Source organism: Paenibacillus roseus (assembly GCF_016424485.1).
Lineage (GTDB): Bacteria > Bacillota > Bacilli > Paenibacillales > Paenibacillaceae > Paenibacillus_D > Paenibacillus_D roseus.
Genome location: NZ_JAELUP010000006.1, coordinates 1 through 57671 on the forward strand (window position 1 = coordinate 1; position 57671 = coordinate 57671).

The 57671-nt window shown below is 49.7% G+C and carries 54 protein-coding genes and 1 pseudogene; 39 read left to right on the plus strand and 16 right to left on the minus strand.

Annotation, left to right across the window (positions count from 1 at the left end):
• Positions 1–187 precede the first annotated feature (187 nt).
• Positions 188–1144 carry a tyrosine-type recombinase/integrase gene (locus tag JFN88_RS02960; protein ID WP_199017809.1) on the minus strand — a complete coding sequence of 319 codons (957 nt, stop codon included), beginning with the start codon at positions 1142–1144 and terminating at the stop codon, positions 188–190.
• Positions 1145–1258: 114 nt separating this feature from the next.
• Here JFN88_RS02960 and JFN88_RS02965 point away from each other — a divergent pair, with 114 nt between their 5' ends.
• The 3 genes from JFN88_RS02965 to JFN88_RS02975 all read left to right on the plus strand — a co-directional run bounded on the left by JFN88_RS02965 (position 1259) and on the right by JFN88_RS02975 (position 4010).
• Positions 1259–1903, plus strand: a complete 645-nt coding sequence (locus tag JFN88_RS02965) for an HD-GYP domain-containing protein (RefSeq protein WP_199017810.1) — start codon at positions 1259–1261, stop codon at positions 1901–1903.
• A gap of 14 nt (positions 1904–1917) precedes the next feature.
• On the plus strand, positions 1918–2358 hold the full coding sequence (locus tag JFN88_RS02970; protein WP_199017811.1) for a chemotaxis protein CheW: 441 nt from the start codon (positions 1918–1920) through the stop codon (positions 2356–2358).
• Positions 2359–2423: 65 nt separating this feature from the next.
• The gene (locus JFN88_RS02975; RefSeq protein ID WP_199017880.1) at positions 2424–4010 is read left to right on the plus strand and encodes a methyl-accepting chemotaxis protein; all 1587 of its coding nucleotides are present in this window, start codon (positions 2424–2426) and stop codon (positions 4008–4010) included.
• Positions 4011–4186: 176 nt separating this feature from the next.
• Here JFN88_RS02975 and JFN88_RS02980 read toward each other — a convergent pair whose 3' ends face one another.
• Both JFN88_RS02980 and JFN88_RS02985 read right to left on the minus strand, forming a co-directional pair.
• A complete protein-coding gene (locus tag JFN88_RS02980) occupies positions 4187–4390 on the minus strand; it encodes a GNAT family N-acetyltransferase (RefSeq protein WP_199017812.1) in 204 nt (67 codons plus the stop codon).
• 109 nt (positions 4391–4499) lie between these two features.
• Complete coding sequence (locus tag JFN88_RS02985) at positions 4500–5051, minus strand: helix-turn-helix domain-containing protein (RefSeq protein WP_199017813.1); 552 nt, start codon at positions 5049–5051, stop codon at positions 4500–4502.
• 190 nt (positions 5052–5241) lie between these two features.
• Here JFN88_RS02985 and JFN88_RS02990 point away from each other — a divergent pair, with 190 nt between their 5' ends.
• The 4 genes from JFN88_RS02990 (at position 5242) to JFN88_RS03005 (ending at position 7593) form a co-directional block, all read left to right on the plus strand.
• The gene (locus tag JFN88_RS02990; protein ID WP_199017814.1) at positions 5242–5379 is read left to right on the plus strand and encodes a hypothetical protein; all 138 of its coding nucleotides are present in this window, start codon (positions 5242–5244) and stop codon (positions 5377–5379) included.
• Between the two features lie 16 nt (positions 5380–5395).
• Positions 5396–6166 (plus strand): DODA-type extradiol aromatic ring-opening family dioxygenase, encoded by a 771-nt coding sequence (locus JFN88_RS02995; protein WP_199017815.1) that lies wholly within the window; start codon positions 5396–5398, stop codon positions 6164–6166.
• Positions 6167–6285: 119 nt separating this feature from the next.
• A complete protein-coding gene (locus tag JFN88_RS03000; RefSeq protein WP_199017816.1) occupies positions 6286–6435 on the plus strand; it encodes a hypothetical protein in 150 nt (49 codons plus the stop codon).
• Positions 6436–6576: 141 nt separating this feature from the next.
• Positions 6577–7593 carry an SDR family oxidoreductase gene (locus JFN88_RS03005; RefSeq protein WP_199017817.1) on the plus strand — a complete coding sequence of 339 codons (1017 nt, stop codon included), beginning with the start codon at positions 6577–6579 and terminating at the stop codon, positions 7591–7593.
• 28 nt (positions 7594–7621) lie between these two features.
• Here the strand turns inward: JFN88_RS03005 and rpmE are convergent.
• Positions 7622–7778 (minus strand): annotated as a pseudogene (rpmE, locus tag JFN88_RS03010) (50S ribosomal protein L31); the annotation flags it as partial.
• A 285-nt stretch (positions 7779–8063) separates the two neighbouring features.
• Between rpmE and fur the strand changes: the two are divergent.
• The 6 genes from fur (at position 8064) to JFN88_RS03040 (ending at position 14091) form a co-directional block, all read left to right on the plus strand.
• Positions 8064–8543 (plus strand): ferric iron uptake transcriptional regulator, encoded by a 480-nt coding sequence (gene fur / locus JFN88_RS03015; protein ID WP_199017818.1) that lies wholly within the window; start codon positions 8064–8066, stop codon positions 8541–8543.
• Between the two features lie 280 nt (positions 8544–8823).
• Positions 8824–10323: an IMP dehydrogenase gene (locus JFN88_RS03020; RefSeq protein ID WP_199017819.1), complete on the plus strand. Its 1500-nt coding sequence runs from the start codon at positions 8824–8826 to the stop codon at positions 10321–10323.
• Between the two features lie 205 nt (positions 10324–10528).
• The gene (locus JFN88_RS03025; RefSeq protein ID WP_199017820.1) at positions 10529–11194 is read left to right on the plus strand and encodes an S-layer homology domain-containing protein; all 666 of its coding nucleotides are present in this window, start codon (positions 10529–10531) and stop codon (positions 11192–11194) included.
• Positions 11195–11449: 255 nt separating this feature from the next.
• The gene (locus JFN88_RS03030) at positions 11450–12193 is read left to right on the plus strand and encodes a DUF3105 domain-containing protein (protein ID WP_199017821.1); all 744 of its coding nucleotides are present in this window, start codon (positions 11450–11452) and stop codon (positions 12191–12193) included.
• 32 nt (positions 12194–12225) lie between these two features.
• Positions 12226–13104, plus strand: coding sequence for a radical SAM/SPASM domain-containing protein (locus JFN88_RS03035; protein WP_199017822.1), 879 nt, complete (start codon positions 12226–12228; stop codon positions 13102–13104).
• 180 nt (positions 13105–13284) lie between these two features.
• Positions 13285–14091 carry a carbohydrate deacetylase gene (locus tag JFN88_RS03040; RefSeq protein WP_199017823.1) on the plus strand — a complete coding sequence of 269 codons (807 nt, stop codon included), beginning with the start codon at positions 13285–13287 and terminating at the stop codon, positions 14089–14091.
• Between the two features lie 24 nt (positions 14092–14115).
• Here JFN88_RS03040 and cdaS read toward each other — a convergent pair whose 3' ends face one another.
• Entirely contained in the window at positions 14116–14739 is a 624-nt protein-coding gene (gene cdaS, locus JFN88_RS03045) for a sporulation-specific diadenylate cyclase CdaS (protein ID WP_199017824.1), read from the minus strand.
• A 117-nt stretch (positions 14740–14856) separates the two neighbouring features.
• Between cdaS and JFN88_RS03050 the strand changes: the two genes are divergently transcribed.
• Entirely contained in the window at positions 14857–15354 is a 498-nt protein-coding gene (locus tag JFN88_RS03050) for a CYTH domain-containing protein (RefSeq protein ID WP_199017825.1), read from the plus strand.
• 20 nt (positions 15355–15374) lie between these two features.
• The gene (locus tag JFN88_RS03055; protein WP_199017826.1) at positions 15375–16034 is read left to right on the plus strand and encodes a P-loop nucleotide/nucleoside kinase family protein; all 660 of its coding nucleotides are present in this window, start codon (positions 15375–15377) and stop codon (positions 16032–16034) included.
• Between the two features lie 275 nt (positions 16035–16309).
• Here JFN88_RS03055 and JFN88_RS03060 read toward each other — a convergent pair whose 3' ends face one another.
• Positions 16310–16747, minus strand: a complete 438-nt coding sequence (locus tag JFN88_RS03060; RefSeq protein WP_332908426.1) for a helix-turn-helix domain-containing protein — start codon at positions 16745–16747, stop codon at positions 16310–16312.
• A gap of 307 nt (positions 16748–17054) precedes the next feature.
• On the opposite strand from JFN88_RS03060, the gene JFN88_RS03065 reads away from it, so the two are divergent.
• From JFN88_RS03065 to JFN88_RS03110, 10 genes are all read left to right on the plus strand, one after another.
• Complete coding sequence (locus tag JFN88_RS03065; protein ID WP_199017828.1) at positions 17055–19046, plus strand: chemotaxis protein CheA; 1992 nt, start codon at positions 17055–17057, stop codon at positions 19044–19046.
• A 27-nt stretch (positions 19047–19073) separates the two neighbouring features.
• Entirely contained in the window at positions 19074–19583 is a 510-nt protein-coding gene (locus JFN88_RS03070) for a chemotaxis protein CheW (protein ID WP_199017829.1), read from the plus strand.
• 5 nt (positions 19584–19588) lie between these two features.
• A complete protein-coding gene (locus tag JFN88_RS03075; RefSeq protein WP_199017830.1) occupies positions 19589–21310 on the plus strand; it encodes a methyl-accepting chemotaxis protein in 1722 nt (573 codons plus the stop codon).
• Positions 21310–22128 (plus strand): CheR family methyltransferase, encoded by an 819-nt coding sequence (locus JFN88_RS03080; RefSeq protein ID WP_199017831.1) that lies wholly within the window; start codon positions 21310–21312, stop codon positions 22126–22128. The genes JFN88_RS03075 and JFN88_RS03080 overlap by 1 nt, the downstream gene beginning before the upstream one ends.
• 65 nt (positions 22129–22193) lie before the next feature.
• Positions 22194–23210, plus strand: coding sequence for a chemotaxis-specific protein-glutamate methyltransferase CheB (gene cheB / locus JFN88_RS03085; protein WP_199017832.1), 1017 nt, complete (start codon positions 22194–22196; stop codon positions 23208–23210).
• 431 nt (positions 23211–23641) lie between these two features.
• On the plus strand, positions 23642–23833 hold the full coding sequence (locus tag JFN88_RS03090) for a hypothetical protein (protein ID WP_199017833.1): 192 nt from the start codon (positions 23642–23644) through the stop codon (positions 23831–23833).
• Between the two features lie 71 nt (positions 23834–23904).
• Positions 23905–25818 carry an ATP-dependent DNA helicase gene (locus JFN88_RS03095; protein ID WP_199017834.1) on the plus strand — a complete coding sequence of 638 codons (1914 nt, stop codon included), beginning with the start codon at positions 23905–23907 and terminating at the stop codon, positions 25816–25818.
• Positions 25819–25945: 127 nt separating this feature from the next.
• Positions 25946–26161 carry a hypothetical protein gene (locus JFN88_RS03100; protein ID WP_199017835.1) on the plus strand — a complete coding sequence of 72 codons (216 nt, stop codon included), beginning with the start codon at positions 25946–25948 and terminating at the stop codon, positions 26159–26161.
• Between the two features lie 221 nt (positions 26162–26382).
• Positions 26383–26931 carry a GNAT family N-acetyltransferase gene (locus tag JFN88_RS03105; RefSeq protein WP_199017836.1) on the plus strand — a complete coding sequence of 183 codons (549 nt, stop codon included), beginning with the start codon at positions 26383–26385 and terminating at the stop codon, positions 26929–26931.
• A gap of 100 nt (positions 26932–27031) precedes the next feature.
• Positions 27032–28096: an LLM class flavin-dependent oxidoreductase gene (locus JFN88_RS03110; protein WP_199017837.1), complete on the plus strand. Its 1065-nt coding sequence runs from the start codon at positions 27032–27034 to the stop codon at positions 28094–28096.
• A gap of 151 nt (positions 28097–28247) precedes the next feature.
• Here JFN88_RS03110 and JFN88_RS03115 read toward each other — a convergent pair whose 3' ends face one another.
• The 3 genes from JFN88_RS03115 to JFN88_RS03125 are packed head-to-tail and all read right to left on the minus strand — an operon-like array spanning position 28248 to position 32009.
• Positions 28248–29333 carry a GerAB/ArcD/ProY family transporter gene (locus tag JFN88_RS03115; RefSeq protein ID WP_199017838.1) on the minus strand — a complete coding sequence of 362 codons (1086 nt, stop codon included), beginning with the start codon at positions 29331–29333 and terminating at the stop codon, positions 28248–28250.
• Positions 29330–30505, minus strand: coding sequence for a Ger(x)C family spore germination protein (locus JFN88_RS03120; RefSeq protein ID WP_199017839.1), 1176 nt, complete (start codon positions 30503–30505; stop codon positions 29330–29332). Before JFN88_RS03120 ends, JFN88_RS03115 begins: the two co-directional genes overlap by 4 nt.
• A 28-nt stretch (positions 30506–30533) precedes the next feature.
• Complete coding sequence (locus JFN88_RS03125; RefSeq protein WP_199017840.1) at positions 30534–32009, minus strand: spore germination protein; 1476 nt, start codon at positions 32007–32009, stop codon at positions 30534–30536.
• Between the two features lie 279 nt (positions 32010–32288).
• Between JFN88_RS03125 and JFN88_RS03130 the strand changes: the two genes are divergently transcribed.
• The 7 genes from JFN88_RS03130 (at position 32289) to JFN88_RS03160 (ending at position 42924) form a co-directional block, all read left to right on the plus strand.
• On the plus strand, positions 32289–32654 hold the full coding sequence (locus tag JFN88_RS03130; protein ID WP_199017841.1) for a MarR family winged helix-turn-helix transcriptional regulator: 366 nt from the start codon (positions 32289–32291) through the stop codon (positions 32652–32654).
• Entirely contained in the window at positions 32651–34378 is a 1728-nt protein-coding gene (locus JFN88_RS03135) for an ABC transporter ATP-binding protein (protein WP_199017842.1), read from the plus strand. Before JFN88_RS03130 ends, JFN88_RS03135 begins: the two co-directional genes overlap by 4 nt.
• Positions 34375–36198 carry an ABC transporter ATP-binding protein gene (locus JFN88_RS03140; protein WP_199017843.1) on the plus strand — a complete coding sequence of 608 codons (1824 nt, stop codon included), beginning with the start codon at positions 34375–34377 and terminating at the stop codon, positions 36196–36198. Before JFN88_RS03135 ends, JFN88_RS03140 begins: the two co-directional genes overlap by 4 nt.
• Positions 36199–37374: 1176 nt before the next feature.
• Positions 37375–39600, plus strand: coding sequence for a heavy metal translocating P-type ATPase (locus JFN88_RS03145; protein ID WP_199017844.1), 2226 nt, complete (start codon positions 37375–37377; stop codon positions 39598–39600).
• Between the two features lie 111 nt (positions 39601–39711).
• Positions 39712–40041, plus strand: a complete 330-nt coding sequence (locus tag JFN88_RS03150) for a phasin family protein (RefSeq protein ID WP_199017845.1) — start codon at positions 39712–39714, stop codon at positions 40039–40041.
• 93 nt (positions 40042–40134) lie between these two features.
• Complete coding sequence (locus tag JFN88_RS03155) at positions 40135–41808, plus strand: ABC1 kinase family protein (RefSeq protein WP_199017846.1); 1674 nt, start codon at positions 40135–40137, stop codon at positions 41806–41808.
• 192 nt (positions 41809–42000) lie between these two features.
• Positions 42001–42924: a M15 family metallopeptidase gene (locus JFN88_RS03160; protein ID WP_199017847.1), complete on the plus strand. Its 924-nt coding sequence runs from the start codon at positions 42001–42003 to the stop codon at positions 42922–42924.
• Between the two features lie 37 nt (positions 42925–42961).
• Here the strand turns inward: JFN88_RS03160 and JFN88_RS03165 are convergent, their stop codons facing one another.
• From JFN88_RS03165 to JFN88_RS03175, 3 genes are read right to left on the minus strand one after another with little or no spacing between them, the layout of a single operon-like run.
• Positions 42962–44122, minus strand: coding sequence for a Ger(x)C family spore germination protein (locus JFN88_RS03165; protein ID WP_199017848.1), 1161 nt, complete (start codon positions 44120–44122; stop codon positions 42962–42964).
• Positions 44119–45609 carry a spore germination protein gene (locus JFN88_RS03170; protein WP_199017849.1) on the minus strand — a complete coding sequence of 497 codons (1491 nt, stop codon included), beginning with the start codon at positions 45607–45609 and terminating at the stop codon, positions 44119–44121. The genes JFN88_RS03165 and JFN88_RS03170 overlap by 4 nt, the downstream gene beginning before the upstream one ends.
• On the minus strand, positions 45606–46700 hold the full coding sequence (locus JFN88_RS03175) for an endospore germination permease (RefSeq protein WP_199017850.1): 1095 nt from the start codon (positions 46698–46700) through the stop codon (positions 45606–45608). Before JFN88_RS03175 ends, JFN88_RS03170 begins: the two co-directional genes overlap by 4 nt.
• 186 nt (positions 46701–46886) lie before the next feature.
• Here JFN88_RS03175 and JFN88_RS03180 point away from each other — a divergent pair, with 186 nt between their 5' ends.
• From JFN88_RS03180 to JFN88_RS03200, 5 genes are all read left to right on the plus strand, one after another.
• Positions 46887–47582, plus strand: a complete 696-nt coding sequence (locus JFN88_RS03180; RefSeq protein WP_199017851.1) for a TVP38/TMEM64 family protein — start codon at positions 46887–46889, stop codon at positions 47580–47582.
• A gap of 86 nt (positions 47583–47668) precedes the next feature.
• Positions 47669–48817: a metallophosphoesterase gene (locus JFN88_RS03185; protein ID WP_199017852.1), complete on the plus strand. Its 1149-nt coding sequence runs from the start codon at positions 47669–47671 to the stop codon at positions 48815–48817.
• A 115-nt stretch (positions 48818–48932) separates the two neighbouring features.
• Positions 48933–50267 (plus strand): hemolysin family protein, encoded by a 1335-nt coding sequence (locus JFN88_RS03190; RefSeq protein ID WP_199017853.1) that lies wholly within the window; start codon positions 48933–48935, stop codon positions 50265–50267.
• 320 nt (positions 50268–50587) lie between these two features.
• Complete coding sequence (locus JFN88_RS03195; RefSeq protein ID WP_199017854.1) at positions 50588–51646, plus strand: LLM class flavin-dependent oxidoreductase; 1059 nt, start codon at positions 50588–50590, stop codon at positions 51644–51646.
• 43 nt (positions 51647–51689) lie between these two features.
• Positions 51690–52310, plus strand: coding sequence for a DUF1349 domain-containing protein (locus JFN88_RS03200; protein ID WP_233167365.1), 621 nt, complete (start codon positions 51690–51692; stop codon positions 52308–52310).
• Positions 52311–52428: 118 nt separating this feature from the next.
• On the opposite strand, the gene JFN88_RS03205 is transcribed toward JFN88_RS03200, so the two are convergent.
• From JFN88_RS03205 to JFN88_RS03215, 3 genes are all read right to left on the minus strand, one after another.
• Positions 52429–53301, minus strand: coding sequence for a carbohydrate ABC transporter permease (locus JFN88_RS03205; RefSeq protein ID WP_199017855.1), 873 nt, complete (start codon positions 53299–53301; stop codon positions 52429–52431).
• Between the two features lie 23 nt (positions 53302–53324).
• Positions 53325–54182 (minus strand): carbohydrate ABC transporter permease, encoded by an 858-nt coding sequence (locus tag JFN88_RS03210; protein WP_199017882.1) that lies wholly within the window; start codon positions 54180–54182, stop codon positions 53325–53327.
• A 142-nt stretch (positions 54183–54324) separates the two neighbouring features.
• Entirely contained in the window at positions 54325–55668 is a 1344-nt protein-coding gene (locus JFN88_RS03215) for an ABC transporter substrate-binding protein (RefSeq protein WP_199017856.1), read from the minus strand.
• A 217-nt stretch (positions 55669–55885) separates the two neighbouring features.
• Here JFN88_RS03215 and JFN88_RS24355 point away from each other — a divergent pair, with 217 nt between their 5' ends.
• Positions 55886–56104 carry a helix-turn-helix domain-containing protein gene (locus tag JFN88_RS24355; RefSeq protein WP_233167366.1) on the plus strand — a complete coding sequence of 73 codons (219 nt, stop codon included), beginning with the start codon at positions 55886–55888 and terminating at the stop codon, positions 56102–56104.
• Positions 56105–56166: 62 nt separating this feature from the next.
• A complete protein-coding gene (locus tag JFN88_RS24360; protein WP_233167367.1) occupies positions 56167–56679 on the plus strand; it encodes an MFS transporter in 513 nt (170 codons plus the stop codon).
• Here JFN88_RS24360 and JFN88_RS03225 read toward each other — a convergent pair.
• Complete coding sequence (locus JFN88_RS03225) at positions 56676–57494, minus strand: SPL family radical SAM protein (RefSeq protein WP_199017857.1); 819 nt, start codon at positions 57492–57494, stop codon at positions 56676–56678. The genes JFN88_RS24360 and JFN88_RS03225 overlap by 4 nt on opposite strands.
• Between the last annotated feature and the right edge of the window lie 177 nt (positions 57495–57671).

Consider the following 57671-nt stretch of genomic DNA (forward strand, 5'->3'; position numbering starts at 1 on the left):
CAATAGTAGTTGTGCGACACAAGACCTACATCGATAGAATACCTTATTTTTCCTCGTCAGTATATAACATAATTCTACACTGTTCAACATCACTTGTATAAAAAAACATTAAATTTGTATAAAGTTTCTCTAAAATTCGACAAAGAAAAAATCAGGAAAAACAAAAATATCAGCAAAAAAGCCTAGTTTACACAAGTTCCAGCAATGTTTCTTCAACAAAATCAGGTGCGCTCTTCTTCATCTGCTCTACAGTATGCAAATAGCGCTGAGTTGTATTAATATGCGTATGGCCTAGCGTTTCCTGGACTTGCTGCAAAGAAGCTCCTTTTAATAACGCGAGTGTCGCACTGGTATGTCGGAGCCAGTGCGGGGTAGGACGTTTTTCCGAGATCGTATGTTCGGCCGCAGATCGAATGATTCTTTCGACCTGTCTGGTTGATATCGAAAATAGGCGGCCATCAGCCTTCTGAGGGTTCTGCTCCCGATAGCTGCTCAAATAGCTCCATAGCTGGCTTGGAACTTTCACCTGGCGTTCCTTTCCTCCTTTTCCGTTCACGATATGCAACCAGATAAAGTTGCCTGTCGGATCCTTATGAAAGTTGCTCCACTTGATTCCGGTTAATTCGGAGACACGAAGGCCGAGGGTTATCAAAGTGAGGGCTATCAGGTAATTTCGTGTATTTTGATGACTGAGCCAGGTCAGCATCTGCGAGGCTTCCTGACGTGTCAGATAGTGATGGCGGCTGGTGACTTTCACTTGCGGCAGCTTGATGGAATTTGCAGGATTATAGTCGACAAAGCCGATATTCGGCTCGCTTGCCCACTTGAAAAATGATTTTAACGGAGCAATAAGCGCCGCTACACTGGCCGGAGACAAAGCTTTACCGGACGAGCTGGCCGTACCTCGAACCAGACCGATTTTGAATTCCTCTACATCTCTCCATGTAACCTCCAATAATCTTTTCCCTGCATTAAAGCTGCGGAACAGCTTCAAAGCACGGCGGTAATTACGTATCGTGAATATGGAATGCCCGCAATAGCTCATGAAAGCCTCTACGATATCATCGTCACTCCATTTGTCATAATCCAGTACAGGTATTGTGCCGGAATTATTCATTTCGAGTATATTTTTTTTCTGCTCCATGAAGTTCCCTCCTAAGATGTAGTCGCACAACTACTATTGCACGACTCCGGCCAAGATGCATGAGGTAATTTATTACAGTCAATGCAAAGGGGTTCATTTGATGAGGTGGAATGTATGAATCTGCTACACAATCATCGGATTTGGCCAGGGAAAGGGAAGAGTTCAGAACCGCTCGTAGGTTGGTGGATGAAGAGATTGCGCGAGCATCATCTTCAAACGTATGACCATTGTGTCAGAGTAGCCCTGCTTGCAGATAAGATTGTCACTGCGCTGGGCCATGAGGAGCATCGTTTATCGATCATTAACGGTTGTTTCCTGCATGATTTAGGGAAAATATATATTTCTCTGGAAACTCTGGACAGTACCAGCAAGCTCAGCGACGAGGAATGGGAGCAGATCAGGCTTCATCCGGTTGCCGGATACCAACTGCTGCAATTTGCCGGGCTTGCGGGGGAGGTCCCGTCGTATGTTCTGCATCACCATGAACGCTGGGATGGAAGAGGTTATCCGTATGGTTTAAGGGGAGAAGAAATCCCGTTTGGCGCCAGATTGTGTGCGGTATCGGACGCCCTGGACTGTATGTTAACCCACCGTCCATACCAGAGAAGTATGAATGTGGATCAAGCACTAATAGAGTTGCAAAAAAACGCAGGAACACAGTTTGACGAACAGATCGTTCAGACCGTATTCAATCTTTCCGATGAACTCTATCGGATGTACGCGCTCAAGCTGGGGGCTACACAATCCATTGAAAGGTGAAGGAGGCAATGTGGATGAGCGGTTCCGAACAGAATCAGTATGTTGAATTTGGCATGGGATCAGAAAGCTACGCGATTCTAATTTCCGACATCCATGAAATTATTCGAATGCAGGCTATTACCGAAATCCCGGATGGTCCGCTGTATATGAAAGGGGTTATTAACCTCCGGGGCAATATCGTTCCGGTAATCAGTCTCAGAAACTTGTTTATGATGGAGGAGGCGCCTTATGGGAAGACAACCCGTATTATTGTAATCAAACATAGGGAGGATGCTCTTGGGATTATCGTGGACAGAGTGAACAAGGTTGTCAGGTTCCAAGATATTCAGACTCCTTTGCTTCAGGGAGGTGAGATGTACGGCGCCCGGATTTCTGGAATTGGGATCGGGCCGGACATGCTTGTGGGCATTCTAAAGCTCGATGAGTTGCTGACCGGTCGCTATCATTTCAGCTAACAGGCAAGTGCTTCACGAGCAGGACAAAAATAAAGAGATGAATAAACAGATAAGGGTGATAGATGATGAAGTGGTATTACAATTTAAAGACAAGCTCGAAACTTATCTCGGCATTTTTGATTCTTGCAACGTTAATGGCGGGCGTCGGTACGTATAGCTTGACTAATTTAAACAAGTTAAACAACTCTCTCGAAGACATGTATGCCAATCAACTGGTAGCAGTACAATCAATTCTGGAAACCAAAGCAAATCTCAATGAATTGCGACTGGTTCTTCGCAGACTGTACATGTCTACAGATGGGGCCCTTACACAAAATTCGCTTGAAATTGCAAAGTCCAACAGGCAGAACATTGCAGCGGGACTGTCCACATTCAGCCAAACGGAATTGAGCCAGGCATCTTCCAATATACTACCGCAGGTCGAAGCAGCGATGGATGACTACTTTGCTGTCTATGATGAAACGATCCGTTTGTTCCAGCAAGGCAATCTGGACAAGATGATGGAGAAGATCGAGACCGATGTCACGCAGAAGGCCGACGTCCTGACACCTTTATTGGATAAGCTGCTCGATACTAATATCGCCGAAGCGGGCCAGTCACGCGACAATGGCGCTCGTACATACACGCTCTCCCGAAATATTATGGTCGGCGTCATCATTTTAGTGGTTCTGTTAAGTATTTTGCTGGGTACTTTTATTTCCAGATCGATTGCCAATCCGTTATCACGCGTGGTCAAGCTGTTGTCCAAGGTTGCGGCTGGGGATTTGCGGGAAAAAGCGGAAATCCACACCAAAGATGAAATTGGCGCGCTGGGCATGGCCATCGATCAGATGATCGTGAATCTGGGCGGTATCGTATCAGGCGTCATCGAAAGCGCAAAAAATTTGTCTTCATCCGCGCAGCAAATTTCGGCGACCAGCGAGGAAATTGCCAGCGGCAATGCCAACCAGGCTGAAGCTGCACAAACCATTAGCGAGCTGTTCAGAGAACTGACGGATGCGATCCAGTCCGTAGCCCACAATACGGAGCAAGCGGCAGAGTTGTCCGAGGAAACGGTCGAGATATCAAAGTCAGGCGGGGAAGTTATTGAGTCCTCACTCTCCAGCATGGAGGAGGCCGGCAGCAAAATGTCCCGTCTGGAAGAGGATTCCCGCCGGATTGGAGATATCATTGAAGTTATTGAAGATATTGCCGATCAGACTAATTTGCTTGCACTGAACGCTGCAATCGAGGCGGCGAGAGCCGGTGAGCAGGGCAGGGGCTTTGCAGTCGTAGCAGATGAGGTGCGCAAGCTGGCGGAGAGAAGCAGCGACGCCACCAAGCAGATTACCGGCATCATTAAAGGAATGCAGGAAAATACAAGGGAGAGTGTGATCGCGGTCAAAGAAAGCGGCGCATACTCCCAAAAAACAAATGCTTCATTCGCCCAAATCTCCAACAACATTATTCAAGCCGGTCATAAAGTATCGGAGATCGCAGCGGCCAGCGAGGAACAGGCGGCACAGGCATCCAATGTCATGGAGGCAGTGGAAAGCATCTCGGCTGCTACCGAAGAGGCTGCGGCCGCAAGCCAGGAGGCGGCTGCCATCGCCCAATCCATGGCCCAGCTTGCCGAGGAGTTGGAGCAGTCTGTGGCCGTGTTTAAAGTTTAGACTCCACCATCTGTAACAAGGTCTTGCCCAGTAAGTCTCTATAACAAAAAAGTTGGATGGAAAAACAAAATGTTTTCCGTCCAACTTTTTTGCGTACTTGCTTGTGCAGGAAGGAATCGAATCGGGTGCCTGCCGCCTTTCAGCCAGGTTTGATGAGATGACCTATTTGCCGGGACTTATTCTTCTTCCAATAATTCCAATAAATGGTGAGTATCAGTCCACCCCATGGCGACGTTCTCCAGCGTTTGTCCGCCGATCGTATAAGTTCCCCGTTCCAACTCTACGCCCCCAAGCTTCTTGTAGAAGGCAAGCGACGGATTGTCTATTAATACCCATGCCAGCAGGGAGGTCATGCCTTGATCATGAAGGTCTGCCGACATGCTTCCAAATGCGCATGTGCGATTCCATAAGCGTCCTCCGCAGCCGCCCGTCTGATATTCATGCCAGCAGCAACTCCTTTCATGCTTTTCATCTTGTCACTTTCTAACTCTACAGATAGTCCCCGGCGGCATCTGTCTCTATATAGATAGAGATTAGCACGATGGCTAGCTCATCCCCGATGTTTTTCACCAGATGGGGAATACAGGCATTCCAGGAGAAAGAATCCCCTTCCGTAAATTCAGCCGAGTCCTCACCTTGTACAGCAAAAATTCTCCCCTTGATAACCATGTGTACCTCCTCGCCTTCATGCGCGTGAGGCTCTGCACCTGTGGAAGCGCCTGGAGGAAGCTCAACCAGCATCATCCGGACATTTTTCGTAGAGCTCAGATGCTCAACCTTCAATCTTTCTGACCCGCTGGTGGTCATCTTACGCTCATGGCTGCGGACAATTTGCATTTGTTCGTCCTTTTTCAGCAGCAAATAGGCCAGCGGCACCCTGAGTGCCCGGGCGATATTCTCCAATGTAGCAATAGAGGGGGAGGTTTTATTCGTTTCAACTTGGCTTATGAAGCCCTGGGACAATCCCGTTTCCTCGCATATTTGAGCGATTGTAATTTTTTTGCGTTGGCGGATGGCCCGTATGTTGGAGCCGATATCCATGCTTGATACACACCTTTCAAGGAAACTGGCCCAGAGGCTGGTTCCGTTTATAGAATTCATAGTAACAATTTTCTGATTGACACACCAGCACAAACCAAATATATTGGTAATATAAAATTTAATTTTATATTACCAATATATTAATAGACATCCTTGCTGAAACTCAATACGCAACTAGGAGGCCAAAAGAATGAATCCGCATTATGCCTATGATATTGAACTGCCGCGGGATGTACAGCCGGACCGTCAATATAGCGTATCTGTGGACAATATGCAGGATGATGTGAAGTGGCTGCAGGCAGACGCAAGTATTAACAATTCAAACTAAGGAGTGAGTGATTATCATGATTCCATCTTACTTTTTTGCGCACGGAGCGCCTTCAATCGTTCTTGAGCACAATGGTTACACTGAGTTGATGAGTAATTTCGCCGGAAGCACGCCAAAACCAAAAGCGATCGTTCTGTTCTCCGCGCATTGGGAGCAGCCGGTGCAGACGGTAAGCACGGCAGAGCAATACAGCACCATTTATGATTTTGGCGGCTTTCAAGATGAGCTGTACCGGATGACCTACCCTGCAAAAGGAGATCAGGTGCTGGGCAGCCAGATTCAGACGTTGTTCGCAGAGCATGGCATTGAGAGCCATAGCGACAGTGAACGCGGGCTTGACCACGGGGCATGGGCCGTGCTTAAACTGCTGTACCCGGAGGCGGATATACCTGTTGTGGCGCTGTCAGTCAACCGCCATTTGACCAATGCGCAGCAGTACGAGATTGGAAAGGCGCTGTCGAAGCTTCGGGAGCAGGATGTACTGATTATCGGCAGCGGCGGCACGGTGCATAATTTGCGTAGACTGGATTGGCGTGCAGACGGGGTTGACGAATGGGCCGGAGAGTTTGATAATTGGCTTCAGAGCAAGCTTGAGGCATGGGATACAGAAGCGCTGTTCAATTACAGAGAGCTTGCCCCTTATGCTGCAGAAGCCGTACCGACGAATGAGCACTTTATCCCGCTGCTGCTGGCAATGGGGAGCGGGGATGCGAACCGTCAGGCCAAGCTGATTCACCGCAGCTACCAATACGGCAATTTGAGCCTGAGCTGCTGGCAGTTTAATTAAACGCTTGTTTGTACTTGATTGGACAGAAGGAATGCCCTCGGACAGAGGGCTTTTTTGATTAAAGAAACAATTTCCATTTTAATGCCGTCTAATACCTAAAAGATTAAGGCGGTGTTGTGTTGCGGATTGTTTCTTACCTGATACTGTGGTTCTGCTTTACCTTCCTGTTTGCCTCGGCTGTACTGCTGGTGGAGTATGTTGAAGGCTTCAAGATCAGCACGACAGAATACTATGGTCTGCGCAAGCGCTCTGCTTCAGCTGAGTTGTAAAAGGGGTGTGCTGCCGGAGGCATTGCCGGGATATATCAGAAGATGATAAGATTGGACTGTGGAACAAGGCCGCGCTGCGCCCTTGTGTTAGTGAGGAAGACAGGATTTGCTGTGTATTCAACTAATGGAGGTCGAACATTTATGAAAGCGCTATTTATCGGAGGCACAGGAACGATCAGTTCGGCGATTACGAGACAATTGCTGGAGCAAGGATACGAGCTGTATTTGATCAATCGGGGAAGACGGAATGCTGATTTGCCTGCCGGGGCACATATTATTCAGGCAGACATTCATGACGAGGCCCAGGTTGCCAGTCTGATTGAGGATATGAGATTCGATGTTGTGGCTGATTTCATCGCCTTTGAGCCTGCACATCTGGAGCGGGATTACCGTCTGTTCAAAGGAAAAACGAAGCAGTTCATCTTCATCAGTTCGGCATCGGCATACCAGACTCCGTTATCGGATTACAGAGTAACGGAGAGCACGCCGTTATCCAATCCATACTGGGAGTACTCTCGCAATAAAATTGCTTGCGAGGATTATCTGCTGAGGCTGTACCGAGAGGAAGGATTCCCGATTACGATTGTAAGACCGAGCCACACGTATGACGAGCGTACCATTCCATTAGGCGTGCATGGCAGCAATGGCACTTGGCAAGTAGCCAAGCGCATGATGGAGAATAAACCGGTCATCATCCATGGTGACGGCACTTCCCTGTGGACGATGACCCATAACCGTGATTTTGCCAAAGCCTTTATTGGACTTATGGGCAACATTCATGCGATCGGAGAATCGGTTCAGATTACTTCCGATGAATCAGTAACCTGGAATCAGATTTATGAGGTTATTGCCGATGCGCTTGGTGTTAAACTGAATGCGGTCCATGTGTCTTCCGAATTTCTCGCTGCATGCAGCAAGGAGGATTATCGCGGAAGTCTGCTTGGGGACAAGTCCAACACAGTGGTATTCGATAATGCCAAAATCAAACGACTGGTACCCGATTTCGTAGCGACAACCCGCATGGATCAAGGCATCCGGGAGACCATTGCTTACATTCTGGCACACCCGGAGCTTCAAACGGTCGATGAGGAATTTGATATCTGGTGCGACAAGGTGATCGGCGCTCTGGATGCGGCAATTACAGCTATAAATGTCTAGAAGCTGTTGAAATAGCAGATACCGCTTATCAGGGTTGGCTTTTGCCAATGCGCTTGTTGAACCGGTCTACACGGCCGCCTGTAGACACCTTACGAAGTTTACCGGTGTTAGAATGGATGGGATGCGGAGCTGGTCTCTACCCGAATGACCGGGTAGCTCTGACCGTCTTCCCATTCCATCAGCTCATATGCCTTCTCTCATCACAACCCACTCCTTGTATAGTAAATTTTACACTTTGGTACATATAAATATAGTTGTATCTAGTACTAGTGTCAACTATTTTGCCCCATTCCATCGAATTTTAAACATTCCTCGCCACATTAATGATTTGCTTATTTGGCAAAATTGTATTAACATATAAATTGTAATGATTCTAAACTATTTCTTGAACTCTTTAATGCAACTTATACAAACCCAATGAAGTTTTGAACAGAGAAGCAGTTGACATATAAGAGGAGGTGTCTCCATTAATGACTACTATAGCTGATGAAATTACGAGACTGAATAAGCAGCTTGCGGCAAAGGGTTATAAGCTTACGACCCAGCGGGAGGCGACTTTGCAGGTGCTGCTTGAGCATGAAAACGATCATTTGAGCGCAGAAGACGTGTTCATGCTCGTTAAGCAGAAAAATCCGGATATCGGCATCGCTACAGTGTACCGGAATTTGGAGCTGTTTTCCGAGTTGCACATTGTGGAGAAGATGAACTTTGGCGACGGCGTAGTCAGGTTTGACCTGCGCAGTGATGATCATGAGCACATGCACCATCATTTGATCTGCAATTCCTGCGGTTCCTTGAAGGAAATTAAAGACGACTGGCTGACAGAACTGGAAGAACGCCTGGAGCGCGAATACGGGTTTAAGGTACTGGATCACAGATTGGATTTTACGGGTGTATATCATAGCTGCAAAGATAATAATTGCAAGAAGAAACATAAAGCTGTCTCCTGAGTGACTTGCGTGACGGGGGCAGGAGGGAAGAGCCTTTCCATGGAAAGTGGAGAGACTCTTTTTTAATTGTCATCCAGCTAACATGTCCGTATGAAAAATTGAGAATGATCACTTATATATGTAAGTTAAGCGCTCACTTGGAGTTTAATGACGTCTAATAGCGAATTATGGCGGTTGCCTGTATGCAAAATTTCGACTATAATGAAAAAATTTACGCGGTGAAACAGGGGACCGTCAGATCAGAAGTAAAAAATCAGATTAGGGAGAGGGATGGACTACAGTGGCTCACTATTATTTGGAACCATCACGCACATTTAGTGAATTTTTGTTAATTCCTAACTTGACGACAAAGGAATGTACGCCAAGCAATGTGAAATTGACAACACCAATTACGAAATTTAAACGCGGCACACAGCCGGACATTGCACTCAATATTCCATTCTCGTCTGCCGTTATGCAGTCCGTATCCGACCATAACTTGGCGACCGCGCTAGCGCAATGCGGCGGGATTTCATTTATTTTCGGCTCCCAGTCTGTAGAGGATCAGGCTGCGATGGTGCGCAAGGTAAAAGAACATAAAGCAGGCTTTGTTGTAAGCCGCTCTAATCTGACTCCACAGCATACGCTCAAGGATGTACTGGATCTGAAGGAGCAGAATAACCACTCGACAGTAGCCATCACGGATGACGGCACGCCGCGCGGCAGACTGCTCGGTATTGTAACGAGTCGCGATTACCGAATCAGCCGCGACTCGCTGGACAAGCAGGTCCAGGAGTTTATGACGCCATTCTCGTCTCTGATTTACGGTACTTCCGGAATTACACTGCCTGAAGCCAACGATTTGATTTGGCAGCACAAGCTGAATTGTCTGCCGATCGTCGATGATCAGCAGAAGCTGCAGTATCTCGTATTCCGCAAGGACTATGACTCCCATAAAGAGAACCCGCTCAGCCTGCTTGACAGCAACAAGAGCTATATCGTGGGAGCGGGCATCAATACCAAGGATTACGGCGAGCGTGTTCCTGCGTTGGTGGAAGCAGGTGTTGACATACTCGTGATCGACTCCTCGGACGGTTATAGCGAATGGCAGAAGGAGACGGTTGAGTACGTCAAAGCGAATTTTGATGTGAAGATCGGGGCAGGCAATGTCGTAGACCGTGAAGGCTTCCTGTACCTTGTGGAAGCAGGCGCTGATTTCGTTAAGGTTGGTATTGGCGGCGGCTCTATCTGTATTACGAGAGAGCAGAAGGGGATTGGCCGCGGTCAGGCTTCCGCTCTGATCGAAGTCAATGAAGCGAGAAACCAATATTTTGAGGAAACAGGCATCTACGTGCCAATTTGCTCGGACGGCGGTATCGTGCATGACTATCACATCACGCTGGCGCTGGCGATGGGTGCGGACTTCGTGATGATGGGCCGCTACTTTGCCCGCTTCGATGAGAGCCCGACCAAAAAGCTGAAGATCGGCAACAATTTTGTAAAAGAGTTTTGGGGCGAAGGCTCCAACCGTGCTCGCAACTGGCAGCGTTATGACGCTGGCGGCAAGCAGACGCTTGTATTCGAGGAAGGCGTTGACTCCTACGTGCCTTATGCGGGCTCATTGCGAGAGAACCTCGACAAGACGATTTATAAAATCAAATCGACCATGTGCAATTGCGGTTCCAACTCTATTGCCGAGTTGCAGCAAAATGCCCGGATTACGCTTGTCTCCGCTACAAGCCTTGTAGAAGGCGGAGCGCATGATGTAATCATGAAGGAAAGCAGCCTATCAGGCGAATAAACAGGGCATCAAGCATGATCCGGCCAGCAACTAAACGAAACGGCTGTTAAGAAAAATGAGCGATCAAAAGTCCAGCAAGGACTTTTAATCGCTCATTTAATTTTTCAGGCCAAGCCTGTAACGCCTTGCAACCTTTCTTTTGGGCGATGCGTCAGTGAGGATGAAAGCAGTACAAACTACAACATGAGAGATGAGGAGATTTCCCATGACAATGAAACGTAAACTATCAACGATCGCAATGGGTACCCTACTGACGATTTCACTGACTGGCCAGGCTTACGCAGCGCCTTCAACATTCACGGATCTTGACAAGACAGCTGTAAAGGCGCAGATTATGTCCTTGCAGGAGCAAGGAATTGTGAAAGGAGTGTCTGCATCGAAATTTCTCCCGGATCAAGTGCTAACCGCTGCTGAAGGCATACAATTGATTACCAATACGTTCCATCTGAGTCTTGCTGCGATTAGTTTTAACAAAGCGCCGACAGCCAGCGGCGTCTTCGATCATGTCAAGGATGATGCATGGTTTGCCGAAGCATTTATTAATGCGCATTTTAACGGCGTGGAAATTCCAAAAGATATTGATCCGCTCAAACCGCTGACTCGTGAAGAATTCACAATCTTCTTCATGCAGGCGATGGAAAAAAGCGGGCAGTTGCCGCTCATCAAGATTGCTCCGCCGGACATCAAAGACGGGGAACAGATTGCGGAGGGAAATCTCGGTCTGATTCAAAGATCGCTGATTATGAATATTAACAAGCTGGACAAGGACGGGAACTTCAACCCGCAAGAGCATATTACTCGCGCTGAGACAGCCAGCCTGATCTATACTGCCCTCGAATACTTGAAGGCTAATCCGCATCCTGCTGAATAAGACCGACGGCAGCCCCGGAAGCTGGCAGTGTCCCATTAATCGTATAGAAGCACTGCGAACAGAATCGTGGTGCTTCTTTTTTTGTGCAACAGGCTCGCAGGCAAGGGCAATACCGGTGTTGACGTCTTGAAAGGCGTATTCGGTTGTCCTATAATATGTGTTATGTGAACTGAACCGTGCATAAGGAATTTTAGTGATGTGCTGATGTGCTGGGGAAGGGCTATTATATCATCACTATAAAAGGAGAATTTCGGAATGGGTTATTCATCGGAAAATGGCTTGAATATGGATAGTGGTTTAGCCAGCGCGTCTATTTGGTTGTATTTGACTATTGTTTTGCTGATCGCAGCCCTCGCCCTCTATTTTTATTCAGCTAAAGTCAACCAATCCCAAACGGGCAATTTGAAGAAACAAGAGAGGGCGGAGTTGCGGAAGAAGTTCAAACGGTTTAGGCTGCTGGCGCACAGCGCTGCTCTACTGACATTCGTCTTCGGAATCGTAGTGCTTTTCAAAGCTACGGCGGGTCCGGATATCGAGACATTGAACTTCAATGTGCCGATCCAAGTGAGTGAGGACAAGGACTACGGAGCGGAACACACCAACGATCCTGTCAAATATGAATTGAAAATACCGACATCCGGCACGCATAGTCCTCATGACCTGAAATTCGGCTTCTACAAGGAAAAACCGGCAAATGAGCTGCTGGTGCATAATCTGGAGCATGGGGATATCGTTATTTACTACCGCCCGGATGCGGATGAAACGGTATTAAAGGAAATGGAATACTGGGCCGAGTTTACGAGGGGTGGATCAGGGGTTTTGACAGTACCGAACAGCGAAATACCAGAGGGAGATCAGCTTGTCGCCACTGCCTGGACGAAAACGATGGAGCTTAAGGACCGTGACCAGCAAAAAATCGGCACTTTCATTTATAAATATATGAACAAAGGGCCGGAGACAATCCCGCCGCAAGTCCGCAAGGGCGGGGGAACGATGTAGCGGATAATGCTTAGAATGGAGCCTGCACGAACATGAAACGATTCAAAAAATTTTATATTGAGATTACGAGCGTCTGTAATCTGGCCTGCAGCTTCTGTCCGCAAACGAAGCGACAGGCCAATTTCATCAAGACCGAGGACTTTACCCATCGGCTTGACCAGATCAAGCCTTATACCGACTTTATCTATTTTCATCTTAAAGGCGAGCCTCTCATGCACCCGAAGATCGATCAGTTGCTGGATATCAGCCATGAGAAGGGTTTTAAAGTGAATATAACAACCAACGGGACGTTGCTTCATAAGGTGAAGGATAAAATTTTGACCAAGCCTGCAATTCGTCAGATGAATTTCTCGCTTCATAGTTTTGACGGCCATGAAGGCTCAGAGGATAAGGACGGTTATATTACAAGCGTGCTCTCTTTTGTCAGGGAAGCGATGGAGAAGACAACGATGATTATTTCGCTGCGGTTGTGGAACCTTGATATGAATAACGCCACCAATGCCGAGCGTAACCGGAATCGCGAATTGCTTGGAGCTATTGAGAAAGAGTTCGGACTGGATTACAAGATTGAGGAGAAGGTAGAGCCGGGCAAAGGAACCAAAATTGCTGACCGTGTCTACATCAATCAAGATTATGAATTCCAGTGGCCGTCGCTTGATGCGGAGGAAGATGACGGCAAGGGCTTCTGCTACGGGTTGCGCAATCAGGCTGGCATTCTGTCTGACGGAACGGTTGTCCCATGCTGTCTGGATGGAGAAGGAGTCATCAATCTCGGCAACATTAACGTACAGCCCTTTGCAGATATTATTGAAAATGGCCGCGCGAAGCGTCTGATGGACGGCTTCTCCCGGAGGGAAGCTGTTGAGGAGCTTTGCCGCAAGTGCGGTTATCGCAAGCGGTTCGGAGCTTAATTCCACGGAATTTTTCCCCTGAGAAAGATTCCGTTTGTTGCGCTTTTGGTATATGATTTGGCACAACGGTTGCCGACGGGTTTGCAGTGCAAAGTTTTTTGGCAGTCGATCCACATCAGCCTGGTCATAAATCCTCGCGGACGCATCCAATAGTAGATGATCGAAGCGGGAGGCAGTGAGATGGCAAAATATCTAATTATCAATGCGGATGATTTTGGCCTGACAGAAGCTGTGAACAGGGGGATTGTCGAGGCCTACATAAGAGGTTGTGTCAGCAGCACCTCCATGATGGTCAATATGCCCGGACTTGAAGATGCGCTTAAACATGCCCGGTCACTTCCGGCGCTAGGGATTGGATTGCATTTCAACCTGACCTACGGTTTTCCGCTGGCTGATCCCAAGTCCGTATCTTCACTGATTAGGGATGATGGTTCGTTCCGGATTATCGGAACTGCAGCGCTGGATGAGGAGCGGCATATTGAAGCCGAACTGCAAGCCCAGTGGCAGTGTTTCATCCGTACAGGAATGTATCCGACGCATCTGGATGCACATCATCTTTTGCACCAGCATTATCCGGCTGTATACAGGGTAATGTCCAGGTTCGCTGCCAGAGAAGGCGTCCCGATGCGCACGGTGCAGCGGACTGATCTGAGGACTAATTTAGACGCTTTGGACGTACGGCCTTTAATGACTGACCGGATTATCCTCGATACGTATCACGCGCTGGGAAGCCTGGCGAGAATTTTACATTATCTGCAGGCACTCGATGAGGGAACAACAGAACTGACCTGTCATCCTGGCTATAGCGATCATACGCTCCAGGCCTTGTCGGATTGGACGAAGATGCGCGAATTGGAGTTGGCTGTACTATGCCGTCCCGAAATCAGGAAAACGATTTATGAGCAAGGCATTCAGTTGATTACGTATCGGTCGTTGCGCCGTTGCCGGCAGCCGTTAGCGTCGCCTGCCCGTCAAGGTGTATTTTAAGCTTGCAACTTGAATCGACGGAGATTACGGATGCGAGACTGCCAGGGGATAGAGCTGACCTTCGATAGCGAATGATGCATGCCCGGTTTCTTCGGAGACAACGAGCACGATCGCATCGCTTGTCTCTGACAAACCGATTGCGGCACGATGCCTGGTGCCGTAGCTTTCGCTTAATTTTGAGCTGTCTGAGACCGGTAAAATGTTTTTGGCTGACACAATCTCATTGGAACGGATCAGAACCGCGCCGTCATGCAGCGGATTGCCCGGATAGAAGATGGACTCGAGCAAATAATGACTTACCTTCGCCCCGATTATCGTTCCGTTGTGCAGCAACGGGAGAAGCGGTTCATTACGTTCCACTGCTATCAGAGCGCCGTGTCTTCTTGCGGACATGCTTTGTATAAAGCGGGACAACTCGTCATAGCAGTCGGTGTAGGGGGACAGGTAACAATTCAAATAGTAAAGTGCGGCTTTGGATTCGGCTTGAATAAAAGCTGCACGTACCGTCTCAAATTCGCTCAGCAGACATTTTCTCTCGTCATCCAGAGAATCAATCATTGTCTGAAGCTGATCGTTTACTTTGTTAAGTTGGGTTTTCAGTGACTCTCTTAACGAGGTCGAATCGCAATCACCTTGCAGGGAAATCATTATTTAATAACACCTCTGTTGAGCAGTTTGGCAGAATGGGTTTTGCTTTAATATACCCAGTTAGAGGACAATCTTTACATCTGAACAAGCAGATTTATTGAAAGGAGAAGGACTGGCATGACGCTGGAAATTGAACGAAAGTTTTTGCTGAAAGAAACAGTGGACAATTTGACCGAAAAAGGGATTCTTGCTGTACATACCAGACAGCGTATTGAACAAACGTACCTGGCGATTGATCCGGACCAGGAGATTCGTGTTCGCAAAATTGCCGACCTGCAAACAGGCGCTCTATCGTATACCCATACGTTCAAGAGGGGCAACGGACTCCTTAGGGAGGAAATTGAGTATGAGATTTCGCCTTCCATTTATGAACAGCTGACAGGGGCTTCAGGAGCGGTACCGCTCACCAAGGATCGGATTACGGCATACTGGAATAACCGGATTGTGGAGATTGACTGTTACGATCAGCTCGAACTGAATGTGCTCGAAGTCGAGTTTGCCTCGGAGCAGGAGGCTCGGGAATTTCAGGCGCTGGAATGGTTCGGCCAGGATATTACCGAAGAATACCAGTATAGCAACAAGACAGTTTGGTGTCAGTTGCAGCAGCGCCGCTAAGTATAGTCGGGAGGATGGCAATGAGGAGACTCGTTTTCTTTGTCGGCGGAGCAGGCGCAGGGAAGACCACGCTAGCCAAACGAATAGCTCGCAAGCATAAAGCTGTATTGCTGGATATGGATACGCTGTTGCGACCGGCGGCGGTTGTTGTTATGACAACAGCGGGGCTTGACCCGGACGACCGTGACTCGGAAGCCTACAAAACGCTGTGCCGCGATCTGGGCTACCGGATCACAATGGACGCCGCCTTGGAGAATGTGGAGCTGGGCAATGATGTATTTGTTATCGGTCCCTTCACCAAGGAGACAGGAGATGCGGAGTGGATTGAACGCGAACTCACGGCCATTGGGGCGACCCTGCGCGATGTTGAGGTGAAGGCGGTCATTGTTACGCTTGCCGATGATGAGGCCTACAGGAATCGGATCATGCAGCGAAGCTCCAGACTGGACGAGTGGAAGCTGAAAAATTGGGAGATTTTCAGCCGTTCGCTCGCCCCAAGAAGCATCGCCTGGAAGCTCCCGCCGACCTCAGTGCTTACCGTTGACAATTCTCTTCCTCTGACAGAGGAAAAGTTGTGGGATCTGGAACAATTTGTATATGATGAAGAAAGGGCTGCTGTCGGCCGGATGCACAGTGAACCTTCATCTACCAGTGCTAAAGCACCGGCGGATGAAGGGTGACCGGAATTATGAAAGTGTGAAGGTATACCGCAAAATAGATATGCTTTGGAGCAAGGGGAGCGAAAAGTAAGACTTTCGGAGCCTCTTGCTTTTTTATTTTATAAACTAAAAAGGTCACGGGGAGGTAGTCAGAGGGCGCTGTATTCGGGTAGAGCGCTAAAGGGGGGCGGTATGATCATCCTTCTCCTGCTCACGGCATTCACGATTGAAATGGATTCAAATCGGACCGGTGCCAGCAGAATAAATGTACAAAGGCATCCATGTCATAAATGAAGTTAGTGCTTGCTTGCTGACAGATCTTTAATTCTTGCAGCAAGCTGCGATAATAAATGGATATCCGTATCTGACAATTCTCTGGCAATGGACAACAGGTGATCCAACTCTAATGATGTGATCTGATGCTCGGTCTCAAAGCTGTAGTTTAATTGTTGCTTCTGAAGCTGCACGTCTTTCTCTTCCTCCTCCCCAATCATCATTTCTTCCTTTGACGGTTTCGTAAATGGTCCATCCTTTCCAAGTAGCAGCCAGTCCAAAGAGACATTATAGGCTTCTGCAATAGCTACAAGAGCTTTCGTTCCTGGTGTCGAAGATCTCTTTTCGCTTTCCCAATCCCCAACATTGCCCGGAGAAACATGGATTTCATAAGAAAACTCAGCCATTGTCATTCCAAGCTCCTGTCTCAATTTTTTTAGTCTTCGCTTGATTGAATCCAATTAAAGTCACTCCCAGGATATTTTTGTTAAATAATATGCCAAATACAGTTTTATATTATAGCTTGTATTCGTTGTTGTATACGGTTTCGAGCATAAAAAACAAAATTATTCCATAATTGATGAATTACGTAAATACGTATGGTTTGTTGAATAAAATCGTATTTACGATTATAATGTCGAATATAAGGGCTTGAGTCCTAATTCTTCTTATTAACTATTAATTTGGTTTGAATGAAATGGTTATTTAGTTGGAACAAGATTGAAACATACTTGCGTATTCGTAAGGAGGAGGGAAAGGAGGATCGATATGACGGAGCAGCAACAAGCCGAATTATATTTGGAAATGTATGTATTCGAGTCGGAGCAGCTAATCGGACAACTTGAGGCGATCTTGCTTGAATGTGAGAAGTCGGGTAGTTTTGCTTCTGAGGCGGTGGATGAGATTTTCCGAAGCATGCATACGTTGAAAGGTTCAGCAGCAATGATGCAGTTTGCCTGCATATCGGAGGTGGCTCATGCGATTGAGGATTTATTTTACGCCCTTCGGCTTAATCCCCTTGATTCAGACAGCTTCGGTCAGCTATTCGAACTGATATTAACCGGCCTGGATTTTATCAAAGCAGAGACGCTCAAGCTCAGGCAAGGTCATGAGCCGGATGGCAACGCTGAGTCAATCGTAGCAGGGATAAAGTCCTTTCTGGACTATTGGAACAAAGCGGAGACGGAACGGGAATATATGGCAGTGGTCTTTTTTGACGAAGGCTGCCAAATGGAAAATGTACGCGCCTATAATTTGCTGCGGCAGTTGGCAGACAGGGGATTGGAACCGCTTTTTTATGAACCTGTCGGTATTTTGGAAGGCGAGGATACCGTAGACATCATCCGTAATGAGGGTTTCAAACTCAATCTTTGCTCGGCCAGTCCGGAGGAGGATATTCGTGATTGCCTGCACTCGATCGCATTTGTGCGTGAAGTCCAGCTAAGGCCAGTATCCCATCTGCAGAGTGACAGTCAAGTTACGGCAGTGGCGGATGAGGATTTTAAGGAAACAGCTTCCCAATACGAGAGAAGGGATATCCCGGCTCAGACACTGATCAGTGTAAATGTGGGCAAGCTTGATCAGTTGATGGACCTGGTAGGGGAACTGGTAATCGCTGAGGCAATGGTCACACAGCATGAGGAACTGAAGGATATCGCCTCGGATCACTTTCAGAAGGCTGCCGTGCATCTTAGAAAAATTACAGGCGAACTGCAAAATATCGTCATGTCGATTCGAATGGTTCCGCTTGCCACAACTTTTCATAAAATGCACCGGATTGTGCGGGATATGGGGAAAAAGCTGGACAAGGAAGTGGACATTCACATTATTGGTGAAGAAACGGAAGTCGACAAGAACATTATTGAGCACATCGCTGATCCCTTGATGCACTTGGTGCGAAATGCTGTTGATCACGGTATGGAGAACACCCAGGAGAGGCTGGCGGCGGGCAAGACGGCAATTGGAAGCTTGACCCTAGAGGCTCGGAATGCAGGAAGCGACGTCATAATACTAGTTCGGGATGATGGACGGGGGCTGGATAAAGACAAGATTTTCAATCGTGCCGTAGCGCACGGGCTGATTATTGGACGCGAACAGACGGACATGAGCGACAGGGAAATTTTCAACCTGATTTTTCTTCCCGGGTTTTCTACGAAGGAAAATGTAACGGAATACAGTGGCCGAGGCGTCGGAATGGATGTGGCGTTCAAGAACATTGAGAATGTCGGGGGGAGCATCGCAATCGAGAGCGTCAAGGGGGAAGGGACGGTTATCTCCCTGAAAATCCCGCTTACACTGGCAATTATCGACGGCATGAACGTTCGAGTAGGCAACTCGCGTTATACAATTCCGACAACGGCAATTCAGGAATCATTCAAGCCGCGGCTGACAGATACGCTTGTCGATCCCGTCGGCAATGAAATGATAATGCTTCGGGGTGAATGCTACCCGATCCTGCGGCTGCATGAGCAGTTCGGCAAAGGGGAGAGAGGCGGAAATCTGAATGATGGCGTACTGGTCGTTGTCGAGCAGGAAGAACGTCGGCTTTGCCTGTTGGTGGATGAACTGCTGGGGCAACAGCAGGTCGTCGTCAAAACGCTGCCTGCCTATATCCGCAATCTGAAGAAAATTAACGGTCTGGCCGGATGCACGCTGCTTGGTGACGGCAGCATCAGTCTGATCCTTGATGTCGCCGGACTGATGGATACGAACGGTGCTGCCAAGGGGAGGCTGCATCAAGGCATATTGAAACGCGAATAAATAATTCAACAAAAGGAGCGTCTGATCATGTACAACAGGTTGGACCAGGAGGAGCAGCACGAGGATGATGCCCAGAAGGACAAGTATCTGACGTTTGCCCTCGGGGATGAGGAATACGGAATCGAGATTGCCCATGTGACGGAGATTATTGGTATCCAGTCGATTACCGAGGTGCCGCAGCTCCCCGAGTTTATGATGGGAATTATCAATTTGCGGGGGAAAATTATTCCCGTTATGGATGTCCGGCTGCGCTTTCGCAAGCGGTTCAGAGACTATAATGACCGAACATGCATTATTGTCATCAACATCAAGGAATTGTCCATCGGGCTGATTGTCGACCGTGTAGCCGAGGTGATCTCTATTCCGCGCAGTGATATTGTGCCGCCTCCGGACATGAAGCAGGAAGGAAGCCGTTATATTCAGGGAATAGGCAAGGTTGGAGAACAAGTAAAGCTGCTGCTGGACTGCGATGAGCTGCTTAATTATTACGAAGTCGAGAGCTTGCATGAAGCGGGGCAACATAATACAGGAGGCTGAGTCTGATGCAATGGATAGCTAATATGAAGCTGGCCAAGAAGCTGACATTTTCTTTTATACTGATTGCGCTTATGGCAGGTGCTGTAGGTTTGATCGGAATTATCAATTTGAAGAAAGTTGATGAGCAATATTCGGATCTTTATGTGAATTTTGGCGTTTCTACAGGTGATTTGGGCAAGGCGGGTATTGCATTCCATTCCAACCGCAGCAACATGAGAAGCATTGTGTTGTCGGATGACTTTTCCAGGCAGCAGTCAATACTGGAAGATATCAAGGTCAAGGACAAAGAAGTAGCCGATATGCTGAACAAGTATGAGCAGAGCATCGTCACAGAGGAGATGCGCAACAGTTTCGACGAGTTGAAGCAGGCCATTGCCGTTTACAATAAAAATAGGGACCATATTGTAGATCTAGGGATGGCAGGCCGCAAGGAAGAGGCAAATCAGGAAATCGTTAAGGCATCAGGCCTTTCGGATCAGGCAACCACTCTGCTCGATAGAATGTTTGAGGACAAGCGCACTACAGGACTCCGATTGTCTGAGGAATACAGTGCCTCTGCCAACCAAACCGTAATTACCATGATTATTATCGTCATTGTAGCGGTAGCTGCGGCGATCGGACTCGGACTATTCATTTCCCGTATTGTAAGCCGGCCGGTCAGCTCGCTTGTAGGCGCTGCCCATCAAATGGCCGATGGGAACCTGGATGTCAACGTAGATGTTACTTCAAAAGATGAGATCGGGGTGCTGGCGCACGCCTTCCGCAAAATGGCCGAAAATATGAACGAGGTGCTGGGCAATATTCAGGCAGCTTCCGAACAGGTAGCTTCGGGTGCAAGACAGGTGTCCGAATCGGGCATGATTTTGTCCCAGGGTGCAGCTGAACAGGCCAGCTCTGTCGAGCAACTGACCGTATCGCTGGATGAGATATCATCGCAGACCAAACTTAATGCAGATACAGCCAGACAGGCCAACGAACTGGCGGAGAATGCCAAGGAAACGGCGCTGGCCGGGAATCGGCAGATGCAAGAAATGCTTAAAGCGATGGATGATATTAATACGGCCTCCGAGAATATCTCCAAGATTATTAAAGTGATTGATGAAATTGCCTTTCAAACCAATATTCTGGCCCTGAATGCAGCGGTTGAAGCTGCGCGGGCGGGTCAGCATGGGAAGGGCTTCGCGGTTGTGGCGGAAGAGGTTCGCAATCTGGCAGCCCGTTCTGCGGGAGCCGCCAAGGAAACGACGGATATGATCGAAGGCTCGATTCGGAAGGTGAAGGACGGCATGCAAATTGCGGTGGAGACAGCCGGAGCATTGAATAAAATTGTTGAAGGCGTATCGCGCGCAGCCAACCTCGTCGGTAATATCTCTGAAGCTTCCAATGAGCAGGCAGCAGGAATCTCCCAAATCAATCAAGGAATTCTGCAAGTCTCCCAAGTAGTGCAGACCAACTCGGCAACCTCAGAGGAGAGCGCCGCTGCAAGTGAGGAGCTATCCGGACAAGCGGCTTTGCTGCAAGAGCAGGTCGGCCGCTTCAGGCTGAAAAGATCCGTCAGGGGCAGTTATCGGGAATTAGACGACTTAAATCCAGAAGTGCTTCGCATGCTCGAGAATATGTCTGCACGCCGCAGTGCGCCAGCAGAGGACAGCTATGAAGAGACGCTTCACAGGACGTCGGCTTCGGCACAAATTCCGGTGAGCGATAAGGAATTCGGGAAATATTAATGGCTGCGGCAATTACTCAGGCTGAATTCAAGAGGTTGGCTGAACATATTCAGGCCCACTACGGCATTTACCTGAAGGATGAAAAAAAGTCGATGCTGGTGTCCAGACTGGACCCGTTGCTCAGTCAATATGGTCTGGGTAGCTTTGAAGAATTTTACCGATACGTGCTTAACGACAAGAGCGGAGAGGCTGCAACACGGCTGATTGACCGGATTACGACCAATCACACGTATTTTATGCGGGAAGCCGGACATTTCCGTTTTCTTCAAGAGAAGGCGCTGTCGGAGCTTGTCCCGCTTATTAAGAACAAGGATTTGCGCATATGGAGCGCCGGTTGCTCTTCGGGCCAGGAGCCATATACACTGGCGATGATTATAGACCAATTTTTTGAATCGGACAAGCACGGATGGGATACCAAATTACTGGCAACCGATTTGTCGCCTGCTATACTGGCTACTGCCATTCGGGGAGAGTATACATCAGAAGAAATCAGCACGCTGCCAGCTTCCTGGCGCAGCCTGTATTTCAAGCGGACAGCTAAAGGCTTATTCACGGTTAACGATGCGCTCAAGAAGGAAATCATATTTCGCAAGTTCAACCTGATGGATGAGGTGTTCCCGTTTAAAAGTCGATTTCATATCATTTATTGCCGGAACGTCATGATATACTTTGATGCAGAAACCAAGCTCAGGCTGCTCAAACGCTTCCATCAGTTTCTGGAGACGGGCGGATATTTGTTTATCGGACATTCGGAATCGATTGATCGGAGACTTACCGGATTTCGCTACGTGATGCCGGCAGTATACCGCAAGGAATAATCGCAGCTACGAGCTAGAGTCGTTGCCGAGAGTCTTTCCCGTTTCCTGCCGAGAGGAGGGAATGTGTGAACAACCATCAAATAAAGGTAATGATTGTGGACGCTTCCCGTCTGTTTCAGCAAGTCATTGCCAAAGGCCTGATCTCAGACAGTGGAATCGGCATCGCTGCGGCGGCGACTTATTTATACGATGCCAGAGACAAAATCCTGCTTCATCGTCCGGATGTGCTGATCTGTGAGATCAACCGACCGAATTTGGACGGCATGGCTGTTGCCCGGCAACTTCCCTCCCAGCGCGGCCTACCTGTTATTCTGATCGGCCAGTCGGATGCTGGGGCAGCAGCGGCAGTGGCTGAGTTAGGGGCGACAGCATTTATTCCGAAGCCGGACATCAACTCGCCGGAGGAAGTAAAGCTGTTCATTCTGCGGCTGATCCGCAACATCAGACTGGTCGCCGCTCCATTACCCGGCCGGGATACGGTCTGGTCCAACAGGAGTCATTCGCGGTTCAGACCGCGCAAGGATGTGATTGCAATCGGAGCCTCAACGGGAGGGACGGAGGCTATCGATGTACTGCTTCAAAGCCTCCAGTCGTCCCATCTGCCGGGCATTGTCATTGTGCAGCATATTCCGGCCATGTTCTCGCGCATGTTCGCAGAGCGGCTGGATCAGACCTTGCTTTTAAGTGTTCGCGAGGCCGTTGATGGCGATGAAGTCAAACCGGGGACCGTGCTGCTTGCGCCCGGCGAGCAGCATATGGAGCTTGTCCGTACTCTATATGGCTACAAGGTTCGCTGCTTCGAGGGCAGCAAGGTCAACGGACATTGTCCGTCCGTTGATGTTCTGTTCCATTCCGTCGCCAAAGCGGCAGGGGAGCGCAGCGTTGGCGTGCTGTTGACCGGTATGGGCATGGACGGGGCTGGCGGCCTCCTGGCGATGCGTCAGAGAGGCGCTTCGACGCTTGCCCAGGACGAGGCCTCAAGTGTCGTATACGGCATGCCTAAGGCTGCCTTCGAACGGGGAGCCGTGCAGCAACAGGTGTCCCTCTCCCGGATGGGGCAGACGTTAATGTCTCATCTTTAAACTACATCATACGAAAGGCTCTCGGTGAGTAAGAACCGAGAGCCTTTTTGCGATAAACAGAGTTATTTGGGGGCGCTGCTCTTGGTATTAAGATAGATGGGGGGGATAGGGATGTCGAAACAGAAGGGAGACGGTTCTGTGAGGAAATGTCCAGGTCAGAGAGAATATTAGGCCTCGTCTGCCGATACGCTATCATTCTTTCTGTCTTTCAACTGATCTTTGTTCTCCTGTTCTTCTTCGTCAAACAGGACGCGATCTTCATCATAGTACATATCAGGCTCCTCCTTCCGCAACTACTTTCACTTAATATAGAATAAAGGTATTAACGGGAGATTAAATTCAAATATTCTCCGTGTAAACAATTTCATATTTTTTAAAAGTCATAAAATTGGGTCATATTAACAGGAGAAATGAGAAAGGAGGCGCATGCCATGAGTTCAGGACAACTGCCGCAGTCGGTGCCCTACGGCTACGAGCCGCCAAAGGATATAAAGAAAGGCACGCTTTTCTTTTATGATGCGTTTGAGGACATCGGGAGACAGGAGCTGGAACAAGCACTGCGTCACTCTAAATTGAATGGGTTTGCCGATCTTGTCTTGTATCCGATTCATATTGAGGAATAGACGGCGACAGCCGTACCCGGTTGCTGTATAATAGTCTAGATAGACGAAGATGACTTGGAGGCACAACTGGTTTGACAACATATCCTTTTCAATTTGATCCGGGCCAGCCGTTCGTTGAGCAAGCGAGCGACTGGATCGCGGATGTTTTTTATGACATTTTACCCGAGGCGGGCTTCGAGACGCGCGATGAGCAGATTTACATGGCCTTTCAACTTGAAAAAGCGTTTAGCGGCAAACAGACAATATTTGCAGAGGCGGGCGTTGGAACAGGGAAGACGCTGGTCTATTTGCTCTATGCAGTCACCTATGCGCGATACACTGGCAGACCGGCTGTTATTGCTTGTGCCGATGAATCCCTGATTGAACAATTGGTCAAGCCTGAAGGCGATATTGCCAAGCTGGCCCGGCATCTCGATTTGCGCGTGGATGCGCGGCTCAGTAAATCAATGGACCAGTACGTATGTCTGAACAAGCTGGATTTGGCTGTGGCCGACGAGGATGACGATTCTGCAAGCCTGTACCGGGCTTTATATGCAAATTTGCCGGAATTTGTCCATAAGCCAGCAGCGCTGCAGTCATTTTACCCGTATGGCGACCGAAAAGATTATCCGGAGCTGGCAGATGACGAGTGGAGCCGAATTGCCTGGGACGTATTTCAGGACTGTCTGATCTGTCCTCAGCGCCACCGTTGCGGTCAGACGATCTCGCGGGACTATTACCGCAAGGCGACGGATTTGATCATCTGCTCCCATGATTTCTACATGGAGCATGTATGGACGTACGAGGCGCGCAAACGGGAAGGCCAGCTTCCTTTATTGCCGGAACACAGCTCGGTCGTCTTTGATGAAGGCCATCTGCTGGAGACGGCTACGCAAAATGCCTTGACTTACAAGCTAAAGCACCATCTGTTTGAGAGTATCGTGACGCGGTTGCTGGAGGGAGAAATCCGTGAATCGTTGGCGCTGGCTGTAGAAGCATCCATCGAACAGAGCGAGCGGCTGTTTGAGCTGCTGTCTGCAAGCAGCCGTATCGTACCGGGTTCGGACCGCCGGGAAATCATACTTAATGACCAGCTTGCGCAAGCGATTTTCCATTTCCGCCAGTTAATTGGCGATATCGAAGAAGAACTGGTCTTTGAGAGCGGACTTTTTTCGCTTGACGACTATCAGCTCAAAATTGTGGAGGAGCATCTGGAGATGATCGGACATGCCCTTTCCCTGTTCGCGCAGCCGCAGCAGGTGATAACATGGCTTGTGAAGGATCATGAAGGGATGACCCTCGTCATCATGCCGAAAAAAGTCAAGGAGGTACTGCGTGAGCGTGTCTTCTCCAGAGCAATGCCGGTTGTTTTTTCTTCCGCTACATTATCTGTGAACGGGTCGTTTGATTATATTGCACAGGGGCTTGGGATTGAAAACTTCCTGTCGTTCTCTGTAGCTTCCCCTTACCGGTATGCGGAGAAGATGCAGCTGGATATTCACCCGCAGCAGTCTGATCAGAGCAAGCTGGAGAAGGTACTGGAGCTGATGAGCGCAACGGACGGAGGCTTGCTTATCCTGTTCCCGTCCTTTGAGGAGTTGAAATGGTTCAGAACCGAACTGGAGTGGCGCGCAGAGCATCATTCCAGACGTTATTTTTTTGAAGGCTCGGGTGAAATCAGCCATCTGATCTCCGGGTTCCAGCGTGACCACCACAGTGTGCTGTGCGCGGTGACCCTATGGGAAGGACTGGATATCCCCGGACCGTCGCTATCCCATGTTATCATTTGGTCGCTGCCGTTCCCGCCGAATGATGCGGTGTTCACAGCACGCAGGAATGATGCCGCGGCTCCGTTCGAGGAGGTCGACTTGCCTTACATGCTGCTTCGGCTCAAGCAAGGAATCGGACGTCTGATCCGTTCAAGCGAAGATTCCGGCACGGTAACGATATTCGGCGGCGCGTTTAAGGAAACAGACATCAGGGAGCAAATCAGGCAGTTTCTGTAAGGGGCTTCAGCCGATGAGGTTTAACAGTCTCTTGATGATTTGTAAAGTAACGTTCACATTGTATACAAATATATTCGTTACAATAGAAAACAGCAATTCATCTTGGCTTGGTAAGGGGGAAATGCACATGAACTGGCTTGCAAAATTTACTCGCAGATATAGCGGCGACCAGATTCGGCTGGCTCTATGGACGACTGGCGTGCTCGCTATTTTGGTTGCCGGAGCCGTTTATTCCTACGTACAGGAGCGGCAAGGTCATGAAGTTACGTTGATGCCTTTTACTCTAATCGTATTATCCGTAGTCGCCTACAATTGCTTCCGTTCATCCACCAAGAGCAACTAGAGGAGGAATGATAGAGAAGGCAAGCGGGCCGTGGGCAAGTTCATTCATGCCTGTTGTATAACGGATTCAAGTATGGCCGGAGACCTTTAATGGGGTTTTCGGTTTATTTGCTTATAGAAGAATTCAATTAGCGCTGGATAAAAAAGGGTGGTAATCTGGTACTATTAAATCATATTAAATCAATAGGAATTATAAAATTTGAGTACAACGAGGTGAATGAGATGGGTGAAGTGATATTCCGTCTGGCTGAGAAGCAGGATGCTCCGCGATTAGTGGAGGTCATTTATGATGCTTATGTTACAATACGCGACCTGAATTTGCATTGGCCTGCAGCACATGCCAACCTGGGGCTGGTCGAGGAGAATATTGCCGACAATGAATGCTTTGTGCTGGAGGTGGACCATCGCGTTGCTGCTACTGTAACCCTGACCAGGGCAGACAATCCGATGACGGCATTGTCAGGCCTGCCGTTCCTCAAATGGTTTGCGGTTGATCCGGCGTATCAGGGCAAGGGCTACGGCGCTAACCTTCTGGGCTGGGTAGAAGAAAATATTATACGCGACAGGCTGGGGGCGCCTGCTGTTACACTTGCGACGGCGGAGAAGCACCCCTGGCTTCTGCCAATGTATGAACGGCGTGGCTACGAGCGAATTCATGCGTTTGATCCGGGCAATGGGGACGGGACGATGCATTTGCTCCGCAAAATTGTCGACCGCGGGCTGTATGAGCGGTTTTCCCGGCAACGAATCGGTCAGGCGGCAAGCGGTTAAGCCGTCTCCCGATGCAAGCAAACCGCACCAGTTGGCTCGATCCTTGGAATTACAGGGATGACGCCTTATTTACAGCCTGTCGGAAAGGGGCCGCGTTCAGATGAAATTTGCATTGTTCAGTCTCATTATGAATCTTCCTAATGCGTTGACCGGGGAGTCATTCACACAGCAGCAGAAATTCCAGCAAGTATTGGACCAGGCCGTATTGGCTGAGCGTTTCGGTTTTGACGCCTATGGCGTAGGAGAACGTCACGGCGCTCCCTTCCTGTCGTCATCACCCGCGGTAGTGTTGACCGCGATAGCGGGCAGAACCGCCAGAATCAGGCTCCTTACGACGGTTACAGTGCTCAGCGTGCTTGATCCGGTGCGGGTAGCGGAGGATTATGCGACGTTGGATCATTTGTCCGGCGGACGGCTGGAGCTTATTATCGGCAAGGGCAATGACCCGAGGCATTATCCGTTGTTCGGCATTTCGGAAGAAGAGCAGTGGGAGTCGCTGGATGAGCGTTATGGGTTGCTGAAGCGTCTGTGGAATGAGGAGGAGGTAACCTGGAAAGGCCAGTACCGGCCGCCGCTTGAGCGGGTTACAACTCAGCCTCGTCCCTATCAGGCTTCTATCCCGGTGTGGCACGGGAGCGCCTCAAGCACATTGTCCACGGAACTGGCCGCCCGTTATGGCGAGCCGATCTTCTCCTCCAATACGTTCCATCCGCAGGCTAAATACAAGGCGTTAATCGATCATTACCGGGAGCGGCTGGCTTATTACGGCCATGATGCAAGCAAGGCGGTTGTGGGAGCAGGGGCGGGCAGCCTGTATTTGGCGAACACGAAGGAGGAAGCGTTAAAGAAGTTCCGTCCCTATTACGATGTTTTCCAATCCACAGATTCGGCTCAGCATAACCAATCTCCGTTTCGCGGCCTGGAGGATAACGTCCAGAATGGCCCGGCGCTTGTAGGAAGCCCAGAGAGTGTAATCGAGAAAATCCTTAACTATCATGAAGCATTTGGCCATCAGGTGCTCAGCATTAGCGTGGATGGTTTGTCTGCGGCGGAGCAACTGGAGCAATTGCAAATGTTTGCAGAGGAGGTTGCGCCTGAGCTGCGGAGGCGAATCAAGAGTACCGTATGGGAACCAGCGGCAGAAGTGTCTCCGGCCCTTCATTGACTTGTCGGGAAGCAGATCTGGAGTAACCAACTGTCCTATGTATGTTCTGGCGAGCGAATTCGAACAAGTCAACGCTATTTTCTAGGCAAGAGAAGGCAAGAGCGCCTCGCAGGCTGCTTTTGCCTTCTCTTGTATGTTGGATGGACACTTGTCAGCCTGTATGTCTGCGTAACATTGCAATGATAAACAACATCGTTGTGAGCCCTCCTTCGATACATAAAGCACCGATTGGAAACCAGTAGCTCAAGTAGGAGCTGATAACCGGACTATTGTGGCTGAACGGGGCGAAAGGGCTGAATACGACAATGATTCCGAAGATGATAATCCAGGGCTTGGGTGATTTGGAGCCTGTCCATTGCTGCATTCCTTTTGTGAACGCAAAGAACACAATAGAGATGGTAATTAGCGAGCCGAAAATGAAAATAAGGAGCAATAGAACCTCAACCCGATCCAAAATAATCAAATGCGTAATCCTGGAGAAAATATAAATCGGATTCTCGAATTTGCCCGCCATATCCGGTCCCATAACGGCTATGCTGTACATCAGATAGATCGTCATGATAAATGCTCCCAGTACGACAGCCTTACTTTTCATCCAGAACATTTTCGACGGGTTACTCAGATGAGGCATAAGCATAGCGACTGTGATACAGATGCCAAACCAGCTGCCGGGATAGATCGCGCCCCGCAAAGGCGGCAGAATGCCGTCCTCAAGCACGGGCAGCAGATTTTCAATGCGAAAATCAGCAATAGAGCATATAAACAGGATGATGGAGGCCACAAGAACGATTGCGCCGATGAGCTGGCTCAGCCGCGCAATCGCTTCGATGCCGATCCAGGTCGCCATTCCGGCGCAGAACATCATGGTTAAAGAGAACACGAGTTGAGGTGTTTCCGGCATTAGTGAGCGCGACATGAAATCACAGTAGATCCACATCGCGGTCATCATGACAATGAGGAAGAACAGGAGGTAGCAGAGGGAAACGATTTTTCCGGCCGCCTTGCCCAGAATGCTGCCCGTATACTGAATTATCGTTTTCCCCTTATATTGATTGCCAAGACTTTGTAAAATATAGGCGACATAGATGTCAATAAGCGTGCCAAATATCATGGACAGCCACAAGTCTTGCTTCACCTGTGAAGTCAACTGGTTTGGTGACGAAAAAAAAGAAAGGCAAGTGATGGATACAAAGACAATAAAGAAAAATTGTTTGTTAGAAATGATCTGCTGGTTCATTTTTTCTCCTCATCGTCCTTCGTAATAAGTCCTTCAATTAACAATCCTGACTTCGTCATGACAACCTTTATTTCAGGTTCAACCTTAATCGTTTTAAGTCTCTCTTCCCAGTCTTTTTTGAGTTTTTTCCACTTTGAGGGCGCTTTCCGGTGAATGGTTTCACCGAACCCGATTGAATCTGTCCGATAAGTTCGGAACAACTTGTATACGGTGTGTTCTGTCTGCCGTTGGAGATGGTCTGTCAAGGAGCGGACAAGTTTTCTGTTAAAATCGGGATCAGCCAGATTAAGTTCCGCAGTAGATGTAACAATGCCTGCCTCAGCAACCATCTTGACCTTCAATGTAATTCGTTCCCCGTCAAATACAGGAGTCAAGCGGACAGCGACCGGGTTCATCTGAAAACTGATTATGGTCCCTTCGTCAATCTTAACCTTGAAAGAACCTGACTTTGCCATCCCGCTTAGCCAGCTGACCATTTGGGTCTCATCGCTATTCATCCACCCTACCAGTCTTTCATGGCGAAAGACAGCCAGTTCTTCAATGGCCATAATTCGTTGGTTGGCGCCATAGGACTCGGCAGAACGAAGTCCCGGGACGGCTGCCGCATAGCCGCTTTGGTTCAGACGAGGGAGAAACTGATAAAGCTCGATTGCACCGCTTAAACTTTTGTAGTATTTGCTTTCCAGATAGGCCTTCCATTCATCGGCCGGCACCGCCTGCAGCTCTTGTGATTTGCCAAGCGCCTGTCTGACTGGCTCCTTGGAAATGAGAACAAAGCTGTTAAAGTTCTGATACTGGTTTCTCCAGAAATAATCCATAACTCCGTCGAGCCCTTTTCTGGCCAACCGTTCTCCGATCATTACGACCCGGGTTTGCGGGAAGAAGAGACTTTTCTTCGCCTGCTGCCGGATGGTCTCCAGCGCATCTTCAACCGTAGCGCCGACCGCGCTATAGGTGGCGATGCTGCGTCGCTGCTGGTTGCCGCCTCCGGCTGAGATGGGGAGCGTAGGATTTACCAACTGTATGGTGACTTCCAGACGCTTATCCGGGTTCAGATCAAGGCCCAGAGACGACACAACGGTCAATTGGTCAAAATTGATCTGGCTCCAGCATCCGCCGAGCAGAGGAAGAACTGAGAGAAGAAGGCAAGTCTTGAGAAATCGGAAGAACATGGGGATTCCTCCTGTTCATAAAATGGTTTTATCGTTTGTTCCGCTGTATAAACCAAGGAAGTCTGATAAACGAACGTATGGCTTCATCTTTCTTGAATGGCGCAAAAGGAGCCAGATAGGGCATGCCGACTGACTTGATCGCGCTTAAATGAATGCCGACAATGAACAGCCCGATTATGATGCCGTACAGTCCCAGTATGGAGGCAAATATCAGCATTACAAATTTCAAAATCCGAATGGAACCGGACAGTGAATTTGAAGGAATGGTGAACGATGAAATTGCTGTGCCGGCCACGATGATGACAGACGGGGAAGATATAATGCCTGCCTGGACGGCGGACTCCCCGATAACAAGAGCGCCGACAATGCTGATGGCTGAGCCGACAGAGCGCGGCATTCGGACGCTGGCCTCGCGCAGCCCCTCGAAGGTCAGCTCCATCAGGAGCGCTTCCAACAGAATCGGGAACGGCACGCCATCCCGAGCTGACAGAATGCTGCTCAGCAGTTGGGGAGGCACCATCTCGGGATGGAAGATAAGTATGCCTACATAAGTAGCTGGCAGCAGCAGAGTAAGCAAAAAACCGACAAAGCGGATCCAGCGGACAAAGGTAGCGACCGGATACGCCAGATACAAATCCTCTGTCGTCTTGAGCAAATGAAACAAGGTACAGGGCAAAACGAGCACGAAAGGCGTACCGTCCACGAGAATGGCGACTTGCCCATCCAGAATAAGCCCTGCAACATCATCAGGCCGTTCAGTGCTGTAGACTGTAGGAAAGAGGGACCAGGGGCTATCCTTAATCATTTCTTCAATGTAATGGGATTCAAGCACAGCATCAATATCAATCTTGCTGACGCGTTTGCGAACTTCCTCCAGCACCTTCCTGTCCACTCGGTCCTCGACATAGAGAAGTGCAATTTTTGTATGCGAGATGGAACCAAGTGTTTGGCTCTCGACGCGTATCTGCTTGCTCCTGACTCTGCGGCGAATCAAGGAAATATTCATGGCAATCGACTCTACAAAGCCGTCGCGCGGTCCGCGAATGACATTCGCCGAGGAGGGCTCATCGATGCTGCGCGTCTCAAAGCCCAGCGTATTCACCGCCACCATTGCATTATGGCCTTCAATCAGGATGATGGTCCAACCTTCAACCATCAGGCTTGTTGCCTGGGCGGGAGTTGTGACCGCCGTGGTCTCTGTAGCGGTTAAAATGGAATGACTGAGCAGCTTCAGCGCCTGCTTGTTCTCCGGGCTCATGTCCAGTTCCACAGATTTGCTAATAATCGGGGAGAGGACATTGCTGTTCAGATCAATAGAGTTGACCATACCATCGATCCATACCAAAACTGCAGGGATCATTTGCTCCCCGACCGTGCACTCCCGTGTACGAATATCGGACGTATTTCCCAGCTCGGTTTCGATGTTCTTTTTCAAGACATCGAGGCTCGGACGTTCTTTGCTTTCGAGTCTGCGGGGAGTATTGCTGTCGTTGTGTTTTGTCATTAAGGACCCATCTCCCTTTCCTGCCCGGTCGTTCCTCGTTTGGAAATGCATGGTTATGGGCTTAGAATGCGGAAAGAAACATGATTTTATACATTGCTTGCATCGGTTTGACTGCTTGAAAGTAGTACAAGCATTATATATACTAATAAGTAAGTTACTTATCTATTTATAGAAAAGGGGGAGATTCCGATTTCAAGCGCTGTCGAAGAGTTGCTGCAATCTTTCAGCCGCTTTCGTCGGAAGAGAATTGAGGCCAAAGCCAGCAGAGGCGACTACAAAATGCATGAAACTCGCCTGTTGATGCTGTTGGAAAATGCCGGGCCGGAAGGAATGAAAGTGCTGGACTTGAGCAAAGACATGCAGGTTACCTCTCCATTTGTCACCCAGCAACTCAATCGCATGGAGGACAACGGGCTTATTGTTCGAACCAAGGGGGAGGAAGATCGCAGAATCGTCAAGATTAGCTTGACGGACAAGGGTCGGGCTGCGGCCGATAGGGAGAAGGAGCATTTTAAGCGGATGCTTGCCGGACTTTGCGAGCATCTGGGGGAGGCAGACAGCCGCGAGCTTGCGAGGCTGATGAACCTGGCTTTTGATTATTTTGAAGAGAAGATGACAGATCGGGAAGAGGAGGAGGGCAATTGATTGCATTGTTCAAGCATTTAAAGCCCTACACACGCTTTATTTTGATTATATTGGTTAGTATGCTGGCCGGTATTCTGCTAGAACTGTATTTGCCTACGCTGATGGCCAGTATTGTGGATATAGGAATTGTCGATAACGATATGGGTCATATTTTGCAAACCGGAGGATGGATGGTCGTTTGCTCATTGTTGGCGGGAGCGCTGACTGTTATTGTTACTTATTTTACCTCCAGGGTATCGGTTGGTTTCGGGCGTGATCTGCGGCGCAAGCTTTTTATCCATGTGGAGGGCTTGTCCCTGCAGGAATTCGACCGTTTCGGGACCGCATCGCTGATTACCCGGACAACGAATGATATCAAGCAGATTCAAGACGTTGTCAATATGATGTTCGGCATGATGATCCGGGCTCCGATTATGCTGATCGGGGGCATCATTCTTGCGGTATCCCGCGATGCTATGCTGTCGCTGATTTTCCTCGCATCCTTGCCGGTGTTGGCGTGCTTGATCTTTCTGATCATGAGAACGGCAATCCCTTTGTTCCGCTCGCTCCAGAACAAGACCGACCGGCTCAATCTGCTGCTGCGGGAGTCTTTGACCGGTCTGCGGGTCATTCGGGCGTTCAACCGGACAGATTACGAGAAGAAGCGGTTTGATCAGGCGAATGAGGATTATCGGGATATCGGCATTAAGGTCAATCGGATGATCGCGGTGCTGTTCCCGGTGATGATGATTGTGATGAACTTCACCAATGTCGCGATTGTCTGGTTCGGGGGAATTCGCGTGAACGAAGGGGTCATGCAGGTCGGCAACATGATTGCATTCCTGCAATATGCGATGATGATTCTAATGTCGCTGATTATGCTCTCCGTGGCGTTTATTATGATTCCGCGCGCCCAGGCGTCGGCCACCCGGATTAATGAAGTGATTCAGCTTCATTCTCAAATCAAAGAGCCGGCTCAGCCTGAATCAGGCAAGGCTGTGCAAGGACTTTTGGAGTTCAAAGATGTCACTTTCCGGTACGCTGGGGCCGAAAGAGCGGCAGTGGAATCCGTCTCCTTCGTCGCGCGCCCTGGCGAGACAACGGCGATTATCGGCAGTACAGGGTCGGGGAAAACTACGCTTCTGCAGCTGATTCCGCGCTTTTATGATGTAGAGCGGGGGTCAATCGAGGTTGACGGCGTGAATATCCGGGACATGAGCCAGAAGGAACTGCGCGCCAAGCTCGGCTATGTTCCGCAGAAGGCGGCATTATTTCGGGGCACGATTGCCGATAATATCCGCTTTGGCAACGGAGATATTCCACAGGAGCAGCTTGAGGCCGCGCTGGCGACGGCCCAAGCGGCGCAATTCGTAAGTGCCAAGGAAGGCGGCATTAATGCCGAGGTCAGTCAAGCTGGCGGCAATTTGTCTGGTGGTCAGAAGCAGCGGCTGTCTATAGCGAGGGCGCTGGCCCGCAAGCCGGAGATTTATTTGTTTGACGACAGCTTCTCCGCACTCGATTACAAGACGGACGCCAAGCTGAGAGCCGCACTCAGGCAGGAGACGGGACAGGCCACGGTCATTATTGTCGCCCAGCGTGTCAGTACTGTAATCGACGCTGATCAGATTATTGTGCTGGATGAGGGCAAGGTTGCCGGTATCGGAAAGCATGACGAACTGCTTAAAGGGAACCGGATCTATCAGGAAATCGTGGCCTCCCAGCAGACAGAGGGGGCGAGTGCATGAGCAACCGGAGAGGGATGAGTCCAAAGGTTCCAATGGGGGCAAGCAAGCCAAAGGATTTTAAGAAGACATTGCGCAGACTGCTCGGGTATCTGAGACCGCAGCGCAAAAAGCTGATCACCGTCGCGGTTATGGCCCTCATGGGGACTTTATTTAACGTTGTAAGCCCGAAGTTGCTCGGGGAGGCGACTTCCTCTATCTTTGATAGCTTTCTGAAGGGAACCAGCGTGGATTTTGCCCTGCTCGGCAAGCTGCTTATCTGGCTAATTGCTTTGTATGCCTTGTCCGCAGCGTTTACTTTCCTGCAGCAGTATCTGATGGCAGGCGTATCCCAGCGCACGATTGCGGCGATGCGCAAAGAGGTTAACGAGAAGCTTGCGCGGCTGCCGCTGCGTTTCTTTGACAAGCATCCATACGGCGACCTGCTCAGCAGGGCGGTTAATGACATTGACAATATTAACAACTCCTTGCAGCAGGCTTTAATGCAGATCATAACGTCTATCATTACGATTATCGGAATTATTGTGATGATGCTATTCATCAGTCCGCTGCTGACGCTGGTCGTGTGCGTGACGATTCCGCTCAGTGTAATTGTGATCCGGTTTGTCGCTGCAAAATCGCAAAAATATTTTATTAGCCAGCAGGCGACATTGGGACAGGTGAACGGGCATATCGAGGAAATCTATGGCGGCCATCAAATTGTCAAAGCGTACGGTTATGAGGACAAAGCGCTGGATACCTTTGATGAAATGAATGAACGGCTCTATCAGACGAATTGGAAAGCCCAATTTATGTCCGGTCTTATGATGCCCATGATGATGTTTATCGGCAACATTGGTTACGTGCTTGTCAGTATAGCGGGCGGAATTCTCGTCCTGAACGGCAATATTCGAATCGGGGACGTACAGGCTTTTATCCAATATTCCCAGCAGTTTAACCAGCCTATGATGCAGGCGGCAAGCATTGCCAATATGATTCAGGCCGCACTTGCCTCTGCGGAACGGGTATTTGCCGTACTGGACGAGCCAGAAGAACCGCAGGAGCAGCGTACCTTGGTTGATCCGAAAGAGCTACACGGCAGCGTATCCTTCCAGCATGTCAGCTTTGGTTATGATTCTGAAAATCCGATCATCCGGGATTTGAATCTAGAAGTTAAAGAAGGGCAGACGATTGCGATTGTCGGTCCTACAGGAGCCGGGAAGACGACCATGATCAATCTGCTGATGCGGTTCTACGAAATCAATGGAGGACGCTTGAAGCTTGGAGGAGCGGATTTCAATGACATGAGCCGGGAGCAAGTACGCAGTCGGTTTGCAATGGTGATTCAGGACACGTGGCTGTTCAACGGAACGATCCGGGATAATATTGCTTATGGCAAAGAAGGAGCGACTGAGGAGGAGGTTGTTGAGGCCGCGCGCAGGGCGTATGCCGATGACTTCATTCGGACGCTGCCTAATGGCTATGATACGGTTCTCACCGAGGAAGCCTCGAATATTTCGCAAGGGCAGCGCCAACTGTTGACGATTGCGCGGGCGATTATCTCCGATCCGCTCATTCTCATTCTGGATGAAGCGACGAGCAGTGTCGATACCCGTACCGAGATGAATATACAGAAGGCGATGAAGGAGATCATGGAGGGACGCACCAGTTTTGTCATTGCTCATCGCTTGTCCACGATTAAGGACGCGGATCTGATTTTGGTCATGAACCAGGGTGAAATTATCGAGCAGGGCACTCATTTGGAACTCCTGAGACAGAAGGGCTTTTATGCGGACTTGCATAACAGCCAGTTCTCGCAAGGGCAGGATGAAGCGGTCATATAAGTTGAACGAATGCATGTTGTGAATGGCTTGTAGACAGGTTCTATTTCTACGTGAAAAGATGCTATACCCGTGACGCTATACCCGTTAAGAAGGAAAGCCGTTTACTTTACACTTATTCAAAACTATTTCACACCGGCTAGCCTATGTACAATGCATCGAGTTGGCTATGTTTTATGCAAAGTCATGATTGAATTATAGATTGCCATCATTTATCATTGTAAGTATGTTGTTAACAGGCGCTACGATTGAAATTCGAGGTGGCCTGCGTGTGAAAGGTTCTTCCGATCGCTGCTGTTCCCGGATTTCTGGAATGAATGGTTGTGAGAGAGGAAATCCGGGAACAGAGGCGAACGCTTCACTTCTACAGAATCCTTTCACACTCCGGCTATGCTGTTTCTGGTTTCTTTTAGTTCTATTTATTTTTCGCATTTTTCGGTGCGAATGTGAAGCTCACATGATTTTCCCGGTTCCTTCGCACCTCGAAATTTGTCGAAAACAGGGTGAAATCATAACCAAGTCTAAATGTCAATGTTTTTCTCTTTTGCTAAACGCAGTGTTTTCCGAGAGATCTTCATAATTAATCCCAATAATGGGTTTATTCCTTCCGTTTTCGCAGTCGCACTCCATGTGAGTGCGTGGATTGAAACCATCCCAATTACCTCCCCGCGTAAGCCCGCCGGCTTGTCGCACTCCATGTGAGTGCGTGGATTGAAACATTTGATCGGGCGATTTGGTAGGATGCAATATCGATGTCGCACTCCATGTGAGTGCGTGGATTGAAACTAATTGTTGATCCTGTAATGGTACCTCCTGTAATGACGTCGCACTCCATGTGAGTGCGTGGATTGAAACTTTATAATCTTTCGCCAACCTGCCTCCGCTAGGGTCGCACTCCATGGTGAGTGCGTGATTAAATCAATCAACGCTCCATCATAGAGCGACTAGACCACATCAGATGGTTCAAGTTCACAATTGAACAACCAACGACAGCAGAAAGTGCCTTCCCACGCTTGCAGCCAGGCGGGGAAGGCATTTTCTTGTCTGCAATCAGCTTAAAACCTCGGCATCCAACTCATTTCTGATCTGAAAGAGGCATACTAGCCGGCTGCGGACATGCATAGGATAGTTTCAAGTGTGTCTGACGGAAAATGAGGAAGCGGCGGGGGGCGAAAACGGATGGAAAAAGAAGAGCACCACATCGATCGGTATACCTTTGAAGTGACGGGAATGACATGCGCGGCCTGTGCCGCAAGGTTAGAAAAGGTGCTGCTGAAACTGAACGGTCTGGAGGAGGCCAGAGTAAATCTGGCAACCGGGCGTGCTATTGCTGTGTTCGATGCCATGAAAGCGGATCGGGAGCAGGTAAGAAGAAAGGTCGAGCAGCTAGGATATGGCGTACGGGAAGTCCAGCCCGCTTCTGCTTCCTACGGCAGCGGGAGGAGCGGACTGGTGCGTTTTGTCCTGGCGCTGCTTTTGACACTGCCTTTGTTCGGGGTGATGCTTCACCATAGTGGATTGTCCTTGCCGTGGCAGATGCCTGAGCTTTTGCTGAATTCATGGTTTCAGCTTGCTTTGGCGACGCCGGTTCAGTTGGTCATAGGTCTGCCCTTTTACAAGGGGGCGCTGCGAGCAGTCAGAAGCGGCGGCGCCAATATGGATGTGTTGATTGTACTGGGCACATCGAGCGCCTACTTTTACAGCTTGTTCCATGTCCTGTGGCCGCTTCTTGCACACAATCAGGGCACGGCGTCCCCGCATCATCTGTATTTTGAAACCGGGGCCATCATTATGACCATCGTACTGCTTGGCAAACTGATTGAAGCCGCCGCACGCAAAAGGTCGCTTCACGCACTGATGGATTTGCACGACATGCAGCAGGGGAGAATTCAGGTTGAGAGGCGGGGAGAAAAGCTTCATATTGCTCCGTATGAAGTAGAGCCGGGAGATCTGATTGCGATCGTGCCGGGAAGCAGAATTCCGGTGGACGGACAAGTTGTGGAAGGCCAATCCGGTGTAGATGAATCGATGATGACCGGAGAGGCGGTTCCGGTTGAGAAAGGAACAGGCGACCAGGTTGTTGCCGGAACAGTCAACCAGGCTGGCAGGCTCAGTGTGAGAGCAGAGCGGGCGGGGGCAGATTCCTCCGTAGCCAGACTGATTCGCCTTCTCGAAGATGCACAAAGCTCCAAGCCCCCGATTCAGCGCAAAGCCGACGAGATGGCGGATATGTTCGTCCCGCTGCTGATTGCGCTGGCATTGATGACATTCCTGTTCTGGATCATCCTGATTGATCGCGGCAATATCGGAATTGCAACGGAACGAATGATTGCTGTGCTGATCGTCGCCTGTCCATGTGCGATTGGACTGGCTACTCCGATCTCAGTGCTTGTAGGCTCGGGAAGGGCTGCCCAAAAGGGTATTTTGTTCAAAGAAGGCAGTTCGCTGGAGACGCTCCATCAAGTAACAGTTGTGCTGCTGGACAAGACGGGCACGCTGACCCAAGGCACGCCCGAGGTAACGGATTTGCATACTGTGGCGACAACGGAGCGAAGACTGCTTGCGCTGGCGGCGTCCGCAGAGCAGCATTCCGAGCATCCGCTTGGCAGGACGGTAGTCCATACAGCGCTCCTGCAAGGGCTGAAGCTGCTGCCTGGGGAGCAATTTGAGGCGCTGCCGGGTTATGGGGTACGGGCGAGAGTGGACAGACAGGAGATTGTAATCGGCTCCTGGAAGCTGATGGAGCAGACACTTCGGCATTCCGGGACCGGAGCGGCTTCGGCGAAGCCCTATACAACGAGCAGAATGGAGGCCGCTGGGAAGACAGTGCTCTATGTGGCTGCGGACGGCAGATTGCTTGGCCTGCTAGGAATTCGGGATGCGATGAAGCGATCCTCCAAGCAAGCGGTTGGACAGCTAAACAAGCTGGGACTTGAAGCCGCGCTCGTAACGGGCGATCATCCCCGCACCGCCTATGCGGTTGCAGAGGAGCTTGGGATCAGCGGCGTGTATGCCGAGGTGCCCCCTTCCGGCAAGCTTCATATTGTCAGAGAGCTCCAGCAGAAGGGGGAGCGGGTACTTATGGTTGGGGACGGGTTGAATGATGCGCCCGCACTAGCCGCGGCAGATGTAGGGATGTCGCTGTCCACCGGCTCGGACATATCGCAGGAAGCGGCAGACGTTAGCCTGCTAGGGGGCAATCTGACTGCAATAGCGGAAGCGATTCGCCTGAGCAGACGGACAATGTCCAACATCCGTCAGAATCTGGCGCTCGCCATAGCTTACAACGGTATTGCGATTCCATTCGCAGCGCTTGGCTTCCTGGAACCGTGGATGGCTTGCTCCGCAATGGCGCTAAGCTCGATTACAGTTGTAGGGAATGCGCTCCGGCTGCAGAGGGCTTAAAAGCCAGCCAGTTGCCGCTATGCATAAGTTTTTGGTTTTTTATGTAAACTACATAACAGGCGTTAAGATGGAACAGGAGCACAAACTGAATTCTGAGGGGATGTGACAACTATGAGAGAACTGTTAAGCAAAGCATTATCGTTGGGGCTGGGGGTTGCAGTCGCCAGCAAAGAGCAAGTGGAGAAGCTGGTTGATGAGCTGGTTAAAAAAGGTGAAATACGAAGCAGCGAGTCATCGTCTTTCGTCGATGAACTGATTAGCAAAGGGGAGGAGTCGCGCCGCCGGATTGATGAAATAGTCCAGGAACGAGTGGAGGGGCTGATTGCCGATTTGAAGCTGGCTACCCGCGCCGATATTGAGCGGCTTGAGCAGCAGATTGCCAGATTGGAGCAGCAGCGCGGAGGTGATACGAAAGCCGAAGGGTATTCCATTTCCGATTAGCGTAACACGAGGTCATCCCTTTTAAAATGCATACCCGTTCATGACCTGTCGGGCTGCAGGAGGCCATTTACAGCAAGGGAGGGAGTCAATCTTATGCTGGTCGCCAAAAAATTCCGTCAGCTTCACCGGTTTCGCCAGATCTCGATGATTCTCGCCCGCAACGGCTTCGGATATCTTGCCGGAGAGCTGGGCTTGGCCGGGAAGCTTCCCTTTGCCCGTCATCGGGAACCCGGAGAGGTCGCTAAGATGACAACCGGCAAGCGGATTGCTCTTATGTTGCAGGAGTTGGGCCCTACCTATGTGAAGCTGGGACAAATTGCGAGCACCCGACCGGATTTGGTCCCGGCAGACATTATTGTCGAACTGGAGCTGCTCCAGGATCATGTGGCGCCTTTTGACGAGGGACAGGCAATAGGCATTATCGAGCAAGAGCTGATGGCGCCGATTGATGAATTGTTTGCACGCTTTGACCCGATACCGCTGGCGGCGGCTTCTATCGGTCAAGTACACAGGGCAATGCTTTATGACGGTACGGAAGTTGTGATTAAGGTGCAGCGTCCCCGTATCCGTTCTGTAATCGAGACCGATCTGGATATGATCCGGCAATTTGCCCGTCTTGTGGAAGCGCGTCTGGAATGGGCCCAAAGCTACCGGTTGGCGGAGGTTTTGGAAGAAGTAGGCAAGGCGCTGCTGGCCGAACTGGATTATAGTGCCGAAGCCCGCAATGCAGATCAGATTGCTGCCCAGGTCTACAACAAGGAGAAGCTGATTATTCCGGCTGTTTACAACGAGTATTCGACCCGCAAAGTGCTGACAATGGCGTATGTGGACGGCATCAAGCTAAGTGAGCGTGAGCGTCTTGACGAGGCCGGACATAACCGGCGCCAGCTTGCAGACCGTTTTGCCAGGATCATTCTGAATCAGGTGCTGATTGAAGGATTATTCCATGGAGATCCGCATCCTGGCAATGTGCTCGTTCAACCTGACGGACGGCTGGCGCTGCTTGATTTCGGTATGGTAGGCAGACTGACGCCCGAGTTGAAAAAGCAGCTGGCGGCGTTCGTTATTGCTCTGCGCAACCAGAGTTCAAGCGGCATTATCCGTGCCGTATCGAAGATGGGGATTATCCCAGAGGACGCGGACCGAGGTGCCTTGCGCGCAGATGTAGACCAGTTGAGGGATAAGTATTATAAGGTGCCGCTCAGTAAAATAAGCATGGGGGAAACTGTCCATGATCTGTTCGGGCTGGCCTTCCGCCATCGGATTACGATTCCGCCGGAACTTGCGCTGCTTGGCAAAACATTGCTCGAGATGGAGGGCGTCGTGACTGCGCTGGACCCGGATTTCAGTGTGTTCGATGTAGCGGAGCCATTCGGACGCCGACTGTTCAAGGAAAGTCTGGACCCTGGAGCAGCGATTCGCAAATGGCTGGAGGGCATACCCGAATATGTCGATTTGTTCTACGAGGCGCCCCATACGTTGAAGCGTTTGACTGCGGTCATCCGCAAGGGGAAGATCGGTGTGGAGCTGACAACTCCGGATCTGGATCAGGTGATGAGAAAGCTTGACCGGATCAGCAACCGGATGTCATTTGCCATCATGCTGCTCTCGCTTAGTATTGTAATGGGCGGACTTATTATCGGCTCGTCCATGCGGCATCAATATACATTGCTGTGGAAAATTCCGATTCTGGAGATGGGTTTCCTTGTCGCCACTGTTTTGTTCTTGTGGCTTATCTTTGCGATTTTCCGCTCCGGACGGTTCTAAAGCTTGAATATGATTTTCAGCCTTGCCAGCAGGATTTGTCTGGCAGGGCTGTTTATGCTTTTCGGATTATTTATAGTAAAATGGGTGAGGGCAGAACATACGCTATCAGTTAAACTTACGGGAATAGTCGCCCGTGTGAAAGAAAAGGTTCTTTTGGCAGGACAGCTAAGGAAGCGGGGAGCGAACAGATAGATGAAAGGAAACAAAAAGGCGGCCGTGCAGATTGGCGCATGGGGCTTGGCTGCGCTGTTAATTGCAAGCGGCTGTTCAGCGCAATCCCGCACATATCCACCGCAAGAAACGGAGCATATCCCTAGCAGCTTCATACAAGGCGCGAACAACGGCAATCATAATTTTCAGGATATAAACCCGGTTTCTGAGTCAAGCGCTGGACAAGCTGCAAGCGGTGCAGACTCTGGCGAGCCTCCGGGCAATCATGTCGAAGGAACAGAGCAGGGCCAAGACCAGGATCAACAGGAAGAAGAAGCTGCCGTTGTGAAGCAATACAAGCTGCCAGAAGGATTTGTCTATCTCGACGAAGTGCTGGAATCGGCGCATTACGATATCCGGTATAATAGCGATTATAATTTTGTTGGTGAACGAATTGACGGTTACAAGGCCTCGACAGCCATTATGACGGAGAAGGCTGCTGAAGCCTTGCAGAAGGCCAGCGAGAAGCTGGCCCCGCTTGGATATGAGCTGAACATTTATGACGGCTATCGCCCCGCCAAAGCCGTTGCCCATTTTATCCGTTGGTCCAAGGAGAGCGGGGATGATATGAAAGAGCTGTTTTACCCGGACATTGACAAGTCCCGGCTGTTCAAGATGGGCTATCTGTCCAGCAAATCCGCACATTCCAGAGGCAGCACAGTCGATTTAAGCATCGTCCATAAAGATACTGGAGAGGAAGTGGACATGGGCAGCAGCTTCGATTATCTGGGTGAACGATCTCATCATGGAACCACGCTAATCAATGCGCAGCAGACAGCCAATCGCAACGTGCTGAAGAAGGCAATGGAGGATAGCGGCTTCCGGTCATACAGCAAGGAGTGGTGGCATTATACTTTGAATGATGAGCCATTCCCCAAGACCTACTTTGATTTTGATGTGGAATAGCCGTCTTGCAGGCCTGGGAACAAACGAAGGAGATATTCTATTTGTAAGTCCTCCCTTTATATTTTCCGGTATGAGTCAGTTTGACTTTTACCTGAATATCCTGAATCGTATCCTTCTCCAGCTTGAGCCTGCCGATTTTCTCCAGTCTCTTCCATTCTTTCGGCTTGCTTGTATACAACTTGTAATTCAGATTGAGCACATCGATCTGACGGGCAAGACCTTGTTCGTAGGTGGCCATAATTTGTTGTTTTAAAACCTGGGCTGCCTGCCTCTCCATCTCCTGAATGGACAAATCTTGAATCATCTCATCGACATAGCCTTTAGCTTTGACATGGATCACATACCGTACCCGATTGTTCTCGACAACCGGCTTGATTTTATGCCGCGGCTTCACGATAACCAGTGTTGCTGCCGGGTTGTTGTTGTCGGGAATATTTATTATCGCTCGCCGGGTTTCCTTCCGCAGCCACTTCAATCCGTCCATTTGATCTACGGGCAGCTTGCCAATGTACTGATGATTGAAAAAAAAGCTCGTTCCATCCATGTAAAGCAGCGTTCTCTTTGTCGTATCTTCTGTCCACCGCCCATCTGAGATGGATAATGAGGGGAGCATGGCGGTCCGTCCCGATTCATTGAACTCTGAAATCAGCCTATACACATATTGCGGCGGAATAATCGAGTTTTGAATGTAGCTTTGGGACGGGTTGTCCAGCAACGTATCCAGTGGAGAAAAGTAAAGAACGGATTTCTGCGACAGAATAAGTGGCAAAGGCTCCTTGGTACTGTAAACGTTAATGTTGTATCGGACTTCGCGGTATCGGTTAACCGCATCGAATATATCTCTCATATCATCAAGCTGCTCCAGAAGCCGCTCGCTGCAAAGGATACCTTTGACATGCCCCCAATACATCCTGAGCTGGGAAGTCGGGTAGATGGAAGCTAATGATTCATTGACGGTTTTGCCTACGCCGCGCCCGATCCATACGGGTACATTTTTACCGATCTCAATTTGTTCGGTCTTGGCAACGTCGATAAAATTAAGCACCTGCGTATAGGAATAGAAACGGCCGTCCTGATAATCCAGTCCGATTGCCGTAACGAACGCCAGATTCTGAATGGATTTGGAATTCTCTCCGCAGCCTGCTGCAACAGAGAGCAGCATCAGTACAAGGAGCAGACGTTTGATCCAAATGCTCATCCCTCGGTCTCTCCTTTACTGTCCGGGTCGGTGACACGAAGTGTAGCAGGGCGCCTTTTCATCCATACCCAGGGAAAGCGCAGCACGGATTTCAGAATATCGGCTGAATTGAATGGCGATAACGGCGCCAAATAAGGAACGCCAAAGGAACGAAGTCGGCTCATATAGCCGAGTACCAGAACGATGCCGAGCAGCAGACCGTACATCCCCATAAAGGCCGAGATGAAAAAAAGGCCGATCCGAATAACGCTGACACTGCCGCTGAGCGATTGATTGACCAGTGTAACACTTGTGACAGCGGTCACGGCTCCAACTACAACGACACTAGGCGACACAAGCCCGGCCCGAATGGCCGCATCCCCGATAATGAGTCCTCCTACAACGGTCAGCGTCTGTCCAATTGAACTAGGCAACCGCAAACCGGCCTCCCGGAAAATTTCCAGCAACACCAGTAAAATAAACAACTCCACCTGCCCGGAGAACGGCAGCCCAATCCGCCCCGATGCGACAGTAGCCATAAGACGGAATGGCAATTGATCCGGGTGAAACGAGGACAGCGCTACCCAGGCGCCGGGAAGCAGCATTGAAATAAACAGGCTGAGCAGCCGAATAAGCCGGGCAAATGAAATGTACTGGTAGCTGAAATACAAATCCTCGGGCGACTTCAACAGTAATGATAAATTGCCGGGGCCGATCAGCACCATCGGATTCCCGTCCAAAATAATGACGAACCTTCCGGCAAGCAGACTGCTTACCGTCTTGTCAGGCCGGCCTGTAAAATCAAGCAATGGAAACAATGTCAGCTTCTGATCGACTAACATTTCTTCAAGCTGGTTAATACTGTATAGCCCATCGACTTCAATTTGCTGCAGTCTTTTTTTGACTTCACTTAATATCCTGGGGTTAATAATATCCTCAAAATATAACAAGGCAACCTTTGTCCGGGTTCTTTTTCCCAGAACGCTTATGTCGCAACTGAGAGCTTCACTGCGTACCCGCTTCCGGATGAGAGCGACATTGGTCATCAAATCTTCGATAAACCCGTCCTTGGGGCCTTTGATTGTAATTTCTGTCGTTGATTCTTCGGGATTTCGTTCCGGGCGATGACCGATATTCATTCTGAACAGCGCTTTGGTATGGGGGATGAGGAGCAAAAGGCAACCGTCGAAAATCCACTCCGAAATTTGCGCAGGGGAAGCAGACGGATTCACGGATGTCATCGGCAGCGGGCCGTAAAAGCCTCCTTCGTGCAGTGTATCTAGCCCTTTGGTTGCTTCAAGCTTCTCCAGCTCAGGCAAAATCGTCTGACTGATTTCACCGACATTGCACAGGCCGCTGCTGTATACCAGCACAACCTCGGAAGGGGCTTGGTCGCTCAGTTGAAAGCTGGCAATATCGACATCCGCCGTGCGTGCAAACAATGCTTTCAGGGAATCCCGATCCCAGTTGTGGACAGGATGATTGTTCTTGTTGTAATGTTCGGTCATGAAGGACTCACTCCAGACTTTTTGGAAAATAGCGCAAGACTGATACAGGTCACGCTCGTAAAGCCCGCAACAGCCAATGAATACGGAATGTAGAAGCGGGACATCCATAGATAAAACCCATAAATATCTATCGGGAACATAGCAATAACGACATAGCTTGCGATAATAAGAAGGAGCATCCAGGATCGGGAGGCGGCATGCTTCAAAGGCAGCAGATCAGTCAATATAAATGCAGAGAAGCTGACTCGCACAATAGCTCCCGCCAGCCACTGCATTACAGACAGAAAATCCACATGTTCAATATCATTGCCAAGACTGACCAACCGCCATTGCTCATAGGGGGATTCCATCTGTTTGGCAGCCTCCTTATATCCAAATTCTGTAATTGCCCCAATGATCGGTCCAAGTGTGATATATACAATCATGGCGCCAAGCAGAAGAAGCTGCCATGCCTTTACCTTTTTCTTCAAGCGATGTTGAATGGCAAAAATCATAATCAGCTCGACAAAGCCGCCTCCTGCAAACACCATCCCGCTAAAAACTGGCTGCCAGCCATGTTCCAGAACGGGCAGGAGAAGCTGAGAATCTTTCATACTATTGTTAGCGAAGGATACAAAATAGCCAAGCACTACAACCAGCGGCAGCAGCACGCCGGAGCCGATGGCGATAGCTGATATGCCGGAGAGAGCATAATAGAGACAGACGATGCCAAGCAGTATGGCAAGCACGGCGATTGGGGTGGCAGGCAAATAGTTGATCAAGGTCCATCCAGCTGTATGCAAAATCGTAGTTCCGCCAATCAGATAGAGCTGTATCGCCAATGGCAATAAAATAATCCAAGATAAGATCGTACCGACCCTCGCAGCCAGCCACGGCTGCAGCTTCTGCTGGCCGGAGCTGCGCATGAACAGCACCAGCAGGGCACACCATGGCAAATATAGTCCTCCTGTGGCAAGAACGGATATCCAGGCGTCGCGTCCGGCAGACTCCAGCAGCATCGGATTAATGGTAACGTGTGTCATCAGACCGTTCATAAGCAGGATAATCATGGCAAGCTGCAGGAAGCTGATGTTGCCTATTCCATTATTCATTGGGATGATTCACCTGCAATCGTAGTATTCATTGCTATATTGTTCCATTGGCGCCATGTAAATATGCAAGTAATAGAAAGTTCACAGTGAGTACAAATGGATCTGTTATGCTGGAAGGCACTTAACCTATCTCCAACATGTAAAGGGTGAGAGGCCATTAAACCTACACAAAAGATACGGGTTGCCATGATTGCAGTTGTTTTGGCAGGCTGCGCAGCGGCTCTTGTATGGAGTACCGACCTGCTTGGCCTGATTTTTCATGCGGACATTCAATCCATTCTGGAGCTTGCAAAAGGCAACATCACGCTGCTTCTAGCGATAACGACAATACTCATGATCATACAGAATCTGTTTACAATCATCCCGCTTCTGCTGCTAATATCGATTAACATTTCATTATTTGGATTTGTCTATGGCTTCTTGTGGAGCTGGGTTTCGAGCATCGTCGGCGCTGTAGCGGCCTTTTATATGATACGCGGCGGTTTCCAGCGCTTTATCCTGAAGAGAATGAGCGCCAATTTGCTAGAGAAAATCGAACGCAACAGCTTTCAGGCAGTATTCATTGGACGCATATTTCCGATGGTGCCCACTAGTCTTGTTAATGCCGCAGCAGGGATCAGTTCGGTGCCAATCGGCAAATTTATTACCTCTACTATGGCAGGAAATTTTATTTATTTTTTTGCCCTGTCCCTGATTCCCTTCGGGCTTGCATCAGACAGTATCTCGACTTACGGAGCGGCTGTAATTGTGTTTATACTGCTTGCCGGCTATTGGTACTATAGAAAGCGGGTAAAGAAGAGACGTGCAGCGGTCTCCTCCAAGTCTCAGCCGGGTACGGGCAGTACGCCTGCCATTTGCAACGCTTCGGAACATCTGGATTGATTGTTCTCCTGCCTATATAATGGGATAGATGGCGATTGCGATTTCGAAATCTATTTCATGGTTTAAAAGAGAACAGGAGATGCCTGATGAAAGCCAGACAAATGATTGCTTCAATTGTAATAATGCTGACCGCGGTGCTGATTTTGAATGGATATATCGGCGCCCATATTCTGGCTTATCTGCGTGAGTGGTGGCCGGGCATGAACCAATTGCTGTTCTGGATTGTGTTCGGTTTGATCGCTTTGTCCTATCTCATCGGCTTTGCCCGCTATCCCTGGCCGCTTCGCGCACCTGCCCGGCTGTTGAAGGTAATCGGCTCCTATTATCTTGCGGTAATGGAGTTTCTGATTCTGCTCCTGCCTGTGGTTGATATCATCTATGGCATTATGCGTCTTGCAGGGGCGGGAACAACAAATTATGTTAAAGTTGCGGGCAGTATTGTGCTCTTCCTGCTGCTTATGCTAATGATCTGGGGATCGCGCAATGCCTGGAATACCGTCATTCGCAGGCATTTGATTCACGTGGATAAGCAGGCAGGCGGCCTGAAGCAGCTTCGCATTGCCGCGGCTTCTGATCTTCATTTGGGCAATATCGTCGGGAAGCGGCACTTAAAGAAGCTGGTGAGGGAAATGAATGCGATGCAGCCCGATCTCATTCTTTTGCCGGGTGATGTGCTGGACGATAGCATTGAGCCCTTCCTCCGCAATCGTCTGGGGGATACGATCAAGCAGCTTAAAGCCAGACACGGTGTGTTCGCCATACTTGGCAATCACGAATACTACGGGCGGTCGATTGAAAAGTACACACAAGTGATGCAGGAAATCGGCATCAAGGTGCTCCAGGATGAGACGGTCGAGGTTGCCGGGAGTTACTATGTCGCAGGCCGCAAGGACCGTTCAGCAGAAGCTATGGACCCGCAGGGACGGCTGCGGTCGGCGGAACTGCTTGCCGGAGTTGACCATGCCCGCCCTGTCATTTTGCTGGATCACCAGCCGTATGAGTTTGACAAGGCAGCGGAAGCCGGCGCTGACCTGCTGCTATGCGGACACACGCATCGCGGGCAGATTGCCCCGAATCACTTGATCACAAGAAGACTCTTTGAGCTGGATTGGGGCTATATGCGCAAGAACAGGCTGCATGTGTTTGTCTCGTCCGGCTATGGAACATGGGGACCACCGATCCGGCTGGGCAGCCGCTCGGAAATTCTTGACATTACCGTCACTTTTGAATCCTAAAAAAATAATTGCAACATCAGCCCGTCTTCATTCGTATTAGTTGTATTCCAGGACATGCCAAGGCTCGTCCTGACTAAAATTTACGGAGGTGAATCCCTCAAAGTGAGGGAACGAATTGGACCTATTTATCTGGATTAACCTGGTTTTAATTGCATTGCTGATTGCTATGACCGCTTTTTTCGTCGGTGCGGAATTCGCGGTTGTGAAGGTAAGGATGTCGCGTCTTGATCAGTTGATTGCTGAAGGAAACAAAAAAGCGCTCGCGGCAAAGAAGCTTGCTACAGATTTGGACTATTATTTGTCTGCCTGCCAACTGGGGATTACAGTTACAGCTCTTGGCCTGGGTACATTGGGAGAGCCGACTGTCGAGAAGATTCTACACCCGCTGTTTAATGATTTGGGCATCCCGGCAGCATGGGCAACTTTCATTTCCTTCGCGCTGGCTCTTTCGATTATGACTTTCCTTCACGTGGTATTGGGTGAACTGGCGCCCAAGACGCTAGCTATTCAGTATGCAGAACGGGTTACCTTGCTGCTTGCAGGTCCGCTCGTAGCATTCGGGAAGGTATTGTTCCCGCTTATATGGGCGCTTAACGGCTCCGCGCGTATTTTTCTCCGCATGTTCGGCGTGAAGCCAGCCGGGCATGAGCAGGCGCATTCGGAGGAAGAACTGAAGATTATTATGGCGCAAAGCTTCCAGAGCGGTGAAATTAATCAGACCGAGCTTTCATACATGCAAAATATATTCGCATTCGATGAGCGTGTGGCCAGGGACATCATGGTACCGCGCACGCAGATGATTGTGATCGACCAGTCTATAGATACGTCCGATTTGTTGAAGCTGATCGATGAGTACCACTACACGCGCTATCCGGTTACTCGAAACGGGAGCAAAGACGATATCATCGGGGCCCTTAACGCCAAGGAACTGGTGACCCACATCGCCTTGGGACGAAGCATAACAATTGCGGACCATATTCATGATATTCATATTATTTCTGAAGCAACGCCGCTCCAGGATGTCCTGATGCAAATGCAGCGCAAGCGGGTGCATATTGCGCTCGTCATTGATGAATACGGCGGCACTGCCGGTATCATCACGATGGAAGATATCCTGGAAGAAATCGTCGGAGACATTCGGGATGAATTTGACGAAGATGAACAGCCGGACATCGTACAGTCCGGGGAGACGGAGTATATGATTAACGGTCGCGTGCTGCTTTCCGATCTGGAAGAGCGCTTTGATGTGCGTTTTGATCCGGAACGCGAAGTGGAGACGCTCGGCGGCTGGATTCAGGTTGAGATGATGCTCTCCGGAAAGTCTGATGAGCTTATTCGCTACGGCGGCCATGAGTGGCAGGCAGCGGAAATAGACAATCTGCAAATTTTGAAAGTGCGATTGAAACTTAATGCTCATGAAGAGGAAGAATCGGGGCAAGAACGGGAATAGCGAAAATCCACCTTCATAGCTTAGGGTGGAACTACGAGTTGAACGCACTCGTCCCCTCAGGGGCAGTGCGTTTTTTTTTGGCCTCTTGTCACCAGATTTTTTATTTTCAAAAAATTGGAAGGTGATTAATGCAGGATTTACGAACATGGGGTATGATAGAGTTGATCGTCGCAGGTGGCTGATTTAGTGAAGCTTCTGTGGTTGTTCAGAATGTAGTGGAATACATATTCGGCTCCTACCAGGGCCGGTTCACGCCAAGCAAGGCTAGACAAGATAGAGAAGAAGAGAGCGATTTTCATTCACGAAAAGGAGTGTACACCATGGAAATTGGAATCAGCACATTCGTCGACACATCACCGGATATTCATACCGGGGAGTTGATCAGTCATGCACAGCGGCTCCGTGAGGTCGTGGAGGAGATTGTACTTGCCGATCGGGTCGGGCTGGATGTATATGGTGTAGGGGAGCATCACCGCGAGGATTACGCGGCCTCCAACCCGGCAGTGGTACTGGCGGCTGCGGCTCCTCTAACCAAACGTATCCGCCTGACTAGCGCGGTGACCGTGCTGTCATCGGCTGATCCGGTGCGCGTGTTTCAGGATTTTGCGACACTGGACGGCTTGTCTGAGGGGCGTGCGGAAATTATGGCGGGCAGAGGCTCATTTATCGAATCATTTCCGCTGTTCGGCTTTGATTTGCAGGATTATGAAGAGCTGTTCGAAGAGAATCTGGAATTGCTGCTGGCCATCCGGGGGTCGGAGAAGGTGAACTGGAGGGGCGGTCACCGTCCTGCTATCAAGAACCTGGGTGTATATCCGCGACCGGTGCAAAACCCGCTGCCCGTCTGGATCGGAAGCGGAGGCACGACGGAATCGGTCATTCGGGCGGGGACGGCTGGATTGCCGTTGGCGCTGGCGATTATCGGGGGAAGTCCTGCCCATTTCGCCCCGCTTGTCCAGTTGTATAAGAAAGCCGTGGCGCTTGCCGGTTATGATCCGAAGCAGTTGCCCGTAGCGTCGCATTCTCACGGATTTGTGTGGGATTCCGACGAGGAGGCTGCGGATCTGTTTTTTCCTTCAACACAGGATCGCATGAACGTGCTTGGCGCTGAACGCGGCTGGGGACGATACACCAGAACTAACTTTGATGCGGCCCGAAGCTTCGACGGTGCTCTGTATGTCGGCTCACCGGAGACCGTAGCGCAAAAAATCATTCATCTGCGCAAGCAGGTCGGCATTACCCGCTTCCTGATGCATGTTCCGCTAGGTACAATGCCGCATGATGAAGTAATGAAAGCCATTGAGCTATTGGGAACCAAGGTGGCTCCGATTGTTCGCGAGGAAGTAGCGAAATGGGAAGCGGATCATCCGTCAGTCTGAGCAAAGCCTTGGCAATTCTAAAAGAATGTTTGAGGGAGGCAAGATGGTGACGTATACAAATATTCCATGGGACAAAGGCACTTGGACGACTGCGCCTGTATCGGTGCAGGAAGAAGGGGAAGGTCTGCGCGTCGGGGCGAAGCACGGGAGCGATTATTGGGAGAAGACACTGTATGAATTCGAGCATAGGGACGGACATGCGCTGTTGGCGCCATGGGAAGATGCCAGCGCGATGGAAGTTACGTTTCAGCTGAGTTCTTTTACAGAACTGTATGACCAGGCGGGATTGATGCTCTGGCATGGTCCGGAGCAGTGGATTAAAGCCGGTGTGGAACTGAACGACGGCGTTCCCCAGGTTGCCGTTGTCGTGACGGACGGATATTCCGACTGGTCGCTTGCGCCTGCGCCGGAGTGGGTCGGCCAGAAAGTGACAATCCGTGCTTCCCGTCAAAAGGATGCAGTCATCATTAGAGCCCGCTCACAATCTGAAGGCTGGCGCACCATTCGGGTGGCCCGCTTCCCTTATGCCTCCGGCAAGCAGGCGGGGCCGTTCGTTTGCTCTCCTACCAGAGCCGGGCTTGAGGTCGTCTTTACGCGCTGGGTGCTGGCCAGCCCGGATGCTGACTTGCATACGGACCCGCCTTTGCCAAGCGAACGAGAATGAGCTTAAGACGCTCGGGCTTTTAATCGAAACAACCGGCACTCCGTAATCAGAAAACAGGCAAGTCAGACGGGGCGGTTTCTGCCGCCCCATTTGACTTGCCTGCTTTTATCCCTAGCGTTTAGCCTTTGACCGCGCCTTCTGTCAACCCTTTTTGAATAAATTTGGAGATGAATAAATAGACGATCAGGACCGGGATGACGGTCAGTGCGACCGCGGTTGCCATCAAGCCAAAGTCTGTGCCGTACTGGGAACTGATTTCGCTTAGCAAGGCTACAATTGGCCGGACACTCGCTTTATTGACGAAGATCAGCGCCGAGAACAGGTCGTTATAGGACCAGAGGAAGACGAAAATACTGACAGAGGCAAAAACGGGACGGGATACCGGAAAAAAGATCTTGATCAGCATCTGCCACCGGTTGCAGCCGTCAATAAATGCGGCCTCTTCCAGCTCCTTGGCTATCGTAGCCATATAGCCGGCAATGACAAGAATGGCAAAGGTCAAATTACCTGCTGTCTGCGGAAAAATTAAACCTCCGTATGTATTGACCAGGCTCGTCCTGATGAGAATTTCGTATACGGGCACAACGGTTGCAAAGGCGGGGATAAGCAGCGTCGCATAAAGGATGGAGTAAATGAGCCTTCTGCCCTTGAAATTGAATCGGGACAGCGCATAGCCTGCAAATCCGCTCAAAATCAGTACCAGAATTACAGTGGAGCCGGACATGATCAGGCTGTTCATATAGCTTCGGCCGATGTTAATCCGTTCGAAGGCGGTTGTGTAATTGATAAAGACGGGGTCCAGCGCGAGCGCAAACGATTGGTTCATGACATCCTTGGACACCTTGAAGGAATTGTTCACAATCCAGAATAGCGGATAGATCGTTGTGAGCGACCAGCCGGTCAAAATCAGGTAGATCAGGGCGCTTCCCCAGCGGAACTTCAGGGGCTTTCGGCGCCAAAATTGTGTTTTGCTATTGATGATTGGTTGCATAAGCGTACACTCCTAACAGCAGCTTAATAAGTGAACTCTTCACTTTTCAACAAACGGTTGGCCAGCAAAGCGAGCAAAACACCGAAGACCACCATATAGATCGCAACTGTGGAGCCGTAACCGAAGTTTTGATCGACAATCGCTTTTTTGTACATATACGTGCCCAGTACCTCTGTGCCGTTCTGGCCGCGTGAGATGACCCATACGAATTCGAATACTTTCATCGTGCCGGTAATGGCAAGCGTAATGACTACTTTGATATCGCTCAAAATTAGCGGGAGCGTCAGCTTGACGGTTTTCTGAAGCCCGGAGATGCCTTCAAGCTTGGCTGCTTCATAATAATCCGTCGGAATTTTGGACATTGCGGTCAAGAACAGCACCAGGTAAAAGCCGACGTAATGCCAGACGGTTGGGATAGCCACAGCTTTCAGGGCATTGCTCTCGCTAAGCCAGAGAACCTTCTCAAAGCCGAGGCTAGTGATGATCGTATTGAGCAAGCCAAAATTGTAGTTGTAAAACAGCACGAACAGCAAGGAGATTGCGGTACCGGAAATGACGACCGGGAAAAAGAAGACCGTACGGAAAAAACTCTGAAGCCTCGTTATATGATCCAGCATGACGGCTAGAACGAGGGCAATGCCCACCTGAAACAAAATGACATAGACCATAATTTCGAGGGTGTGCAGCGTTGCTTCACCAAGCAGCCTGTCTGTGAATAACCGTTCATAGTTTTCCCAGCCTACGAATTTTTTATCGAAAAATCCCTTTGTACGGAAGAAGCTCAAGTACAAGCTTTTGAAAAACGGATAGTAGAGAAAGACCGACATCAGGAAGGCAGTAGGGAGCAAGAACAAAATAATATATTTTCGATCGCCCTTCATCTTTATCACCTTTTAACCTTCATATTTTCAATGGCCTTGCAAACGGTGGCCTTGTAAAAGATTACGCCGCCTTGAGGAGGGGGGCGGCGTAATCGACATTGCTTGGGGAGGTTATTTTGGGGAGGTTATTAATGAGGATGAATTATTTATTCGCGTCTTCGATCTTTTTGGCTTCCTGCAGCACTTCAGCTGGCGTGCTCTTGCCTGTTACGACCTGCTGAACGCCGGCGCGCAGCGTAGAGAACGTTTCCGGGGAGATTTTGCTGTCCACCGGAGTTGTGATGGAAGCAGAGTTGGCAGCCATCGCGAAGCCGTCCACCTGCGCTTGCGGTAAGCCGGTAATTTCAACATTAGCTGCAGGAGTACCGCCATTTGCCGTAGCAATTTTCTGGATAATAGCCGGGGATGTCAGATGCTTGAGCAGTGCAATGGCCGCATCTTTTTTGTCTGCATTGTCGTAGGTTGATTTGGGCAGATAGAATCCGGAGCCGAATCCGCCGATGATATCGTTGCCGCTGCCTGCTCCGCCTGGGACGACAGGGAATGGAATTACAGTTGTATTTTCTTTTACTTCAGCACCGCTAAAGCCGCCGAATGCCCATGAACCTTCCAAAATCATCGCTGCTTTGCCTTCACCGTAGTAGTTGGATGCCATACCAAGATCGATCGTTGCGGCATCTTTCGGGAATGCGCCAAGGTCATACAGTTCTTTGATGGCCGCATAGCCTTTCTCCCAGTTCGGATCAATTCCGTCTGCAAGACCTTTCGCCTGCCCAGCAGGACCGGCAGCCGTCAAAATAAAATGCTCAACAATATAGTGGGACTGATCAAACGGAGCGGACAATGGAATAATGCCTTTGGCAGCGAATGTCTCGACTGCTTTTTTCAATTTATCCCAGTCTGTAGGGAGATCAAGATTATTGTCTGCGAACAGCTTTTTATTCACGAACAAGCCCTCGTAAAATCCGGTCAGCGGAGCGGCATAAATGTGGCCGTCCTTCTGTCTTACGTTCTCAAGAGCGCTCGGGGAGAAGCCATTCTTCCAGTTGGCGTCTTCGTTAAGGAGATCATCGAGGGGAACAACCTTGCCGGCATCGATAAAGCCTTGGGCATCCGCGCCCACAAAGTAAAACAGCAAATCAGGTTCATTGCCGGAATTGATGTCGGTGTTGACTTTGGTTCTGAAACCGTCATCATTAGCTGACAATGTATCGTTGTCAATTTTCACATTCGGGTTGCTGGCTGTAAACTCGTCCAGAGCAGCCTGGAAAGCATCGCGAGCGGCGTCTGTACCGCCGAAGGTAGAGAATACACGCAGCGAAATATCTTTCTTGGGCGGCTCTTCCTTTACAGCTTCTTCCTTAGAGCCTTGATTTCCTGATGCATTAGGCGTGTTGTTCTTTACTTCATTTTTGTCCCCGCAGGCAGCCAGGAACATGGAGAAAACGAACAGCACGCTCAAAACAATTAAAGATGCTTTTTTCACACGAACATCCCCCTAGAAATAGTTTTTTTAAACTTATGCATATATTCTCGGGTGTATATAAAAATTTTACTTTAGTCATCAAATAACTGTAAATAGATGGGCGGGGATACAATTATCTAAAAAATGGGGTAAATTTATTGGGTACGTTTACAGAAATCTAAACATTGACAAAAGCGATGGATTTTATGAGGAATTTGCTCCGACAGGCTTCACCCCGATGTACGGTTATTTGATACGGCTCGTTAACGGCGCCCCCGGCATTACGCAGAAGGAGCTGGCTGACAAGCTGTGCGTGACGCCTTCCGCCCTATTCGGGATGCGGAACCATCCTTACGATGTCGGGGCCGCTCCTTACGGCTCTGATGAAATCGTCAAGCCTGCGCCATTTCAGGGAAATGTATTTACAACCCAATTCGGACTCTTGGTTCAGCGCTAGGGAATAAAACGTTCTGGCTACTCGGGGGAACATTTTTCTTCTGCGGCTTATCCACAAACGGATTGATCGGGACGCATTTAATTGCGGCATGCGGGGATTACGGCATTCCTGAAGTGATGGCTGCGGGATTGCTTGCCCTGATGGGGATATTTGACCTGATCGGCACTACGCTTTCCGGCTGGTTGTCAGACCGCTTCGACAGCCGCTGGCTGCTGTTCTGGTATTACGGGCTGCGCGGATTATCCTTGCTGTTCCTGCCTTATGCGTTGGATGGAAGTCCGACATCCTTAATTATTTTTTCGGTATTTTATGGTCTGGATTGGCTTGCTACTGTTCCGCCAACGGTTAAGCTGGCTTCTCAGGAATTCGGCAAGGAAAAATCCGGCATGATTTTCGGCTGGGTTGTGGTGGCTCACCAACTCGGGGCTTCATTTGCTGCTTTTGGAGCCGGTGTGGTCAGAGAATGGGCAGGCACGTATGCTATTGCCTTTGTTGTGGCAGGATTTATTTGCTTGATTGCAGCGCTGATGTCTATCAAAATCAAGCCTGCCGAAATGGTGAAGGCAATGGGTTAAGGCGAGAATCCTGACAGATTTACAGCAAGCTGTTCTTCGGGAAAAACTTGTCTCATCCGGTCATAGACAATGCGCCAGGCGGTGGGGTGATACCATTGCTCCATGCCGATTTCCTCGTACAGGGATTGAACTCCAAGACGCATGGTTCGCTTGCCTCCACTGCCGTCGCCCATGAAGAAATCGTCGATACATACGCGATTCACAAGCGGCCTTAGAAGATGCGGAAATTGCTCACTGCTCGGAAGAACAGGGGCAATCGTCGCCTGAGCCGGAATATCGGCATCGCGCAGCAGCTCCAGCGTTTGGAGTCTAGCCGGGATCGGCGGTGCATACGGGGAGAAATGTTTGCGAATATGCTCCAGATCGGTCTCAATCGTCATGCTCACACGAACCTTGTCGCCAAGCTGTTGCAGCACATCGATATCTCTGCGAACAAGCGGGCTGCGGGTTTGCAGAAACAGGAAGTCCGGAGGGTCATCCGCCATCGCCTCAAGCAATGAGCGGGTGATCCTTTCTTTATGCTCTACAGGCTGATAAGGGTCCGTGCTGGAAGACATAAATATCGTGACTGGGCCCTTGGCTTTGGCCCGTTGTAATTCTTTTCGCAGGACGGCCGCCGCATCTTTCTTGATATCCACCCACGTTCCCCATTCAGCGCCGCGAAAAACAGCGATCGGCATTTGGCGGACATAGCAGTAGGAACAGCCAAATGAACAGCCTGCATACGGGTTCAGGGAGTAGCTGTAGCCGGACAGAAATCCGTTTCCTTTGGTCAGTATGGTCTTCGGTACTTTCGTTGTATATTCCGGCTTCATCAATGCTGGCCCCTTTCACCTCTGAACGGCATGACTGAACGGCATGATACTCCATTATAACATAGAAGCATCCTCTCGTTTGCTGAACCAGGTAACAATGCAAGACTTTGGCAGAGGTAAAGGGGTTTATTGTATAAAGCTCGAATATATTCCTTGTTAGCAGTCTTGAGAGAATAT

Coding starts and splice junctions, on each gene's coding strand:
- JFN88_RS02960 (WP_199017809.1), bottom strand. CDS start 1,144: ATGGAGCAGAAAAAAAATATACTCGAAATGAATAATTCCGGCACAATA.
- JFN88_RS02965 (WP_199017810.1), top strand. CDS start 1,259: ATGAATCTGCTACACAATCATCGGATTTGGCCAGGGAAAGGGAAGAGT.
- JFN88_RS02970 (WP_199017811.1), top strand. CDS start 1,918: ATGAGCGGTTCCGAACAGAATCAGTATGTTGAATTTGGCATGGGATCA.
- JFN88_RS02975 (WP_199017880.1), top strand. CDS start 2,424: ATGAAGTGGTATTACAATTTAAAGACAAGCTCGAAACTTATCTCGGCA.
- JFN88_RS02980 (WP_199017812.1), bottom strand. CDS start 4,390: ATGTCGGCAGACCTTCATGATCAAGGCATGACCTCCCTGCTGGCATGG.
- JFN88_RS02985 (WP_199017813.1), bottom strand. CDS start 5,051: ATGGATATCGGCTCCAACATACGGGCCATCCGCCAACGCAAAAAAATT.
- JFN88_RS02990 (WP_199017814.1), top strand. CDS start 5,242: ATGAATCCGCATTATGCCTATGATATTGAACTGCCGCGGGATGTACAG.
- JFN88_RS02995 (WP_199017815.1), top strand. CDS start 5,396: ATGATTCCATCTTACTTTTTTGCGCACGGAGCGCCTTCAATCGTTCTT.
- JFN88_RS03005 (WP_199017817.1), top strand. CDS start 6,577: ATGAAAGCGCTATTTATCGGAGGCACAGGAACGATCAGTTCGGCGATT.
- fur (WP_199017818.1), top strand. CDS start 8,064: ATGACTACTATAGCTGATGAAATTACGAGACTGAATAAGCAGCTTGCG.
- JFN88_RS03025 (WP_199017820.1), top strand. CDS start 10,529: ATGACAATGAAACGTAAACTATCAACGATCGCAATGGGTACCCTACTG.
- JFN88_RS03030 (WP_199017821.1), top strand. CDS start 11,450: ATGGGTTATTCATCGGAAAATGGCTTGAATATGGATAGTGGTTTAGCC.
- JFN88_RS03035 (WP_199017822.1), top strand. CDS start 12,226: ATGAAACGATTCAAAAAATTTTATATTGAGATTACGAGCGTCTGTAAT.
- JFN88_RS03040 (WP_199017823.1), top strand. CDS start 13,285: ATGGCAAAATATCTAATTATCAATGCGGATGATTTTGGCCTGACAGAA.
- cdaS (WP_199017824.1), bottom strand. CDS start 14,739: ATGATTTCCCTGCAAGGTGATTGCGATTCGACCTCGTTAAGAGAGTCA.
- JFN88_RS03050 (WP_199017825.1), top strand. CDS start 14,857: ATGACGCTGGAAATTGAACGAAAGTTTTTGCTGAAAGAAACAGTGGAC.
- JFN88_RS03055 (WP_199017826.1), top strand. CDS start 15,375: ATGAGGAGACTCGTTTTCTTTGTCGGCGGAGCAGGCGCAGGGAAGACC.
- JFN88_RS03065 (WP_199017828.1), top strand. CDS start 17,055: ATGACGGAGCAGCAACAAGCCGAATTATATTTGGAAATGTATGTATTC.
- JFN88_RS03070 (WP_199017829.1), top strand. CDS start 19,074: ATGTACAACAGGTTGGACCAGGAGGAGCAGCACGAGGATGATGCCCAG.
- JFN88_RS03075 (WP_199017830.1), top strand. CDS start 19,589: ATGCAATGGATAGCTAATATGAAGCTGGCCAAGAAGCTGACATTTTCT.
- JFN88_RS03080 (WP_199017831.1), top strand. CDS start 21,310: ATGGCTGCGGCAATTACTCAGGCTGAATTCAAGAGGTTGGCTGAACAT.
- JFN88_RS03090 (WP_199017833.1), top strand. CDS start 23,642: ATGAGTTCAGGACAACTGCCGCAGTCGGTGCCCTACGGCTACGAGCCG.
- JFN88_RS03100 (WP_199017835.1), top strand. CDS start 25,946: ATGAACTGGCTTGCAAAATTTACTCGCAGATATAGCGGCGACCAGATT.
- JFN88_RS03105 (WP_199017836.1), top strand. CDS start 26,383: ATGGGTGAAGTGATATTCCGTCTGGCTGAGAAGCAGGATGCTCCGCGA.
- JFN88_RS03110 (WP_199017837.1), top strand. CDS start 27,032: ATGAAATTTGCATTGTTCAGTCTCATTATGAATCTTCCTAATGCGTTG.
- JFN88_RS03115 (WP_199017838.1), bottom strand. CDS start 29,333: ATGAACCAGCAGATCATTTCTAACAAACAATTTTTCTTTATTGTCTTT.
- JFN88_RS03120 (WP_199017839.1), bottom strand. CDS start 30,505: ATGTTCTTCCGATTTCTCAAGACTTGCCTTCTTCTCTCAGTTCTTCCT.
- JFN88_RS03125 (WP_199017840.1), bottom strand. CDS start 32,009: ATGACAAAACACAACGACAGCAATACTCCCCGCAGACTCGAAAGCAAA.
- JFN88_RS03130 (WP_199017841.1), top strand. CDS start 32,289: ATGCATGAAACTCGCCTGTTGATGCTGTTGGAAAATGCCGGGCCGGAA.
- JFN88_RS03140 (WP_199017843.1), top strand. CDS start 34,375: ATGAGCAACCGGAGAGGGATGAGTCCAAAGGTTCCAATGGGGGCAAGC.
- JFN88_RS03145 (WP_199017844.1), top strand. CDS start 37,375: ATGGAAAAAGAAGAGCACCACATCGATCGGTATACCTTTGAAGTGACG.
- JFN88_RS03150 (WP_199017845.1), top strand. CDS start 39,712: ATGAGAGAACTGTTAAGCAAAGCATTATCGTTGGGGCTGGGGGTTGCA.
- JFN88_RS03155 (WP_199017846.1), top strand. CDS start 40,135: ATGCTGGTCGCCAAAAAATTCCGTCAGCTTCACCGGTTTCGCCAGATC.
- JFN88_RS03160 (WP_199017847.1), top strand. CDS start 42,001: ATGAAAGGAAACAAAAAGGCGGCCGTGCAGATTGGCGCATGGGGCTTG.
- JFN88_RS03165 (WP_199017848.1), bottom strand. CDS start 44,122: ATGAGCATTTGGATCAAACGTCTGCTCCTTGTACTGATGCTGCTCTCT.
- JFN88_RS03170 (WP_199017849.1), bottom strand. CDS start 45,609: ATGACCGAACATTACAACAAGAACAATCATCCTGTCCACAACTGGGAT.
- JFN88_RS03175 (WP_199017850.1), bottom strand. CDS start 46,700: ATGAATAATGGAATAGGCAACATCAGCTTCCTGCAGCTTGCCATGATT.
- JFN88_RS03180 (WP_199017851.1), top strand. CDS start 46,887: ATGATTGCAGTTGTTTTGGCAGGCTGCGCAGCGGCTCTTGTATGGAGT.
- JFN88_RS03185 (WP_199017852.1), top strand. CDS start 47,669: ATGAAAGCCAGACAAATGATTGCTTCAATTGTAATAATGCTGACCGCG.
- JFN88_RS03195 (WP_199017854.1), top strand. CDS start 50,588: ATGGAAATTGGAATCAGCACATTCGTCGACACATCACCGGATATTCAT.
- JFN88_RS03200 (WP_233167365.1), top strand. CDS start 51,690: ATGGTGACGTATACAAATATTCCATGGGACAAAGGCACTTGGACGACT.
- JFN88_RS03205 (WP_199017855.1), bottom strand. CDS start 53,301: ATGCAACCAATCATCAATAGCAAAACACAATTTTGGCGCCGAAAGCCC.
- JFN88_RS03210 (WP_199017882.1), bottom strand. CDS start 54,182: ATGAAGGGCGATCGAAAATATATTATTTTGTTCTTGCTCCCTACTGCC.
- JFN88_RS24355 (WP_233167366.1), top strand. CDS start 55,886: ATGTACGGTTATTTGATACGGCTCGTTAACGGCGCCCCCGGCATTACG.
- JFN88_RS03225 (WP_199017857.1), bottom strand. CDS start 57,494: ATGAAGCCGGAATATACAACGAAAGTACCGAAGACCATACTGACCAAA.